The following is a 55,108-nucleotide window of genomic DNA, read 5'->3' as shown; positions in this document are numbered from 1 at the left end:
GGTGCTGGGACTCGCGCTGACCGCCTGCGCCAACGCCCCGCTGCCGGAGGCGGACGGCGGCTTCGGCGTCTTCCGGATGTGAAGGGGATCGGGAACACGATGATGTTCGACACGGTACTGGTGGCCAACCGCGGGGAGATCGCGGTCCGCGTCATCCGCACACTGCGCGCCCTCGGCATCCGCTCGGTGGCCGTCTTCAGCGACGCCGACGCCGGCGCCCGGCATGTACGGGAGGCGGACACCGCGGTACGGCTCGGCCCCGCCCCGGCCGCGGAGAGCTATCTCTCGGCCGAGCGGCTGCTGGCGGCCGCGGCCCGCTCCGGCGCCCGCGCGGTGCACCCGGGATACGGATTCCTCGCCGAGAACGCGGAGTTCGCCCGCGCCTGCGCCGAGGCGGGCCTCGCCTTCATCGGGCCGCCCGCCGAGGCCATCGCGCTGATGGGCGACAAGATCCGCGCCAAGGAGACGGTGCGCGCGGCCGGGGTGCCGGTCGTGCCGGGCTCCTCGGGCAGCGGCCTCAGCGACGCCCAACTCGCCGCCGCGGCACGGGAGATCGGGATGCCGGTGCTGCTGAAGCCGTCCGCGGGCGGCGGCGGCAAGGGGATGCGGCTGGTACGCGACGAGGCCCTGCTCGCCGAGGAGATCGCCGCCGCCCGGCGGGAGGCCCGCGGCTCCTTCGGGGACGACACCCTGCTGGTGGAGCGGTGGATCGACCGGCCCCGGCACATCGAGATCCAGGTCCTCGCGGACGGGCACGGGCAGGTGGTGCACCTCGGGGAGCGCGAGTGCTCGCTCCAGCGGCGGCACCAGAAGATCGTCGAGGAGGCGCCCAGTGTGCTGCTCGACGAGGCGACCCGGGCCGCGATGGGCGAGGCCGCGGTGCAGGCCGCCCGCTCCTGCGGGTACCGGGGCGCGGGCACCGTCGAGTTCATCGTGCCGGGCGGCGACCCCACCGCGTACTACTTCATGGAGATGAACACCCGGCTCCAGGTGGAGCACCCGGTGACCGAACTCGTCACCGGGATCGACCTGGTGGAGTGGCAGGTGCGGGTGGCGGCCGGGGAGCGGCTGCCGTACGCGCAGGGCGAGATCGCGCTCACGGGACACGCGGTGGAGGCGCGGATCTGCGCCGAGGACCCGGCGCGCGGCTTCCTGCCGTCCGGCGGCACGGTGCTGGCGCTGGCCGAGGCCGCGGGCGAGGGGGTGCGCACCGACTCGGGCCTCAGCGAGGGCACCGAGGTCGGCAGCCTCTACGACCCGATGCTGGCGAAGGTCATCGCGCACGGCCCGGACCGGGCGACGGCACTGCGCCGGCTGCGCGCGGCACTGGCCGGCACGGTCACCCTGGGCGTGCCCACCAACGCCGGTTTCCTGCGCCGGCTGCTGGCCCATCCGGCCGTGCGGACAGGCGAGTTGGACACCGGCCTGGTGGAGCGGGAGACCGCGGGCCTGATCCCGGACGGGGTCCCGGAGGAGGTGTACGCGGCGGCGGCCGCGGTACGCCGCGCGGCCCTCGATCCGGCGGGCGGCGGCTGGCGCGACCCGTTCGGCGAGCCGAGCGGCTGGCGGCTGGGCGGCGAGCCGTCGACTCCCGCCTTCTGGCTACGAGTTCCGGGCACCGACCCGGTACACCGCACCGCCCCCGCCGGTGCCGAGGTCACCGCGGACCGGGTCGCCCTCACCCTGGACGGCGTACGGCACTCCTTCGTACGGGCCGGGGAGTGGCTGGGGCGGGACGGGGACGCCTGGCATGTGCAGGATCACGATCCGGTGGCGGCGGCGCTGACCGGGGCCGCCCGTGCCGGGGCCGACTCGCTGACCGCGCCGATGCCGGGCACCGTGACCGTGGTGAAGGCCGCGGTGGGCGACGAGGTGGCCGCGGGCCAGAGCCTGTTGGTGGTGGAGGCGATGAAGATGGAGCACGTCGTCTCCGCCCCGCACGCCGGCACCGTCACCGAACTGGACGTCACCCCGGGCGCCACCGTCGCCATGGACCAGATGCTGGCGGTGATCGTGCCGCACGGCGAGGAGCCGCCGGCGCAGGAGCAGAGCACACCGGAGGTGGGCGTATGACTGCCGCAGGACTGCCGATGACGGTGCCCGAGCCGGGGCTGCCGGCCCGGGTGCGGATCCACGAGGTGGGCGCCCGGGACGGCTTGCAGAACGAGCAGCGGGCGGTGCCCACCGAGGTCAAGGCCGAGTTCGTCCGCCAACTGGTCGGCGCGGGCCTCACCACCGTCGAGGCGACCAGCTTCGTACACCCCGAGTGGGTGCCCCAACTCGCCGACGCGGAACGGCTGTTCCCCCTGGTGCGGGACCTGGACGCGGAACTGCCGGTGCTGGTGCCCAACGCGCACGGCCTGGACCGCGCCCTGGCCCTCGGCGCGGACCGGGTCGCCGTCTTCGCCAGCGCCACCGAGTCCTTCGCCAAGGCCAACCTCAACCGCACGGTGGACGAGACGCTGGCGGTGCTGGCCCCGGTGGTGGCCCGCGCCCGCGAGGAGGGCGCCCATGTCCGCGGCTATCTGTCGATGTGCTTCGGCGACCCGTGGGAGGGCCCGGTGCCCGCGGAGCAGGTGGTGCGGGTGTGCCGGGCGCTGATCGACATGGGCTGCGAGGAGCTGAGCCTCGGCGACACCGTCGGCGTGGCCACCGCCGGCCAGGTCACCGATCTGCTGACCCGGCTCAACACCGCGGGCGTACCCACCGGTGTCCTCGGTGTGCACTTCCACGACACCTACGGCCAGGCCCTCGCCAACACCCTGACCGCGCTCCGGCACGGCGTCACCACCGTCGACGCCTCCGCGGGCGGCCTCGGCGGCTGCCCGTTCGCCCGGAGCGCCACCGGGAACCTCGCCACCGAGGACCTGGTGTGGATGCTGCGCGGCCTCGGTGTCGACACCGGGGTCGACCTGGACCTCCTGACCGCGACCAGCGTCTGGATGGCCGAGCAACTGGGGCGGCCCAGCCCGTCCCGTACCGTCCGCGCCCTGACCGGGGGCGCCGCGGACCAGTCCGCCCACACACCCAAGGAGCGCACCGCATGACCATCGACCACCGGCTCTCCCCGGAGCACGAGGAACTGCGGCGCACCGTCGAGGAGTTCGCCCACGACGTGGTCGCGCCCAAGATCGGGGACCTCTACGAGCGGCACGAGTTCCCGTACGAGATCGTGCGGGAGATGGGCCGGATGGGCCTCTTCGGGCTGCCGTTCCCCGAGGAGTACGGCGGGATGGGCGGCGACTACCTGGCGCTGGGGATCGCCCTGGAGGAGCTGGCGCGGGTCGACTCCTCGGTGGCGATCACCCTGGAGGCCGGGGTGTCGCTGGGCGCCATGCCGATCCATCTCTTCGGCACCGAGGAGCAGAAGCGGCAGTGGCTGCCGCGGTTCTGCTCCGGTGAACTGCTGGGCGCCTTCGGCCTGACCGAGCCGGACGGCGGCTCCGACGCGGGCGGCACCCGCACCACGGCCCGCCTGGACGAGGCCACCGGCGAGTGGGTCGTCAACGGCGCCAAGTGCTTCATCACCAACTCCGGCACCGACATCACCGGCCTGGTCACCGTCACCGCGGTCACCGGCCGCAAGCCCGACGGGCGGCCGCGGATCTCCGCCATCATCGTGCCCTCCGGCACCCCCGGCTTCACGGTGGCCGCCCCGTACTCGAAGGTCGGCTGGAACTCCTCGGACACCCGGGAGCTGTCCTTCTCCGACGTACGGGTACCGGCGGCGAACCTGCTGGGCGAGGAGGGCCGCGGCTACGCGCAGTTCCTGCGCATCCTGGACGAGGGGCGGATCGCCATCGCCGCCCTCGCCACCGGGCTGGCGCAGGGCTGCGTGGACGAGTCGGTGAAGTACGCCGGCGAGCGGAAGGCCTTCGGGAAGCCCATCGGCGACTACCAGGCCGTGCAGTTCAAGATCGCCGACATGGAGATGAAGGCGCACACCGCCCGGCTGGCCTGGCGGGACGCGGCGTCCCGGCTGGTGCGCGGCGAGCCGTTCAAGAAGGAGGCGGCCATCGCGAAGCTGTACTCCTCGACGGTGGCCGTGGACAACGCCCGGGAGGCCACCCAGGTGCACGGCGGATACGGCTTCATGAACGAGTACCCGGTGGCCCGGATGTGGCGGGACGCCAAGATCCTGGAGATCGGCGAGGGCACCAGCGAGGTCCAACGGATGCTGATCGCCCGCGAGTTGGGCCTGAACGCCTAGGCCGCGGGGGGCGGCATTCCGGGAGGACGGGGTCAACTCCGGATGTCAACTTAGGTTAGGTTAACCTAAATGGAATCCGAGGCCCCGTCCTCCGCCGCCGTACGAAAGCAGCCCCGCCATGCCCCGCAGCACCCGTGCCCCCGCCCCCACCCGCCGCGGCCTGCTCGCCGCCGGCGGCGCCCTCGGACTGGCCGCCGCGCTCGCCGCCTGCGGTGACGACAAGGGCGGCGGCTCGGACGGCGGCGGGAAGTCCGGCCCCTGGACCTTCAAGGACGACCGCGGCAAGACCGCCCGGACCGACCGGGTCCCGGCGAACGTGGTCGCCTTCACCGGTGTGGCCGCCGCACTCCACGACTACGGCGTCCAGGTCAAAGGCGTCTTCGGCCCGACGAGGACCAAGTCCGGCAAGCCCGATGTGCAGGCCGGCGACCTGGACATCGACACGGTCGAGATCCTCGGCAACGAGTGGGGCCAGTTCAACATCGAGAAGTACGCCGCCCTCTCCCCCGATCTGCTGGTCTCCACCATGTTCGACGACGCGGGCACCCTCTGGTACGTGCCGGAGGAGTCCAAGGACAAGATCCTCCGCCTCGCCCCGTCCGTCGGCGTCAGCGTCTACGACCGGCAGATGACCGGGCCGCTGCGACGCCTGCTGGAACTGGCCGGTTCCCTCGGCGCCGACGTCAGGGCCGAGCGGGTCACCCGCGCCAAGAAGCGCTTCGAAGACGCCGCCGCGCGCCTGCGCAGGGCCACCAGATCCAACCCGGGCATCCGCGTCCTCGTCGGCTCCGCCAGCCAGGACATCTTCTACGTCTCCGGCACCGACCTCTCCGCCGACCTGGAGTACTTCACGTCCCTCGGCGTCCACTTCGTCGAGCCCCCGGCGAAGGCGAAGAAGGAGAGCGGCGGCTGGTTCGAGAACCTGAGCTGGGAGAACGTCGACACCTACCCAGCCGACCTGATCATGCTGGACAACCGCACCTCCGCCCTCCAGCCCGCCGACTTCGAGAACTCCAAGCCGACCTGGCAGAAGCTGCCCGCGGTCAAGGCCGGCCAGGTCATCTCCCGCGTCACCGAGCCCGTGTACTCCTACGGCAAGTGCGCGCCCATACTGGAAGACCTCGCCGCGGCGATCGAGAAGGCCCGCAAGGTCGCCTGAGACCCGGCCCAAGATCCCCCAACTCCCCCTGGAATCGGCTTCCTCGGCCCGCGGATGCCAGAATCCGTTGCATGGTGGAGATCGTGCAGCGTGACGGGGTGTGGGGATTCGACGGGGCCGCGCTGCGGCTGGTGCCGGGGCGGGAACGCGGAGTGGGCGTACTGCGCCGGGAGTTGGGGGAACGGGTGGTGCCGCTGGCGGCGCTGGCCGGGATCTCCTTCGAACCGGGCCGCAAATCGGGCCGGCTGCGGCTGAAGCTGCGCAACGGCGCCGACCCGCTGCTCCAGGTGACCGGCGGACGGCTGGACACGGCGTCCGACCCATACCAACTGACCGTGGAACCGGACCGCTTCGGGGTGGCCGAGTACCTGGTGGACGAGGTGCGGGGCGCGCTGCTGCTGGAGGAGATGCCGGTGGACGAGCCCTGTGTGCGCTATCTGCTGCCCTCGCCCGCGGTACCGCTGTCGGCGACCGCGGGCGACGGCACCGTCTCCTTCGACGGGAACCGGGTACGCCTGGAGTGGAGCTGGAAGGCACCGGAGGCGAAGGCCACCAGCGGCCCCCGGGTGCTGGAACTGGCCTCGCTGGAGTCGGTCGAGTGGCAGCCCGCACAGGGCCTGGAGAACGGCTTTCTGCGCTTCACGGTACGCGGGGCGCCGCCCGGCGCTTCCGCGAAGCACGACCCCTTCGCGGTGGAGCTGTGGGGCTTCAAGAAGGACCCCCTGATGGCCCTGGTGGCGGCCGCCGTCCAGTACCGCCTGCCCCACCCCGCGACCGCCCCCGCGGCCAGCGTCCCCGTCCCCCCGGCACCCCCCGCCCCCGCCGAACTGCCGCCCGCCGAGGAGGAGTCGGACACCGGCGACCACGATGTACTGCTGCGCCGGCTGCGGGAGCTGGGCGAGCTGCACCGCTCCGGGGTGCTCACCGAGGAGGAGTTCAGCACGGCGAAGCAGGCGGTGCTGCGGAAGATGTGACCCTCCCCGCAGGGGACGGCGCACCTGCCCGATATCGGGCAGGATTCTTGCACAAGGAGGCGGTTTACCCCAGGATCGTCGGGTGCACGACGACCTGCTCGACCATCTGACCCGCAGCACGCCGCTCAGCCGCGGCGAGGCACTGCGGGTGGTCCAGGACGTCCTCGCCTACTTCGACCAGACGACGGAGGAGTTCGTCCGCCGCCGTCACCGCGAGCTCCAGAGTCAGGGCCTGGTGAACGCGGAGATCTTCGACCAGATCACGGCGGAGCTGAAGTACCGCGCGGTCGCACCGCCCGAGCTGAGTCTCAGGCAGTTGCGCCGCATCGTCTACGGCTGACCGACCAGGGAGAACCACATATGTGCGGAATCGTCGGCTACATCGGCAGGCGCGACGTGGCGCCGCTGCTGCTCGAAGGCCTGCAGCGGCTGGAGTACCGCGGCTACGACTCGGCGGGCGTGGTCGTCACCGGCGCCAAGTCCCCCGGCCTGAAGATGATCAAGGCGAAGGGCCGGGTACGCGACCTCCAGGCGCGCATCCCCAAGCGGTTCGCCGGCACCACCGGCATCGCCCACACCCGCTGGGCCACCCACGGCGCCCCCTCCGACGTGAACGCCCACCCGCACCTGGACGCCGAGGGCAAGGTCGCCGTCGTCCACAACGGCATCATCGACAACGCGGCCGACCTGCGGGCCAAACTCGCCGCGGACGGCGTGGAGTTCCTCTCCGAGACCGACACCGAGGTACTGACCCATCTCATCGCCCGCCAGTCCGACGACACCCTGGAGGAGCGGGTCCGCGGCGCCCTCCGGCTGATCGAGGGCACCTACGGCGTCGCGGTGCTGCACGCCGACTTCCCCGACCGGATCGTGGTGGCCCGCAACGGCTCCCCCGTCGTCCTCGGCATCGGCGAGAAAGAGATGTTCGTCGCCTCCGACGTCGCCGCCCTGGTCACCCACACCCGGCAGATCGTCACCCTCGACGACGGCGAGATGGCCACCCTCACCGCGGACGACTTCCGCACCTACACCACCGAGGGAACCCGCACCACCGCCTCCCCGACGACCGTGGAGTGGGAGGCCGAGTCGTACGACATGGGCGGCCACGACACGTATATGCACAAGGAGATCTGCGAGCAGGCGGACGCCGTGGACCGGGTGCTGCGGGGGCGGATCGACGACCGGTTCTCGACCGTGCACCTGGGCGGGCTGAACCTGGACGCGCGGGAGGCGCGGGCGGTGCGCCGGGTGAAGATCCTCGGCTGCGGCACCTCGTACCACGCGGGCCTCATCGGGGCGCAGATGATCGAGGAGCTGGCCCGGATCCCCGCCGACGCCGAACCGGCCTCCGAATTCCGCTACCGCGACCCGGTGGTGGACCCGGACACCCTCTACATCGCCGTCTCCCAGTCCGGTGAGACCTACGACGTACTGGCCGCCGTACAGGAGTTGAAGCGCAAGGGCGCCCGGGTGCTGGGTGTGGTGAACGTGGTCGGCTCGGCCATCGCGCGGGAGGCGGACGGCGGGGTGTATGTGCACGCCGGGCCCGAGGTGTGCGTGGTGTCGACCAAGTGCTTCACCAACACCACGGTGGCGTTCGCCCTGTTGGCACTGCATCTGGGCCGCACCCGGGACCTGTCGGTGGCGCACGGCCGCCGGATCATTGAGGGGCTGCGGCGGCTGCCCGGCCAGATCGCGGAGATCCTGGAGACCGAGGCGGAGATCAAGAAGCTGGCCGAGGAGTACGCGGACGCCCGCTCGATGATGTTCATCGGCCGGGTGCGGGGCTACCCGGTGGCACGGGAGGCCTCGCTGAAGCTCAAGGAGGTCTCGTACATCCACGCGGAGGCCTATCCCGCCTCGGAGTTGAAGCACGGCCCGCTGGCGCTGATCGAGCCGGCGCTGCCCACGGTGGCGATCGTCCCCGACGACGACCTGCTGGAGAAGAACCGGGCCGCGCTGGAGGAGATCAAGGCCCGCAGCGGCCGGATCCTCGCGGTGGCCCACCAAGACCAGCCGAAGGCGGACCGCACCATCCTGGTCCCCAGGAACGAGGCCGAGCTGGACCCGATCCTGATGGGCATCCCGCTGCAACTCTTCGCCTACCACACGGCGTTGGCGATGGGCCGGGACATCGACAAGCCGCGGAACCTGGCCAAGTCGGTGACGGTGGAGTAGCCCCGCCCGCGATCCGTACGCCGGCCGCCCCGTCAGGGAACGACGATGACGGGGCGGCGGGCGCGGCGGGCGAGCCGGCCCGCGACCGTACCGAACACCCGGCCCACCAGGCCGTGGGTGGAGCCCACCACGATGGCGTCGGCCTCGTACTCGCAGCCGACCTCCTCCAGCTCGTGGCAGATGTCCCCGCCGCGCTCCACCAGGATCCACGGCACCTCGGACAGGTAGTCCGCGCAGGCGAGTTCGAGCCCCAGGACCTCGGTGCGGTGGTCGGGGACGTCGACGAAGACGGGGGGCTCACAGCCGGCCCAGACGGTGGTCGGCAGCCGGTTGGCGACATGCACGATGATCAGGCCCGAACCGGAACGGTGGGCCATGCCGATCGCATAGGCGAGAGCGCGCTCACTGGAGGTGGAACCGTCGAAGCCGACGACCACACCGTGCTGGAACGCGGGATCGCAGGAATGGCGCGCCTCCGCCTCCGCCAGGGGGTCGCCCGCTGTCGGGTCGGCGACCTGCCGCTTGCGGTCCGCGGGTTCGGGGTATTCGTGACCGGCCATCGGTGTCTCGGCGAAAGGAGTCCTCTTGAGAGGGGCGGCTGTCGGGATACGTCTGTCGGTGGGCGGGGACCGGGCGGAGGGGCCCGGCGGGGCGGTGCGGTGGGGAGTTGACGGCGGACGCCGCTGACCGGCGCGGAACGACCCGCACCGGAGCCCTGTCCGGGAATCATCTTTCCAACCGCCTACCCCAAGGGTACGGCGACACTCCTCCTCTGCCCAGCGCGCGCCCTGCCTACTCCTCAGCCCGGACCGCGCTCACCGGAGAATGCACGAGGCGCCGCCCCGAAGGCAACGCTGGCTGGCCACTACACCCGGTTCCCGCCGTACCAGACGGCGCCACCGGCGGTGAACCGTCGTACATGCGCCACCCCGTGACTGGTTCTGCCTCTCCGAACCACTGGTTTTCGGCCAACTTCACGTTTCCCCCCCAGGCCCGTGGCCGACCACCTGAATCCCCCTGCCGACCTGCGTGGAATGGGTGCCGGACGGCGCCCGCACCCTACGCGGACCGGCCACGCGCGTAGGGCGCCCTTCCCACTGAGCGCGCAAGCTGCCACGCTTCGTGATCGAATGCTTTACGCCAAGTGGCCATTGCCCGCATGGCGCGGTGCGGCCTACTGGTCCCGCCGGCACCGCGGGACCCAGTAAATTCGATCATGACTGTGTTACGGCGGGGGACTCAGCAGGACCGAGGGGAAACGTGCAGGAGCGACAGACCCAGCAGACCCACAGGGTAAGGGGCGCCGCGACCACCGAGGGGGGCTTAGAGGCATGAGCCACGACTCCGCTGCCGCACCCGAAGCCACGGCAGCAAGGAAACTCACCGGGCGGCGCCGCCGGGAGATCGTCGCCGTGCTGCTGTTCAGCGGCGGTCCCATCTTCGAGAGTTCCATACCGCTGTCCGTCTTCGGAATCGACCGACAGGACGCGGGAGTTCCGCGCTACCGGCTGCTGGTCTGCGCCGGTGAGGAAGGCCCGCTGCGGACCACCGGCGGCCTCGAACTCACCGCGCCCCACGGCCTGGAGACCATAGCCAGGGCCGGCACCGTGGTGGTCCCCGCCTGGCGGTCCATCACCGCGCCGCCCCCCGAGGAGGCGCTGGACGCACTGCGCCGCGCCCACGAGGAGGGCGCCCGCATCGTCGGCCTCTGCACCGGCGCGTTCGTACTGGCCGCCGCCGGACTGCTGGACGCCCGGCCGGCCACCACCCACTGGATGTACGCACCGACCCTGGCCAAGCGCTATCCGTCGGTCCATGTCGACCCGCGTGAACTCTTCGTCGACGACGGGGACGTACTCACCTCCGCGGGCACCGCGGCCGGAATCGACCTGTGCCTGCACATCGTCCGCACCGACCACGGCAACGAGGCCGCCGGCGCACTCGCCCGCCGCCTCGTCGTCCCACCGCGGCGCAGCGGCGGCCAGGAACGGTACCTGGACCGCTCACTGCCCGAGGAGATCGGCGCCGACCCGCTCGCCGAAGTCGTCGCCTGGGCGCTGGAGCATCTGCACGAGCAGTTCGACGTGGAGACGCTCGCCGCCCGCGCCTATATGAGCCGGCGCACCTTCGACCGCCGGTTCCGCTCCCTCACCGGCAGCGCGCCGCTCCAGTGGCTGATCACCCAACGGGTGCTCCAGGCACAGCGGTTGCTGGAGACCTCCGACTACTCGGTGGACGAGGTGGCGGGCCGCTGCGGCTTCCGCTCACCGGTCGCGCTGCGCGGCCACTTCCGGCGTCAGCTCGGCTCCTCCCCCGCCGCCTACCGGGCCGCCTACCGCGCCCGGCGCCCCGGCACCGAGAAGGCCGAGCACCCGGACCAGGAGCCCGCCGCCGCACCCGCGGCCCAGGGCACCGAACCGGCACTGCCCGCACAGGCCCGCCGGTCCCCGGCCGCCGTCGGCGCGGACGCCCCGCGCCCCGGCACCGAGGGCTTCGTACCCGCCGGACGCCCCGGGCTGCCCGGCCAGCGGACCGACCTGGACCGGCCGGCCCCGAACCGGATCGGCCTGAGCTGAGACACGGTCCGGGACCTGCCCTGGTCCCGGGCCCCCGGCCCGGATCCACCCGGGTCCTGCCGTGCGGCGGCGGGCCGTAGGGTGGCAACCATGAACGATCGCATGGTGTGGATCGACTGCGAGATGACCGGCCTCTCGCTGGCGAACGACGCGCTCATCGAAGTGGCCGCACTGGTCACCGACTCGGAGCTGAACGTACTCGGCGAAGGCGTGGACATCGTGATCCGCCCGCCGGACGAAGCCCTGGTGACCATGCCGGAGGTGGTGCGCCAGATGCACACCTCCTCCGGCCTCCTGGAGGAACTGCCCGGCGGCACCACCCTCGCCGACGCCGAACAGCAGGTCCTCGCGTATGTACGGGAACACGTCAAGGAGCCCGGCAAGGCCCCGCTCTGCGGCAACTCCGTCGGCACCGACCGCGGCTTCCTGCTGCGGGACATGCCGGACCTGGAGGGCTACCTGCACTACCGCATCGTGGACGTCTCCTCGGTGAAGGAACTGGCCCGCCGCTGGTACCCGCGCGCCTACTTCAACAGCCCCGAGAAGAACGGCAACCACCGGGCGCTGGCCGACATCCGCGAGTCCATCGCCGAGCTGCGCTACTACCGGGAAGCGGTCTTCGTCCCCCAGCCCGGACCCGACTCGGACACCGCCAGGTCCATCGCCGCCAAGCACGTCCTCCCGGCGAGCTGACCCGCGGCCCTCCCCCGGCCCACCGGGTCGCGGGAGGGCCCTCACCCCGCTCCCGGGCACCGCACGAAAAACGGTGCGCGAGCACCCTCCAGGACCCTGTACACTTTTTCTCGGCCGGTCGGAGAGATCCACCGGACATGGTGGGTGTAGCTCAGCTGGTAGAGCACCTGGTTGTGGTCCAGGAAGTCGCGGGTTCAAGTCCCGTCACTCACCCTCGGTGATCAAGGGCTGACCTGTGAAAACTGGTCAGCCCTTGATCATGCCCAGACTCGTGGGAACATCACGGGAACAACAACACCCCACAGACACCCCATTCGGCCGTACCGTCACCCCATGGCGAGCATCGTTGAACGCCCGAAGAAGTCGGGCGAGATCACGTATCAGGTGAAGTGGCGGCAGGACGGCGCCTGGCAGACCGAGAACTTCGGCGGCGAAGCTGGCGATGACCAGGCCGCCCAGTTCCGGGCGCTGGTCGAGGCGCACGGAAACCAGTGGCCGCATGGCTGGACCAAAGGTATCGGGTTCGTTGAGCCCGAGCAGCACCCCCACGACCGAGCCCTAGGCGAGTACGCCCATTCCTACGCGGACGGGCTCAACACAGTCGACGGCCGGACCAGGCACGACTACAAGCGGGACATCGAGCGGCACTTCCTCGGCGCGCCCTACACCGGCCCGGACGGGCACGCGGTCCGCCTCGGCGGGCTGGTGCACACCGCGCCCGACGGCACCGAGCACCCGCCCACGGTCTGCAACATCACGCAGGCCGACGTGAACGAGTGGGTCCGCCGGCAGCGCCACACCGTCACTGCACCTGACGATCCGGAACAGATACTCCGGACGAAGGCTTCCCCCAAGAGCATCGCCAACCGGCACGGCCTGCTGTACATGATCTTCCAGTCCGCCGTGGAGGCCGAACCCCCGCTGCGCGAGACGAACCCGTGCAAGAAGACAGGGCTACCCAGGCAGGACGAGGGTACCGACGAGGAAATGGTGTTCCTGGAACACGAGGAGTACGCGCGGATCAGTGCCGAGATCCGCGCCTTCGACCCGGCCGCCGCAGACCTAGCCGACTTCCTCGTCGGCACTGGAATGCGATGGGGCGAAGCCACCGCACTCCAGACCCGGGACATCAACTGGACCACCGGCAAGGTCAACGTCCAGCGGGCGTGGAAGCGGCAGGACGACGGCTCCTTCCAGCTCGGGCCGCCCAAGACGAAGCGGGCTCGGCGCCTCGTAAAGCTGACCGCCGATCAACTCGACATGCTGCGCCGCCATGTGGCCGGCCGCGGCCCCGAAGGCTGGATCTTCCGCGGCGGACAGGGCAAGGCTTGGCGGCACTCTAACTTCTACAACCGCAAGTGGGCCCGGGGCCTGGACGAGGCGATCAAGAAGGGTCTCGGGAAGCGTCCGCGGATCCACGACCTGCGGCACACCCATGTGGCGTGGCTCATCGAGCAGAACATCAGCCCGGCGGCGATACAGGCGAGACTCGGCCACGAGTCGATCACAACGACGATCGACCGGTATGGGCACCTGCTGAACAACCTCGATGACGAGATCAGTTCCGCAGTCGCCAACGCGATGCGCGTAGTGACGCCTGCACCGCGCGAGGGGCTGCGGCCGCTCCGCTCCGCCTGATCAGTTACCGGACTCCAGTCCTGGGGCGGGCCGCGCCCCAGGACTGGACCCACTGCCCACTGCCGACAATGGCTAGAAGGTAGGTGCGCAGTTCGTCAAAGCACTGCTGCGTCATAGCTCCGGTGCGGACGAGCCAAACGAAGCGCCCTGGCCGTTCGTCGGGCATGATCGCTGCGCCGTCGGGCAGCTCGGGCCGAAACTCCATGTCGAACACGGCGGCGAGCTCGGGTGCGGTCGCGTGCTCTCGGGTGAGGGCCGGCGGAGGGCTTCCCCAGTTCTGGGTCCAGCGGCCGCCGCCGACTATCGCGCGGAGGTGGTTCACCATCTCGTCGAGGCACTGCTGCGTCATGGCGCCCATGGCGACGAGGAACACGAACTTGCCTGCTTGCTCGGCGGGGACGATGGCTCTGGCGCCGGGCAGGTGGGGTACGAACCCCATGTTGAACTCTGCGCGCGGGCGCGCGGTCGGATGCGCCTGTGCGCCGCGGTCGTCTGCCATCTTGTAGTCCCCCTTGCAATGGCACCTCGCATCACTCACTCATACGTTCGAATGAACGAGTGACACAATTTGACACGCCCCCCAGGCGGATCACCGACTGTGCCACATCGATCAGAGTGCGACCAGAGGGAATCAAGATGTGACTGTTAGTAGTATCTTTGGCCGGAACCTAGGATTCCTCATCCGGGCCGGTCGGCCGGTCACTGAGCAGGATCTCCGCCAACTGGTCGAGCTTGGCGAACTCGGCGTCGGTCATCTCGTGGATCCGCGCGAGGAACACGCGCCGCTTGCGGTCATCGCTCCACCGCTCGGCCACGTACCCGAAGAACTGCGCGCCGGCGGCCTGCTGCACGGCCAGAAACGGCACCCGGAGCGCGGCGGCGAGCGCGCGTAGCTGGCTCTCGGACGGAGCCTTGGCCTTGCGCCCCTTCGCCAGGGACTCCAATGAACTGTGCGGCCACACCGAGCCGTCGTCCGGCCGGTCCGGGTCGACCGCCGCCTTAGCCACAGCCCGGAGCGAGAGTCCAAGCTCTTCCATGCGGTTGCGTACCAATTCGGACAGGTCTGCCCGGGTGGGCTCTCCCCCCGAGCGGTCCTGTGCCGTGCCCTCGGCTGTCATGTCCCTCGTCTCCGCGTAGGGCCCAAGCTGCACTTACTGCCCACGTGGCCTCTATCTCGTAACTGGCATATGCCCTGGTAGCCGCCTCACATGAGGCGCCTATCTGGGCACAGTGTCCAGGTCTCTGGCCACGGACGCCACCCCACTCCCCGACCTTGACCGAATGCAGACCCGGCGCGGCGGTGTCCAAGGATCTGGACACCGCGCCCAGGTTCTGCCATGCTTCCGGTGTCCAGAAATCTGGACATCCTGTCCAAGGGAGGCCGAGCTGTGGACGAACCCCGCTTCGAGCTGGTCCGCCCGAACGTGATGCGCATCCTCATGGAGCGCACCGGCGACGGCGCCAGCATCAGCGGGCGTGAACTCGCCGCGGCGGTCGGCGTTCCGAACAGCACCATCGACGCACTGCTGAACGGCCAGACCCGGTCACAGCCCGCGTCCGTGGCACGCAAGATCTGCCAGCGAATCGGCGTCGACGAGCTGTGCCTGTGGGCGCCGCGGGGCCGCGCTGTCCCTGGCCCAGCCCCGCGTCGGATAGACGAACTGGCGTCGGCATGACCGCCCGCTACACGTATCCCGAGGCCGCGAACGAACTACGCGTCACCGAGGACTGGTTGCGCCGCCACATCAAGCAGCTGCCGCACAGCAAGAAGGGCCGCACCGTCACATTCACCGACGACGACCTGGACCGCATCGACACGCTGCACCACCACGAGCCGACCACGGGCCCGCTCTCTGCGGTCCCGACAGCACCTGTCGGCGTGAACCCGATGGCGCACCTGCGCCCCCTGCCGCCGCGCGGGCTCACCGCCCGCCGCGCGGCGTCCTGAAAAACGCCGAAGGGCCGCTCCGCTTGCAGGCCCGAGCGACCCCCGACCGGCGACCCCACCTAACGAAAGAGGTCACCGTGACCACGCAGAGTACCGAACCCGAGCAGTCCACCGCCGACAATCCGCAGCGCGGCAGCTACATGGCCGCGCTGTCCCTGGCCGAGCAGATCATCAGCGAGACGCACACGCTGCCCACCGTGTTCGAGGTCGCGGCGCCGCCATGGGCGGCTACGGAACCCGTGCTGCGCTTCAACTTTCACATGGACGTCCCGGGCCTGCGCCGGTTCCGCGACGAGCAGCACCTGACCGAGACGTCCGAGACCCGCAAGGACGGCTCCACGTACATCGAGGCCACCGGCCACGTCTACGACGTGCGAGTAGTCGCGTGGACGCTCACCGACCCCGCCCCGGGCCTGCCCGTCCCGCTCGCCGAGTCGCCCGCCGCCCAGCCGCCGACCGCCGCCGACGCCGAGGCGGTGACCTGATGCACGCCTACGACTTCTGGACGACCACTGGCACCGTCGACTCGGGGACGTACCCCATCGCCTCGCTGACGTTGCAGCCGAGCGAGAAGGCGACCGCCAACCAGATGCAGATGATGTTCCCCTCCGCGATGACGGTCGAGGAGCGGCTCGCCGTCGCCGACCGCGTCCTGGCCGGCGTGCAGCAGTGGCGCGACGGCATCGCCGAGGCCGCCACCCGGCGGCGCACGGTCGAAACCGAACTCGCCGAGGCCCACGCCAAGATCGCCCGCCTCGAAGCGGAGCCCGGGGACGGGGACGGGGGCGAGTCGTGACCTCACGCGCCCTCACCTCCGCGGCCGGAGTCATCCGAGCAGCCATCGCCCAGGGCCACGACCCCGCTGGGATCGCGGACGCCCTCGACTCCGCCGGACTGCTCAACTCCCCCGAGCTGGCGCAGCAGCTCGCCGAGAGCCGGTCCGTTGTTGAGGACCCCATCGCCTACGTCCTCACGCCCAAGGCGGCCGGTGCCGCGATGGCGCACCCGAGTGGGAAGGACACCCGCGGCGGATCGCCGCAACAGGGCGAGTCCACCCACCGGCACCCGCGCCCGTGCGAGTTCCCGACCGTGCTGCCATGCCGGTGCCCGGCCGCGCTGCCCGAGACGTCGGTCGTCCGAGCCCGCCGCCGCGCCCGGATCGCCGCGTTCTTCACCGGCGCCCGCGACGGGCACACCAAGGGGCACCTGGTGCGCCGCGAGCAGACCAGCCACCGCTTCTACACCCTCAACTCCCGCGGGGGTGACGCATGAAGTGCCTGGAGCCGTACCCCGACGGCACCTACCAGGAGTGCCAACTGGACCTGGGCCACGCCGGGGACCACGTCTACCTCGACATCCGGTGGCCACGGCCCGTTCCGGCCGAGCCGGACCCGGCGGTGGAGGCACTGATCGTCCAGGCCGCTGCCGGCACCTACGGCCTGGACGAGCGGGCGTACCCCGTCGTCGTGGAGGAGACCGTCCTCCGCGTCATCTGGGTCACCGCCGGGGACGAGGACGCGGCGATCACCTACTACGGGGACGACTACACCGACGTACCGCTCCAGAACGCCCATGTCCTCGACGGCACGCTGGAGTTCCGCCGCCCCGACCTGTTCGAGCGCCAGTACGCCGTCAACGCGGAAGGCCACGGGCGCCGATCCGGGCCGGAGACCGCGTGCCCCGACTGCGGCCACACCGCGTTCCACCGCGCCTGGTTCCACGACCCGTACCGCAAGTGCCACGGCCCCATCGTCTGGCGCCCCACGCTGAACGGCCGCCGCGCGTACCGCGAACACCACGCCACCCCCGTCCACCAGGGGGTGGCCGCGTGAGCACCGACCTGACGCCCGAGCGGGAACAGGAGATCCGGGAGCGGATGCAGCGTTTCGACGCATTCATTGACCAGCAGGCGGCACAGGCTGGCGTCACATCAGCACCGGGGAAGCTGGTCTTCGCCAACGGCTACCTGCAAGGGCAAGTAACCGAGTTGCAGGCCCGCATCGCCGAGTTGGAGCAGCGGGCCGCTGCCGACACGGCGCTGCGGGACGCGGCCGACCGCATCGAGCGGCGGGCCCAGCACCTCGGCGGGGAGTGGCTGCGCGCTGACCAGATCGTCACCTACCTGCGCCGCCGGGCCGACACCGAGGCAGGTGGCTCGTGATGTGGCACTGGACTCTCGCCCTCATCGCGTGGGCGGTATTCCCGACCCTCGCCGCCGTCATGCTCATCGCCGCCTGCGCGGTCGAAGACGCACGGAAGGGGCGCCGCCGGTGAGCGCCGAGATCGAGCACGGCACCCTGCGCGGCTGGCGCCAGCACAACCGGCGCAAGGACCCGCCGTGCGAGCCGTGCCTGGAAGCGAAGCGGGCCGACAACGCAGCCCAGCACCCCGCCACCTCCGGTCAGCAGGCGTGGAACAAGGGGCGCGTCGGGGCTGCTGTCGCGGCCTCGACCGTGCCGGTGATCGAACGGTGCACGGTCGACGGCTGCGGGGCGCCGGCCACCACCCCGCGCCCGGACGGCATGGTCCGCGTCCACGCCCACGGGTCGACCGAGCCCGCCCGCTGGTACTGCCCCGGCCGGTGCCGCGCCATCGGCCAGGCCCTCGCCGAACTCCGCACCATCACCAGGAAGGCGGTGGTCGCGTGAGCGACTACGACGAGCTGACCAACGCCGACGTCATGAGCGCCGACGAGACCGCCGAGTACGCCCTGGACGCCGCCGATGAGGCGCGCTGGGCCGCAGAGGACGCCGCCGCGCAGGCCGCCGAGCCATACGACGACGGCGACGACGGCGAGTGCCACGGCGAGTTCATCGACGGCACGTGGACCGACTGCGACTGCCCCGAGTGCGAGCACCACGCCGCCGAGCTCGACGACCAGTAGCCCCCGACCGGCCGGGCCCGCGGTCCCGTTCCCCGCGGGCCCGGCCACCCCCACCCAACGAGAAGGGAGACGCGATGTTCGCCCAGCCCACAACCGCCGGGAAGCCGACCGCCCACCCCACCCCCGGCGACGTGATCGCGCAGCAGATCCGCAGGCTCATCATCGACTCGGCGAACAACGCGCCCCGCTCCCAACAACGCCGCATCGGCCCGTCCGAAGTCGGCAACCCGTGCGACCGCGCCCTCGCCTACAAGTCCATGGACTGGCCCACCGCGCCGGGCGCCGACCGCGAGCCCTGGGCCAGCGTCCAGGGCACCGCCATCTACACGTGGATGGCCGAGCTGTTCGAGCAGCGCGACCCCAAGGGCGAGCGGTACCTGGTGGAGCGCCGCGTCACCGTTCACCAGGGCCACACCGAAGACGCCACCATCGCCGGATCCGCCGACCTGTACGACCGGCTCACCGGCACGGTCTACGACTGGAAGGCGACGTCACCCGACTCGCTCGCCAAGTACCGACGGAACGGGCCCGGCGACCAGTACCGCATCCAAGCCAACCTCTACGGCCTCGGCATGGAAAACGCAGGCGAGACACCCCGCCGGGTGGCCATCGTGTTCCTGCCCCGCCAGTACCGCCTCGAGCCCTACGTGTGGGTGGACGAGTACCGACGCGACGTCGCCCTCGCCGCCATCGCCCGCCTCCAGGCAATCCGCGAACGGCTCCTCGCCCTGGACCCCGAGGCCAACCCCGCCCAGTGGGCCGCATTCCCCACCAGCCCCGACGCGAAGTGCTTCTTCTGCGACTGGCACCAGCGCGGCAGCACCGACCTCAGCCGCGGCTGCCCCGGCCACACCTGATCTCCCCGCCCCACAACTCCGGGCGGGGCCACACCGCACAACCCCCGAGCGGCATCCGCCGGCCGGGACAAGCACCAAAGGAGAACGCAATGTTCAACCAGCCCGACACCTCGTTCGGCGGCTTCTTCAAGCCCGCCGAGCACAACGGCCACCTGGTCCTCATCACCAAGGTCCGCGACATCAGCAAGCGGTTCGACACGCTGCGGAACGAGGAGATCGACCAGGCCGAGGTCGACATCGTCGACCTCGACGGCGACGGCCAGCTCGCCGAGGGCGTGGCTGTCACCCACAAGGCGATCGTGTCCCGGTTCAGCGTCGGCCAGACGATGATCCTGGGCCGCATCGGGCAGGTCGCCACCAAGTCCGGGTTCCAGGCGTGGGCGCTGCTCCCCTTCGCCGAGGGCACCGACGACATCAAGGCGCAGGCGTGGGTGACCGCGAACCAGCCGACGTTCAGCCAGGCCGCCCCCGCGCCCGCCGCCGCGGTGCCGCCCGGCGTGAACCCGACCACCGGCGAGATCACCACCCCGCCGCCCGCCACCGTCCCACCCGCGGGCCTCACCCCGCAGCAGTACGCCGCCGCGCAGCAGACCCCGGCCACCGCCGCCCTCGCCCAGCAAGCCGCGCAGATCCCCCAGCAGCAGGGCCAGGAACCCCCCTTCTGACCCGCGCCCGAAGCACCGGCCGCCGCCGCGATGACACGGCCCGGCGGCGGCCGGACCAACCCAACGGAGCCACGCATGAGCACCCAGATCACCGACACCGCCGCGAACCACGTCCTGATCCACACCGGACACGGCGGCTACCCCGCCGGCTCGTTCACGACCGCGCTGCTCCGCGCGTGGGAACAGGCCGACTACGCCAACGCTGCGCGCCTCGCCGCCGGTTGGCCCGACTACGCGGCGGCATTCGAGCTGCTCGCCGAGCACGGCGGCGTCGACCGCCTGAAGGCCATCGCCAGAGGCGCCGCCTGACCGTCCGCCGCCGGGCTCCCCGTCCCGGCGGCCGGGCCGTACTCGCCCCCCACACTCCTCCATCACACCCCGAGCAACACCGCTGAGGAGCACCAGCCTTGAGCAGCACGCACCCGCAGGACACGCTCACAGCCGCGCACGCTTGGCGCGCGGCTGGCGCGAGCGTCGTCCCCGCCGCCGCCAACGGCACCAAGGCCCCCCTCGGGCAGTGGAAGCCGTACATGCGGCAGGCCGCCGACGAGCAGCAGCTCACCGCGTGGTTCTCCAACGGGCACCCCGGACTCGGCATCATCCTCGGCGCCGTCTCCGGCAACCTGGAGATGCTGGAGTTCGAGGGCCGCGCCGTCGCCGAGGCCGTCCACACCGAGTTCGGGGAGATCGCCGAGGCGTCCGGGCTCGGCAAGGTGTGGTCCGCCATCAAAACCGGGTACTGCGAGCGCACCCCGTCCGGCGGCTACCACCTCATCTACCGCGTCACCGACGGCCCCGTCCTCGGCAACACGAAGTTGGCCCGCCGCCCGGCCACCGAGGCCGAGCTGCAAGCCGCGCCCGGCGCCCGCGTCCAGGTCCTCATCGAGACCCGCGGCGAAGGCGGGTTCGTCGTCACCGCCCCCAGCCACGGCCCCGTCCACGACACCGGCCGCCCCTGGGAGCTGCTCGCCGGCGGCCCGGAGTCCATCGCCACCGTCTCGGGCGACGAACGGGACGCCCTCTTCCAGATCGCCCGGATGCTCGACACCACCCAGCACACCGAGACACCTGCCCCGGCCGCCACCGACCCGGCGTCCGCGTTCCTGCACGGCAGCGGCCCGGCCCCGGCCGCCGACGGCTCCATATCCCCCCTGGACGACTACGAACAGCGCACCACCTGGGCCGACATCCTCAAGCCCCGCGGCTGGCGCCTACTCCTCACCCGCGGCAGCACGTCGTACTGGCAGCGCCCCGGGAAGACCGGTCCCGGAGTCTCCGCCACCACCGGCCACGCCACCGACCGCGACCGCCTCTACGTCTTCACCACCAGCACAGAGTTCGAACCCGAACGCCCCTACACCAAGCCCGGCGCCTACGCCCTCCTCGAACACGACGGCGACCACTCCGCCGCCGCCCGCGCCCTCCGCGCCCGCGGCTACGGCCAACGCCCCCAACCCCGGCACCTGGCCGTCGTCCCCACCCCGGCCGCACCCGTCGACGGAGCCGCCGCACTCCAGGTCAACGAACCCGCGGCCGCGGCCGGACCGGGCACGTACTCCCGCACCGACGACGGCAACGCCCTGCGCCTGGTCGACCAGCACGCCGACACGATCCGCTACTGCCCCCAACGCGGCTGGCTCACCTGGGACGGCCACCGCTGGGCATGGGACGAACGCGGCCACGTCGCCGAGCTGGCCCGCGACATCGCCCGCTCCCTGCCCGAAGGCGACGGCCAACAGCAGCACAAGCAGCGGTCCCTGTCCGCCCGCGGCCTCGACTCCATGGTCAAAGTCGCCCGCACCGACCCGCGCATCGTCGCCCCCCTCGCCACCCTCGACGCCAACCCGTGGCAACTCAACACCCCGGACGGCGTGGTCGACCTGCGAACCGGCCAGCTCACCGCCCCCGACCCGGCCTCCCTGCACACCCGCACCACCACCGTCGCCCCCGACCCCGAACGCCCCGCAGAACGCTTCCGCTCCTTCCTGGAGGACACGTTCGGCGGCGACGCCGACCTCATCACCTACGTCCAGCGCCTCCTCGGCGTATCCCTCATCGGCACCGTCACCGAACAGCTCCTCCCCTTCGCATTCGGCGACGGCGCCAACGGCAAGAGCACGCTGGCCGACACCGTCATGCGCTTGGTCGGCATCGGGGAGACCGGCTACAGCATCAGCGCCCCGTCGGAAATGCTCCTCGCGTCCTCGGCGTCCAACCACCCCACCGAGATCGCCAGGTTGGCCGGCGCCCGCTTCGTCGTCGCCTCAGAGCTGGACGACGGCCAGCGGTTCGCCGAGGCCCGGATCAAGATGCTCACCGGCCGCGACATCATCACCGGCCGCTTCATGCGCCAGGACTTCTTCTCCTTCACCCCCACCCACACCCTGTGGCTCCTCGGCAACCACCGACCGCAGGTGCGCACGGGCGGCCCCGCATTCTGGCGCCGCCTGCGCCTGGTCCCCTTCCTCAACACCGTGCCCGAGCACCTGCGGGACACCAGCCTCGAAGAGCACCTGGTCGACCAGGAGGGCCCGGCGATCCTCGCGTGGCTCATCCGCGGCGCCGCCGACTACGCCCGCCACGGGCTCATCACCCCGGCCGCCGTCCAGACCGCCACCGAGGAGTACCAGGGCGAACAGGACACCGTCGGCCGGTTCGTCGACGACATGTGCACCATCGGCATCCCCGGCACCCCCGGTATGCAGACCCCCTCCAAGGTCCTACGCGCCACCTACGAGCGGTGGTGCGAGAAGGAAGACGAGGAACCCGTCTCGGCCAAGAAGCTCGCCGGGCAGATGAAGAAGCACGGCGTCCAGATCGGCCGGACCAAAGACCTCCGCTTCTACGACGGCGTCGCTCTGCGTACCGGAGGTGCCCGGTGAACCCGTCACCCCCCTACCAACCCGTCACCCCGATGTGTCACCCCGCCAGGCGCCTCGGGCACCCCTACAGGACCCGCCCGGCGGTACCAGGTGACGCATCGGGCCGCATGGGTGACGCATTGGGTGACGCATCGCACCCCGCATCACCGCAGGTGGTGACGCTTGTGACGCTTGTGACGCTTAGTTTCCCGTTCCCTTCTATCCCGTGCGCGCGCACGCGCACGGGCCGTCATCCCGAACTTGGCGTCACAAGCGTCACCCGTCACCCCAAGCGTCACCGGGGCACCCGATGACCGCCCGCCCGAAGGCGACGCTCCGTGACCGGCTACAGGCCAAGATCGACGCCCGCGTAGAGACCGCCCGCCTCACCCCCTGCCCCCGCTGCGGCGCCGACACCATCACCGCCCGCACCCCCGACCGCGTCGCCGCCCTCGACGTCCGCGCGGACCCCACCCCGCTCGACCCCGTCGCCGAGATCCTCGCCCGCCTCGACGGCCGCCTCACCTGGTGCCTCACCTCCGGCGAACACACCACCGCCCGCATCCACTGGCGCAGCACCGAGCACATCCGCGCCGGCCACTGCACCCACACCGTCATCGCCGACCACCGCTGCCCACCCCGACCCGTACAGGAGACCCTGCTGTGAGCCGATCCAAAGCCAAGGGCACCGCCGCCGAGACCGCCGTGGTCCGCTACCTCCGCGACGCCGGGTTCGCCCAGGCCGAGCGCCGCACCCTCAACGGCACCCACGACCGCGGTGACATCGCCGGCATCCCCGGCGTCGTCATCGAGGTCAAGAACTGCGCCCGCCAGGAACTCCCCGCGTGGGTCGCCGAGGCCGAGCTGGAGCGCGACAACGACCACGCCTCCCTCGGCGTCGTCTGGCACAAGCGCCGCGGCACCACCGACCCCGGCCGCTGGTTCGTCACCATGTCCGGCCAGCAGTTCGCCGCGCTCCTCCGCGAACAGCAGGGCCTCGACCATCTGGCACAGGACCCGGAGGGGCAGCGGTGCCTGTCCGTGGACGGCGGCATCTTCCGTTGTGCCAAGCCCGTTGGGCACCTCAGCGACCACGGAGTGGGGCACATGGTCTGGCCCGAGGGTGGCGCGGCATGACCGAGATGACAGACACCGACCTGGACCAGCTGATCAAGGCCATCGGGCTCAAGCGTCCGCGCGGAGGAAGCAAGCGCAAGCCGATCGCGCACGGCACCTTCCGGGGTGCTCGGCAACATCGGTACAGGAAGGAACCCCTGTGCGAACCCTGCCGCTTGGCCGAAAACGCCTATCACAACGAACGGAACGCCAGCCGGCCGCGCAAGAAGGCGATCTCGAAACCCAAGACGTACGTCACTGAAGAGGAGTGGCAGGCGCGCCGGAACGGCGGCCCTCGATGAGCGAGCAGCCCGCCTGCATCACCGGCATCCGCCCCGGCATCACCGCCCGCGGCCTCGACCGCAGCCAACTCCCCGTCGCCGACTGGCTCTGCCACTGCGGCACCCACGAACGCGCCACCGGCCACCGCGCCGTCCAGCAGCTCCTCGCCCGCGCCCGCACCGGCCACTGCCCCCACACCGTCGGCCTCGGGGCCGCGGCGTGATCCCCGACGCCATCGCCGCCGTCATCGCCGCCGTCCGCGACGAGCACCCGGCCGCCTCGTCCGAGAGGCTCGGCCGCCTGGTCGTCGCCGAACTCCGCGCCCTCGGCTGGCACATCGCAGCACCCCGCATCCACACCCCGCAGATCCACAACGCCGCGTAGGAGCACCCCATGAGCCACACCCGCACCTTCACCCGCGAACAACTCGACGCCTGGGGCCTCCCCGACGACCTCCCCACCGAGGAGCACGCGGCCAAGTTCCCCGAGGCCCCCGTCGAGCTGCACCGCGAGCAGGTCGAGACCCGCCGGTGGGTGGCCGTCCAGGAACTCGTCTTCCGGGCCCCAGACGACGGCAAGGCGTACCGCGTGCACTTCGAGGAGGGCCTCACCGAGATGCAAGAGGGCACCGACCCGTGGGACTACGCGGGCACGGTCGACGCGGTTGAGGTCGAGCGGCGGCCACGGACCATCATGGAGTGGCAGCCCGTCGGCGACCAGCCCGCCGCCGAGTGGCCCGGCGATCAGCAACGCCACACCGCCAGCAGCATCAACGACGCCCAACTCGACGGCCTGTACGCCGAACGGGACACCCTGCTGACTGAACTCGCCGGCCGTGACGACGAAGCGCGTGAGCGCTGGATCCGGCGCCAACTGGATGAGACCGGTCTGAAGGCGATGGACTTCCGCAACGGGATGGCCATGGAGCTGGAGCCCGCACGCGAGCTGGTCGCGCACTGGGTGGGCGCCGCCCGCGCCATGCTCGGCGATGCGCCGAACTACACCGAGACGCCCGTCGAGATGGAGGTGAAGGTCGGCGAGTCGCCCGAGCGGTTCGCGTTCGTCCTTCAGCGCGTCGCACCCGGTGCCCTCACCCCGCACCAGGCGCGGCAGCGGGCCGAGGCTGCCATCGAGCGGGTGCGCACCCTGGCCGCCACCTGGCAGGCATCCGTGCGCCCCGGCGAACCGCACTCGGCAGCGGTGGCCGTCCTCGCCGCGCTCGACACCACCGAGGAGTAGCGCCACATGAACACCTGCGGCCTGTGCGAGCACCACGAGACCGAGGGCTACCTGTGCCCCGGCTGCACCCTCGCCACCGCCCACCGCCTCGACTCAGCACCCCGCTGGCACGAGGCGCTCGGCGCTTTCCTTCAGCCCGCCCCGGCGCCCCTCGGCGGGGCGGGCCGCGGCGGGCGCGCCGAGGCGTCCCTGCCCGTGACCGAACCGGTCCTCACCCTCCGCGGCCCGGGCGGCATCGTCGGCGTCCTCGAGGACTGGCGGGCCGCCATGCAAGCCGACCGCGGATGGGACACCCCGGTCATCACCGGCACCATCGGCCGACGCATCACCACCGCCGCCCGCGCCCTGTCCATCAACCTCGATTGGATCACCGCGAGTTGGCCAGCCGCGGGCGCGATGGCCGAAGAGATCCGCGGCCTGGAGCGCGACGTCCGCTCCATCATCATCCCCACCGACCCGGCCGACCGGCCCGTCCGCACGGGCCTGTGCCCGGCCTCCACCGCCGACGGCACCCTGTGCGGCGCAGTGCTGCTCCGCTACCCCAGCACGTCCACCATCACCTGCCGCTGGTGCGGCGCCACCTGGCCGCCCACCCGGCTCCTCCAACTCGCCCGCGCACAACAGGAACTGTCCGAGTCTCACGCGCTGGCCACAACCGAATAGGCCCGAAAAGCGGGCACCCCCAGCCAGCCGACGCAACCGGCTGCCAGGGGCCACCACTTGATCAGAGGAATACAGCCTCATGACCCAGCCGAACCCTACCCGGCACCTGATCGCCGCCGGCATCGTGCGCCGCACCCCCACCAACGCCGCCGTCGCGCAACGACTCCGTGTCGCGCGCCTCCTCGCCCAGTGCCACACCGACTACACCGCCGCCGCCACACGCCGGGCCCACCAGGACCACCGAGACGACATCCACCCGTGCACCACCACGAGCAAGCGGAGTGCCCTGTGAGCGTGCTGTCCATCGAGGTCCGGCGCATCATCGTCGCCCACCTCACCGACCTCCACATGAGCACAGCAGACATCGCTGCTGAGCTGGGGGTTTCCCGCGAGACCGTGCGCAGAGACCTCCTCGCCCGCCCCACGGCTACCGAGGAGGACCCCGCCCCGGACGAGGCACCCGGTGAGGCAGACACGCCGCCTGATCCGGCGCCCCGTGCGGCACCCTGGTTGCGGACCGGCCCCGAAGGATTGACACTCACCCCCACCGACCAGCTCGGCCAAGACATCCGCACGATCGAGTCCGCCACGGGGCAACCCGCCGAGGAGATCGTCCCCCACCTCGTCCGCCAGCACGCCGCCCACATCCTGGCCCGCTGGAGCGCCAAGACCACGGGCACCATGGAGACATGCACCAGCCCGTCATCGTCGACATCTACGCCGCACAGGCCGCCACCGGAGTCCCCCCAGCCACACTCCGGTCATGGCTCCGGCGAGGCGTACTCACGCACCACGGCTACGACCAGTCCGGCCGCGCTCTCATCGACCTCGATGAACTCCACAACCACCTGACAGCCAGGGCGGCTTGACCCGCGATCTGACCTGCTGCAACACTCAAGGCACGTCCGGCGTGCCCGGACACACCAGACGCACGACGACGCCTCCGTTACGGTTCCCCGGCGGGGGCGTCCTCGTGTCCACCGCCTGCCCCTGATCCGGGCAGGAAGGAAGCCCCGATGTCTCCAGGCATCGGGGCTTCCGCCATTCCTGGAGACGCACATGGCAAAGCAACCAATCAAGCTGGGACAGGCCGGGCGGAACGTGGCCGTCAAGGTGAAGCTCCTACGAGAAACCCAGAGGCTGACAAAGAAACAGCTCTCCGACCGTGTAAGCGAACTCGGACGCCCCATCCCGCCTCTGGGAATCGCCAAGATCGAGTCAGGCGGGCGCAGAGTTGACGCCGATGATCTCGTGGCCCTGGCCGTCGCACTGAACGTGCGCCCGGCCGCGATGCTGGAGGACCCGGCTTGCGTGGTGTGCTTCGGCGTCGTGTGCAACGGGTTTACGTGCAACAACTGTGGCGCCACACGAGACACCCCCACCTCCTGACCCCGAGCCTCCTGCCCGCTCCCCACCCCAGAGCACGTCCCCCTCCACCCCGGGCACCCCGGGTACCCCCCCGGGAGGTCCCCCCCCATGCCCAGCCGGCCCCCCTCCCGGTGCACCGACCCCCAGTGCCACGCATTCGCCACCCGGCGTGGACGCTGCGACGCCCACCAGCCCATCCCGTGGGCAGGCCGCGACGACAAGGCGAACAGGTACGGCATCAGCTCCGGACGCTGGCGCACCCTGAAGCGCCGAGTCACCGAGCGGGACAACGGCTGCTGCTACCGATGCGGCACCGAGCAACCCGACCCCGACGACGATCCCGACGGCGAGCACGGCCACCAGCTCGACCACATCACGCCGATCTTCGAAGGCGGAGCAGCCGAAGACCTCGACAACCTCGGCTTGATCTGCGAGCCGTGCCACCTGATCAAGTCCAAGGCCGAGGCCGCACGGGCCAACAGAGCACGGCGCAGGGCCCGCTGAGAGATACGGAGGCTCACCCCCATGTACAAACCCGTCATCAGTGACCTGGACATCGCCATCCATCGGGCTATCGACACCCGCAGCAAGAACCTCGCCAGGGCGCGGCAGCGTGTCTACGAAGGCCAAGCCGAGGTTGCCGAAGCCCTCGCTCAGTACGCCGCAGCACATGGCCGGCTCAACGAGGCCATCACCGATCTGAACCGGGCGATCCACGCGCCCATCCTCTTCCCGGGGGTAGGGGAGTCCGGATTTCCGGATTGATCGCCTGGGGACCCGGCGCCGTCAGCTCGGCGCACGGCTGCACCGAATCGGCGACAGGGGGTCTAGACCATGGGACGCACTGCTCAGCCTGCCGCCCTGAAGTTGATCAAGGGCCGTGCGCCGGGGAAGGACTCCGCTGGCCGTGAGGTGAACACCGGGCCGGCGTTCAAGCGGCTCCCGCCGGAGGCGCCGTCGTGGCTGACGGACGAGGCGCGCGCGGAGTGGGACCGGGTGGTCCCGGGGCTGTCCCGCCTCGACCTGCTCAAGCCGGAGGACCGGGCCGCGCTCGCCTCGTACTGCGAGGCGTGGGCGACGTTCCGTGAGGCAACGGAGACCGTGCAGCGTGAGGGGCTGACGATCGAGGCGAAGCAAGGCACTCTCGCTCACCCCGCGGTCGGTATCGCGCGCAACGCGGGGCGTGAGCTGCGGTCGTGGGCGGGGCATTTCGGCCTGACGCCCTCGACGGAGCAGCAGTTGGCGAGGGGGTCGGAGAATGAGCCGGACCCCGACAACCCGTTCGCCTGACCCGACGCCCGAGGCGTACCAGGATGCCGAGCTACTGGCCCGGCTGAAGATCAGCCCGGAAGTGGCTTGGTATCTGGCGGAGCGTGGGATCCCTCTGCCGGACTGTCCGCCGCTGGTGAAGACGCCGGAGCCGCGCGAGGAGCCGGGCGCCATGTTCGACGCGCTCGGCGTCGACCGCGTCTTGCGCGCGTTCGACCAACTGCGGCACACACAGGGCGCGTTGGCCGGTCAGCCACTGCGCCCGGATCCGTGGCAGGTCGCCTACATCGTGGGGCCAATCTTCGGGTGGGTGCACTGGGACGACGACGCCGACATGTACGTGCGGATCATCCGCGAGGCATACGTCGACGTGCCGCGCAAGAACGGCAAGACCACTTTGGCCGGCGGTATCGCGCTGTACATGATGGCGGCGGACGGGGAGCCCGGCGCCCAGGTCATCACCGCGGCCGTGACCAAGGAACAGGCCGGCTTGTTGTTCAAGCCTGTCCGGGCGATCGTGGAGAAGTCCCCGGCGCTGAACCGGGTGATGCAGCCGTTTGCATCGGTGATCCTGCACCCGAAGACGGACAGCTACTTCAAGCCGGTGTCGTCCCTCGCGGGCGCGCAGCACGGTCTGAACCTGCACGCGGGCATCGTGGACGAGCTGCACGAGCACAAGTCCCCCGAGCTGGTGGAGACGATCGAGTCAGGTACGGGTTCGCGCCGTCAGCCTCTGATCTTCATCATCACGACCGCGGACGCGGGGAAGAAGGAGTCCGTTTACGGCCGTAAGAGGGAGCGCATCGAGCAGCTGGCGCGCGGCGCGTACTCGGCGCCGGCGGTGTACGGCGTGGTGTTCGCCGCGGAGTCGACCGACGACCCGTTCGCCGAGTCGACGTGGAAGAAGGCGAACCCCGGCTACGGCGTCTCGCCGACGCGGGCGTACCTGCGGACGGCGGCCGACAAGGCGAAGCAATCGCCGGCCGAACTGGCCTCGTTCCTGCGGCTGCACTGCGGGATCCGGACGAAGCAGACAACGAAGTACCTGACGCTGGAGTCCTGGACGGCGAACGGCGCCATGGTCGACGAGGTGAAGCTGAGGGGCCGTGAGGCGTATGGCGGCCTGGACCTCGGCGCCGTGTCCGACCTGAACGCGTTGGTGTGGCTGTTCCCGGACGACACGGACGAGTCCTATGACCTGCTCGTGAGGTTCTGGACGCCGGAGGAGAACATCCGGGACCTGGACCGGCGGACGGCCGGGTCCGCGTCGGTGTGGGTGCGTGAGGGCTGGCTGAAGACGACGCCGGGGAACGTCACGGACTACACGGTGATTGGCGCTCAGATCCGGAAGGACCTGGACAGCTATGACGTGCGGTCGTTGGGGTTCGACCGCTGGTCGTCGACGCAGCTCACGAACGATCTGGAGGGCGAGAAGGCGCCCATGGTCGGTGTCGGGCAGGGCTACAAGTCGATGTCGCCCGCGTTGAAGGCCGTGAAGCGGCTGTTGCTCCAGGGCGAGCGGCAGGTGGCCGAGGGCGGGCGGCCGGTGCTGCGTCATGGCGGGAATCCGGTCATGGCGTGGATGGTCGACAACCTCGCGGTGGCGATGGACACGGCCGGGAACGTGAAGCCGGACAAGTCCCATGGCGGCGACAAGATCGACGGCGTGTCTGCCCTGTGTGACGCCATGTCCGAGGTCCTGGCCCGCCCGCCCGTGCGCCGCTCCGCCTACGAGGACACCGATTTCGAAGCGATCTGAGAAGGGGGTGGGCCCATGCGGTGGTGGCCGCGCCGAAAGACTCCTGCCTCCGGGCAGGTCATCACGCAGGACGGCGTGCCCGTGCTCGCCAAGGCCGCCGAGGGCTTTCAGGACCTGTCGCAGCTCGGCGCGCACCTGGCGGCGAACGGGATCCGCGTGGTGGACCCGGGGGTGCCGCTGTCGGTCTACGCCGACACCGCGGCGGCTGGCCAGGTGTGGGAGACGCAACCCAGCGTGCGGAAGGTGGTCGACTACATCGCCCGCCAGTTGTGCACGATCCCGTGGCACGTGTACGAGCGCGTCTCGGATGTGGACCGGCGGCGTGTGACGGATCATCCGCTGGCGCGCCTGCTGTCGCAGCCCGCGCCGCACCGGTCGCCGGCGCGGCTGTGGCATTCGGTGCTGGTGGACTGGCTGATCTACGACCGGTGGTGCTTGCAGGTCATCAGGAACGCGGACACTTCTTCCGAGTTCGAGCTGCGGCGCAAGCCATCCCGCCGGTTCCACATCCTGGCCGACGAGGACGACGAGCCGCAGGCCCTGTACCTGATCTCCGCCAAGGGACCGGCCGAGGTCGTGCCGCTGCCCGCGCCGTTCCTGTACGACCACGGGTACGCGACGGTCGGCGCGGACGGCACGTCGCCGATGGACACGTTGCGGCAGATCCTCGCCGAGCAGGCCGAGGCCGTCGAGTGGCGCCGCCAGGTGTGGCGCAACGGAGCCCGCGTACCCACGGTCATCGAGCGGCCGGCCGACGCGCCGCAGTGGTCAGCCACCGCGAAGGCCCGCTTCCTGGCCGCGTTCAACGCCTTCATCGGCAGGGCAGGCCAGGCCGGCGGGACGCCGATCCTGGAAGACGGCATGAAGCTCGTCACCGTCAACTCCTTCAACCCGAAGGAGACCCAGGACATCGAGGGACGCAAGCTGACGGACGCCGAGGTCGCCTCGGCGTACCACATCGCGCCCGAGCTGGTCGGCGCCAGGGAAGGGACGTTCAGCAACATCGACGCCTTCCGCCAGATGCTGTTCACCATCTCCCTGGGCCCCTACGTGACGCAGTGGCAGGACGTCTTGAACTCCATGCTGGTGCCGCTGCTCGCCCCCGGCTCGAACCTCTACATCGAGGCCAACCTCGAAGCGAAGCTGCGCGGCTCGTTCACGGAGCAGGCTGCGCTGCTTCAGACCGCGGTCGGTGCGCCGTACATGCTGCGCTCCGAGGCGCGCACCGTGCAGAACCTGCCGCATGTGGACGGCACGGACGAGCTGGTGACGCCGCTCAACGTCACGATCGGCGGCCTGGCGTCGCCGCGGGACACGGCCCCGGAGGCACTCCCAAAAGGTCAGGGCCGCCCCGCGTGAAGTCGGCGCGGCCTGATGATCTGGGCACCTACGAGGCCGAGCGCGACGCGTTCGCGGGAGCCCTGACCGTATGGGCTCAGCGGCAGGCGGACGGGCTGTTGGAGCGCGCGGACGCCAAGGCGGACGGGCCGCCCGACTTCTACGACCTGTGGGCCGCTCAATCCCCCGAGCGTCAGGCGCAGTTGGCCGCGCTCATCGCCGGGCACGGGTTCCGCCTGGCGCAGGTCGGCGCCTGGTCCGTCCTCGGCGTCTGGAACCCCGAGGCGGACGGGTGGGACCCGGCGGTGATGGAGGCGTGGTTGGCGAAGGCCGCCGCCTCGCACGCCGGCGCCTACGAGCAGGCCGCCTACACCGCGGCGACCGCGGCCGTGCGCGATGACGGCGACTGGCGCGACAACCTTCGGGCCGGCCTGGCGTCCTGGGTGACGGCGGCCGGGCTGCGCGCGGTGACCGCGGCGACCGAGGCCCGCTCGTTCGGATCGCACGACGCGGCCGGGGCCTCCGGCCTGACCCACAAGGTGTGGCGGACGGGCGGGAAGAACCCGCGCGCCTCGCACGTGCGCATGAACGGCGAGTCAGTCGAGCTGGGCCAGACCTTCAGCAACCGGCTGCGCTGGCCCGGCGACGCGAACGGTGACGCGGACGAGACAGCCGGCTGCCGCTGCCGCCTGGACTACACACGAGAGGGGGGCTGACCGTGCCCCGCACCAAGGAAGCACAGGCCCGGATCAAGGCGGCCGGCCCCGACGACGGACTCCAGGACGGCCAATTCCGGGCCGTCGTCAGCGTGTTCGGCAACGAGGACAGCATGGGCGACGTCATCGCCCCGGGCGCGTTCGCCCAAGTCCTCGCCGAGTGGAAAGCCAGCGGCGACCCCATCCCGGTCGTCTGGTCGCACAAGTGGGCGGACCCGTTCGCCCACATCGGCAGCGTCCTGGAGGCCACCGAGACGCCCGACGGCCTGGAGGTCCTCGCGCAGATCGAGGACATGGACACGAACCCGACCGCGAAGCATGTCCACGGGCTGCTGAAGGGCCGCCGCATCAAGCAGTTCAGCTTTGCCTACGACGTCGGTGAGGGCGGGTGGGTCGACACCGACGACACCGCGAACCACCCGTGGGGCGAGTTCTACGAGATCAAGCGCTTCAGCCGGCTGTACGAGGTCGGCCCGTGTCTGGTCGGCGCGAACCAGGAAACCGAACTTCTCGCCGCCAAGGCCGCCGACATCGCCCGCGGGGTGAAGGAAGGCCGCGTGCTGGCGGGCGCCCACTACGACCGTCTCGTGTCGGCGCACGCCGCGATCGGCGACGTCCTCGCCGCAGCCGAACCGCAGAAGCTTTCCCGGCCCTCGGGCCGGGCTACTCCCGATGAGTCCGGCCGCCGGCCGGTCGAGCCGACCGCCGCCGCCCCCGAGGCGCCCGCGAAGTCGTCCGGCCCGTCGCCCGCCCAGGTGCTCGCACGGGCAACCATCCGCAAGTACCTGTAAGGAGAACCCCAATGCCCACCCTGCGCGAGCAGTACAAGGCCGCCGTCGACCGTCTCGCCGAGCTGGCGAAGACCGCCCAGGACGAGGACCGCGACTTCACCGAGGACGAGGTCACCGAGGTGACCGAGCTGTCGGCCAAGGCCGATGAGCTGGACGCCAAGGTGAAGGCCGCGGACGCCGCCCAGGCCGCCGCCGCCAAGCACGCCGGCCGGACCGCGCCTCCGGCCTCGCTCCAGGTGAAGGACCGCCAGGAGGACGGCGACGTCGGCACCTTCGGCGAGCGGTTCGTGAAGTCGAACCTGTACGCCGAGTTCCGCAAGGCGCACCCGACCGGCCTCGGCCAGGGGTCCGCCGTCGACATCGGCCGCGTCAAGGTCGGCTCGATGAAGGAGTGGCTGTCCGGCCGCAAGGCCACCGAAGCGCCGCTTCAGGTCGCGCTCGGCCACGTCGCCCCGGTCCGGATGCCGATGGTCGACCAGGTCGACCGCGACAACCTGACCATCCTCGACCTGATCAGCCGCGGTCAGGCGTCCGGCCCGTTCGAATACCTCCAGGTCACCGGCGTGACCCGCAACGCGGCGATCGTCCCGGACGAGATCCTGCCGGGCGACGCCAACGTGAAGCCCACCAGCACGATCCAGACCGAGCTGGCCGACGCCAAGCCGTACACCTACGCGGACGGCTACGACGTCACCAACGCACTCCTGTCCGACGCTCCGGCGCTGGCGACCTACATGAACTCCGAGCTGGAGTACAGCCTGGACTCCGTCATCGAGGACAAGCTCCTGAACGGCGCGGGTACCGCGGGTGAGCCGCGCGGCATCCTGAACACGACCGGTGTGCAGGAGCTGACCTACACGCCGGGCGCGAACGCCATGGAGCAGGTCAAGGCGATCCGCAGGGCGATCACCCGCATCACGACCCTGCCCGGCGGCAACGTCACCGCGTGCCTCATGTCCCCCGAGGATGACGAGGCGTGGGACCTGCTCCAGGACACCGCCGACCGGTTCATGGGCCAGGGCCCGTTCGGCCAGGGCCCGAACACGTCCTGGGGCCGGGCGCGCGCCCTGTCGCAGCGGCTCGCCCCGGGAACCGTGATCCTCGGTGACTGGCGGCAGGTCGCTCTCCTCGACGTCGAGGGCCTGTCCATCCTGGCGTTCAACCAGCACAAGGACTACGCGCAGCGGAACCTCGTGTACGTGCGCGCGGAGCTGCGGGCCGAGCAGGTCATTTGGAAGCCGAACCGACTCATCGTCGTCAAGCCGGCCGCGGCCTAGGGGGGCTCACCGTGCCTGAGCACAAGATGATCACTATCGACGGGATCCGCGTGCGGGTGGAGGACGAGGCCCGCTACCGGGCCCGTGTCTCCCCGCCCGCGGGCACGGGCGCGCAGGCCGCCCCGCTCACGAGCGCGCAGGCGGACCCCCGCGTGCAGGACCCCGACGGCTTCAACCCGGCGGACCACACCGTGCTCCAGGTCGTCGCCCACCTGGCGGAGGCCGACGAGGAGGAGACCACCCGGGTCCTCGACGCCGAGGCCGACGGCGAGCGGCGTAAGGGCCTGCTGGAACGCCGCGAGGAGTTCATGCAGGAAGCCCGCACACGGGCGGGCGGCACCGGTGGCCGGGCCTGACCCGTACCTCGCGGACCCGCAGGACTTGGCCGAGCTGCTGCAACTCCCGGTGGATGACGTGCAGATGCTCGCCGCGCTGCGCGCCGCCACCCGCAGGTTCCGCGGCCAGGTCCGCCACCCGGTCAGCCTGGTGACCGATGATCAGGTGTTCCTCGACGGCACCGGTGGGAAGGTCCTGCGCCTGCCCGCCGTGCCGGTCCGTGCCGTGCGCTCCGTCATGGTCGACGGCGTCGAGCTGGAGGGCGTGCGGGTGCGGCGGCAGGCCGGGTTGCTGCTGCACCCGTCCGGCTGCTGGCCCGCCTGGTCCGAGATCACCGTGACCTACGACCACGGCCTCGACCCGGTCCCCGAGGACGTCGCCGAGGTCGTGGTGGACCAGGCCCGCACCATCTACCGGACCGATCCGGCTATCCAGCAGATCACCACCGGTACCGAGTCCGTGTCCTTCGCCGCCACGGCGGCGGTCGGGATCACCGAGCAGTGGCGGGCCGCCGTCGAGGCGCACCGCCTGAACCGGGGTGATGATGCGTGACCCCGCTCGCCAACCCGCTGCGGCGGCACACCGTGACCGTCATCGACCGCGTCCTGGTCGGCGAGGACGACCGCGGCCACGACGTCTACCAAGACGTCGAACGGGACGTGCCCGGCTGCAACATGCAGCCCGTCAGCTCGACCGAGCAGAACGACAACCGCACGCAGGTCGTCACCCGGTGGCGCCTCGCCGGGCCGCGCTCAATGGGGCTGACCGCCCTGTCGAAGGTGCGGTTCCGGGGGGTGCTGTACGAGGTCGACGGCGACCCCGGCGAACACGGCAGCTATGCCGGGATCCTCGACCACACCGAGGCGTTCCTGAAGGTGGTGAGCGGCTGATGGCCATCCGGTTCGAGTTCGACCCGTCGTGCCTGCCCGAGGTCATGCGGTCCGCGCAGGTGCGCGGCGCGCTGCGCCGCAAGGCCGAGGAGATCGTGCCCCGGGCCAAGGCCCTGGCCCGTTCCGAGATCGGGGCCGAGTTCGCCGCCTCCATCACCGTGTCCGAGGAGATCCGGCCCCGCGGCCGGCCGACCGCCAAGGTGACGGCCGACCGGCCCGACGCCGAGGCGCACGAGTACGGCGACAGCAGCACCGAGCGCCGGCGGATCCTCGGCCGCGCCGCACACACCCGGGAGAGCTGATGTGGCCGGACATGGAGCTGGCCGTCATCACGGGCGTGCGGGCCGAGCTGGGCGGGCCGCGTGTCACGGACGAAGTTCCGCCCCGGGTCGAGACCCTGGTGCCGGTCGTCGTCGTCCAGGTCGCCGGCGGCGCGGACTCCCACACCTCCGACACCGTCACCCTCGACGTGGCCGTGTTCGCCGCCGACCGGGCCGCCATGTGGCAACTCGCCGAACGCGCCCGCCACGCGGTGCACGCGCTCGCCGCCACGATGGCCGGCGGCGTCGTCATCGACACCGTCGACACCGTCCAGCGGCCCGTCGAGATCCCCTACGGCAACCCCGCCATCCGCCGCGCGGTCGCCACCTACACCCTCACCACCCGCGCCAGGACCAACGCCTGACACGCGGCAACCATCCCGCCCCCGCCCACGCGCGGGGGCATCGTCACGGAAGGGGGGCCGCACCATGCCGGCCGCTGACTTCACCGAAATCGCGGAGCTGCGCCAAGGGCTGATCCGCAAGGCACTCCGCTACGCCATCTTCGCCGCCGACACGACCGCGGACCTGGTCACCGAGCCGTTCGACACCGCGGGCATCCTCCAAACCCTGCCGGACGGCTACCTCCCGGTCGGCTTCACCACGACCGACGGCGTCACCTTCTCCGGCGACCTGTCCACCTCCGATGTGGAGTCCGGGCAGTCCGCGTCCCCGACCCGGTCGGATGTGGAGACGGACACGGCGACTGCGCAGTGGGTGCCGCAGGAGACGAACGCCGCGGCGGTCGCCCTGTACGAGAACCTGCCGCTGAGCGGTGCGGGCGCGCTGCCCGTGCTCGGGACGGCGACCTGGACGTGGTCGCGGCCGAAGACCCCGCCGACCCGCTACCGGCGCCTGGTCTTCATCGCCGAGGACCTGAACAAGGAGACCGGCAACCCCTTCTACATCGTGAGGCACTTCCCCTCCGCGCTGCGCTCCGGGCGTGAGGACGAGCAGTGGACGCGCACCGCGGAGATCAGCCGCGGCGTGACCTACCAGGCCTACCTGGACGACGCGGCCGGTACGGACTCCACCACCTGGATCGACGGTAAGGGCTGGCGCGACTTCGCCGCCCCGGCGGCGCCGCCTGAGACGCCGTGACGTCGCCCCGCAAACCGGCGCAGCGGCGGCGGGCATCTGGGGGGAGTCCCCCCGCCCCTGCGCCTTCCCCCTCCCTCTCGAAGCGAGACGAGAAGACCGTGAGCAAGCCCAACAAGAAGCGCTACGTGATGCAGCAGGTCCGCGAGCAGTTCAGCGACGCGGTCGGCGGCGAGAACATCGAGGTCGAGCTGAACAACGGTGAGGTTCTGACGTTCCCTCACCCGCTGTTCGCGGACGACGAGTGGTCCACGAAGGTCGATGAGGCCGAGTCCAACCGGGACAAGGCGCACGCGATCCTGGGCCCTGAGCAGTACGACAAGTTCGTGGCCGCCGGCCATCAGGACTCCGACGTCGCGCTGCTGTTCCTGGCCGTGCAGCAGGACATGCAGGGGCAGGTCAAGCGCCGCCCTACTCGGTCCTAGACGTTCTCGGGGACTACCCCGAGGCCGTCGAGGCTGACCTACTGCACCACTACGCGCCACGCGACCCCATCGCCGAGTTCTGGCGGGGGGAGATCAGCCTCCGTCAGCTCCGCGTCATGGTCGAGCATCTGCCGCCGGACGGGGCGTTGGCCCGGAAACTGGCCGGCCACCACTGGCAGCACTCCGATTTCATGCTGGCCGGGCTGGTCGACCTGACGGCCCAGCTCCGCGTCGATTTCGGGAACGCGAACCGGGCCGAGAAGGCGCCGCCGCACGAGTACCCGGAGCCGGTATGGCGGCCGGGCGAGGCCGCGGCGAAGAAGGCCCAGAAGAAGAAGGACCGGCGCGAGCGCGCCGAGGCCCGCACGGGATACATGCGGATCGTCGCCCAGGTGACGCCCGAGCACGCAGAGGGGTGATTACATGCCCCGCGCCGGAGCCGTGTGGGTCGATGTCCTGCCGAATATGTCGGGGTTCGGCCGCAACCTTCACCAGCAGATCGGGGAGCCCGTCATCCGGGCCTCCCGGTCCGCTGGTGAGCAGGGCGGTACCGGCCTGATGCAGGGCATGGCCGGGAAGATGAAGGCCGGCGCTCTGGCCGCCGGTGTCGCCGTCGGCGCGCTGGTCGCCAAGGGCGTCCAGCTCCAGATGGAGAAGGCGCAGGCGTCCGGCAAGATCCAGGCGACCCTTGGCCTGTCCGACAAGGCCGCGGCGAAGGCGGGCAGCGCTGCCGGGCGCCTGTACGCCAACGGCGTCACGGAGTCCATAGACGAGGGTGCCGACGCCGTCCGGCGCATCATGCAGGCCGGCCTCGCCCCATCCGGAGCGACGACCAAGCAGCTCGCCGAGATCGCCACCAAGACACAGGACTTGGCCAGTCTGTTCGAGGTCGACTTGGGGCAGGCCGCCAACGCGGCCGGCCAGGCCGTGAAGACCGGTCTGGCGAAGAACTCGACCGAGGCCCTGGACATCATGACCCGCGGTTTCCAGGTCATGGGCCCGCGCGCCGATGATCTGGCGGACACGTTCAACGAGTACAGCACCGTGGTCAGGTCCCTGGGCTTGGACATGAAGACGTTCACCGGCGTTCTCGCGCAGGGCATGAAGGCCGGCGCCCGGGACACCGACGTAGTCGCGGACGGCTTCAAAGAGTTGCAGATCCGTGCCACCGACGGCAGTACGGCGTCCGCGGAGGCGTTCGAGCTGCTGGGCCTGTCCGCCAAGGGCATGACCGCCCAGTTCTCCAAGGGCGGCAAGTCCGCGGCGGCCGGTGTGCAGACGGTTCTCGACCGGCTGCGGAAGATGCCCCCCGGCGTGGACCGCACCACTGCCGCGGTCGGCCTGTTCGGTACCAAGGCCGAAGACATGGCGGCGGCGCTGTACAGCCTCGATCCGTCCACCGCCACCAAGGAGTTGGGCCGCTTCGGCGGCGCGGCGAAGAAGGCGGGCGACGACCTGAGAAAGGGACCCGGCGCCCAGTTCGAGATCTTCAAGCGCCGGGCCCTTATGGCGATCAGCGATGGCGTCGGGAAATACGCGATGCCCGCGCTGCTCGCCTTCGCTCACGTCCTGACCAGCGACGTCATACCCGTCACCAAGGCCGTCGGCGGCGCGATCGGCGGCACGGTGCGCTGGTTCCGCGAGTGGGGCGTGTGGCTGGCGCCGCTGGCCGTGCTCATCGGCGGTGTGACGCTCGCCCTGTCCGCGCAGGCCATCACCACCGGCCTGGTCGTTGGTGTCATGGGCGCCTACTCGCTGGCAAGCCGCGGCATCGCCGTGGTGACCCGCGGGTGGGCAGCCGCGCAGGCCCTGCTGAACAGCGTGATGGCGCTCAACCCGTTCGTGCTGGCGGCTATCGCTGTGGCGGCCCTCGGCGTCGCCCTGGTCGTCGCCTGGAAGAAGTCGCAGACCTTCCGCGACATCGTCCTCGGCACCTGGGCCGCCATCAAGACCGGCGCGACGTGGCTGTGGACCAACGGTGTGAAGCCGATGGTCGACGGCTTCATGGTCGGCGTGCGGGCCCTGGGCACCGCCGCGTCCTGGCTGTGGGGCACGATCCTCAGCCCGGTGTTCTCCGCCATCTCGATGGCCGCGAAGATCCTGGCCACGCTGCTGGTCGTCGTCGTGTTCGCGCCGATCGCCCTCGGCGTGAAGGCGCTCGGCGCCGTCTTCGGGTGGCTGTGGTCCGCCGCGATCAAGCCCGTGTTCGGGTGGATCGTCGCCGGGGCCAAGCTCTGGTGGACCGGGGTGAAGCTGTACTTCTCGGCGGCCCAGGCCGGGCTGCGCCTGGTCGGCAGCGTCTTCAAGTGGCTGTACACGGCCGCCGTGAAACCCGTGTTCGGGTGGATCGTGGCCGGGGCGAAAGCCTGGTGGGCCGGTGTGCGGGCCGTGTTCTCGGTGGTGCAGGCCGGGCTGCGCGCGGTCGGCGCCGTCTTCAAGTGGCTGTGGACGAACGGCGTGAAGCCAGCGTTCGCCGGGATCAAGTCCGTGATCTCGACGGTCTACCAGTCGGGGATCCGGCCGGTGTTCGACCGGCTGAAGTCGGCGACGCGGTCCGTCTCGGGCGCGTTCGACGTTGCTCGCAAGGGCATCGACAAGGCGTGGTCGAAGGTGTCCGGCATCGCCAAGAAGCCGGTGGAGTTCATCGTCAACACCGTCTACAACCGGGGCATCCGCAAGGTCTGGAACATGGTCGCCAGCAAGTTCGGCGCCCCCACCCTCGGGGAGTTCCGAGGCTTTGCCCGCGGTGGCGTCAACATCCTGCCGGGCCAGTCCACGTACAAGCAGGGCGACGACCAGCTCGTGCCGATGCGCCGCGGTGAGGGTGTCGCTGTGTCCGAGGCGATGCGCGACCCCTACGAGCGGAGCCGGCTGCTGGCCGTCAACAAGGCCGCCATGGCGGGCCGTTCGCTGCGCCCGTTCCAGGGCGGCGACGGCTTCGCCAAGGGCGGCATCTTCGGCTGGATCGGCTCGGCCGCTTCCAAGACCGTTGACTTCGCCAAGTCCGGTGCCGAGTGGCTGAAGGACGGCATTAAGGCGTCGGCCGAGGCCGGGCTGAAAAGCGTGGTACAGCCGCTCATCGCCAGGATCAGCGGCAGCGCGTCCGTGTACAAGGACATGGTCTCCGGCGTCCCGAAGCGCATGATCGAGGAGGTCGTCGGGTTCGGCGGCGAGGCGGACAAGAAGCTGGAGGCGGCCGGGTTCGGCGGCAAGGGTTTCCAGGGCGCCCTGTCCTGGGCGCGCACGCAGAACGGCAAAAAGTACCAGTGGGGCGGCAACGGAAACCCGTCGTGGGACTGCTCCGGGCTCATGAGCGCCATTGAGTCCGTGATCCGGGGTCAGAAGCCGCACCGCCGTTGGGCCACCGGGTCGTTCTCCGGGGCGACCGCGGCGCCCGGCTGGGTCCGCGGCAAGCGCTCCCCGTTCATGATCGGCATTACGAACGCGGGCGTGGGCCACACCGCCGGAACGATCAACGGCGTCAACGTCGAGTCCAGGGGCGGGGACGGCGTGGTCGTCGGCCCGCGCGCCCGCTCGTACAGGGACGGTCTGTTCACCGACCATTACGGTTTCTCCGCGAAGGGCTATGCCGACGGCGGCAAGCCCCGCGCGGGTGAGGTCGCGTGGGTCGGCGAGCAGGGGCCGGAACTGGTCCGCTTCCGTGGCGGCGAGGAGGTCTACAACTCCCCCACGTCCATGCGGATGTGGGAGGGCGTCAACGCCCGTGGTTTCGCCAAGGGCACGAAGGCCGTCAAGGCCCGCAAGGACCTGCCGGGCGACCTGACCAACTTCACCCGGTCCCTGACCGGTTCGGCCTCGGCGATCTCCAAGGCGGCCAGGGAACTGGCGAAGGACCTGCGGGCGACGGGAGGTAGCGGCAGGTCCCTGGCCGCGTCCGTGACCAAGGCGTCCGCCCGGCTCCAGGTCCTGGCCAAGCAGCGCGACACGGTCCACTCGAAGATCAGCGCGGCCAAGGCGGCGGCCTCCGATCAGAAGAAGTCGGCGGCCGACTATCTGGGCCTGTCGAACCTGGGCGAGGCGGCGTCGATCGGGGACGTCATCTCCGGGATGCAGTCCCGGCAGAACAACCTGACGTCGTTCCAGTCGCAGATCGGCGGGTTGGCGAAGCGGGGCCTGGACCAGGACCTGATCAGCCAGCTTGTGGCGATGGGCCCGGACAGCGACATGGCCCGGATGCTGGCCGGCGCGAACAACGGGCAGATCAAGCAGTTGAACGCTCTGGCCAAGTCCGGCAGTTCACTGTCGACCAGCTACGGCCGCAGCATGGCCGACTCGATGTACGACGCCGGGACCATGGCGTCCAAGGGGTTCTTGACCGGGCTCATGGCCGAGGAGAAGTCGATCCAGGCGGCCATGGCGAAGATCGGCGCGGGTGCTGTGAAGGCGATCCGGTCGAAGAAGGGCATCGACGCCCACTCGCCGTCCCGCAAGGGCGCGCAGGCCGGGTCTGATCTCGGGGCGGGGCTGGTCGCGGGGATGGTGGCCGCCGGTCCGTCGATCGAGTCCGCTGCCGCGTCGCTCGGTGCTGCCGCGGTCCCGGCCGGGGTCGTGCCCGTCACGTCCGCCCACTCGGGGCAGGCCGCATCCGGCGGCCTGGACGGGCAGCCGCTGTTCCTGGTCGTGGAGGACGGCACCGTGTTGCGGGCCTACGTCTCCGACCGTGTGGACGACGCCCTGACCGATGTGCGCCGCGCCAAACGGTCCGGCAAGAAATAGAGGAGGCCCCGTATGCCGATGATCGTGGATCCGTCCGCGCCGCAGATCACCCCGCCCGCCACCATCACGAGCCCCGACGGCTGGCTCACAGCCGTCATCGATGAGCGGTGGGCGGGGGTGGTGCTGGCATACGACGCCGCCACCGCGGCGACCGCGCGGAACCTGGTCCTCAACCCGTCGTTCGAGTTGACGTTCACCACGGGCACCGCCGGTTTCGGCTCCAACAACACGCGCTCCCGCGTGAACACGGGAGCTGTCATCGGTTCCTACGGTGTGCAGCACGCCATCAGCGCGGCCGGGGCCGCGGGCGGCACCTCGTGGACCATCGCCCCCGCGGCGGCCGGCCAGACCGTCCAGGTCGGCGTGTACGTCAAGATCCCCGCCACCGGCGTCGCCGCGCTCGAACTGTGGTGGCGGGCGGGTACCACGACCCTGCACACGGTGCCGGTCCTGGCGCAGGCCACGCCCGGATCGTGGGCCCGGGTCTCCGGCTCCTACACCGTCCCCGCGGGGCAGGTCTGCGACCGGGTCGCCGCCGTCGCCACGGCGAGCGCGGCCGGGCCGGTCACCTGGTGGGCGGACGCGGCCATGGCGGAGATCGGCCCCGAGCTGCACGACTACATCGACGGGACCCTGCCCGGATGCGCGTGGGAGGGCGCCCCGCACGCCTCGACCTCGGTACGCCTCTCATCGGCGCCGCGGCTGACTGAGATCCGCCGGGTGCGCATCACGCGCCGCGACCCCGGCGCCGAACCGGTCCCGGTCCGCTCCGCCGACCCCGCTTGGGCCGTCGAGGGCGTCGGGCAGGCATACGACCATGAGGCCCCCCTCGGGGTGCCGGTGGTCTACACGGCCACCCCGCAGTACGCGGACGGGAGTTGGGGGCCGTCGACGTCGCTCGGCCTGGTCGTGCCCGCCCCGGCCACCGCCGAGACCAAAGACCTGTGGATCAAGTCGGTCGATGAGCCGGGGCTGTCCATGCGGGTCATGCTCGGCGCGCCGCAGGGCACCAGCAGCGCCGGCCGTCAGGACACCGCGCCCCGCACCGGCACCCCCTACACCGCCATCGCCTACGACACCGCCTCCGCACCGTCGGAGACCGTGTCGGTGGACGTCCTCGCCGACCAGATCGAGCAGTTCCGCCGGCTGATCCGCTCCGGGGTGCTCCTCGCCCAGGTCCGGCCGGGCTACCGGACACCGGACCGGTATTTCGTGCCCGCCGATGTGGGCGAGACGCCCACCGGAAAACTCGGCAGCACGGGCGGCTACACGGTCACCTTCGACATCGTGCCGACCGAGCGGCCGGACACGGCCGGGCAGCCGATGCGCGCCCCGGGCTGGTCGTATGACGCCCTGTCCACGGCGTTCGGGACCTACGACGCCGTCATCGCCTCGTACAGCAGCTACGCGGCCATGGCGACGAACGGCGCGGTGACCTGACGTGCTGCCCATCCCGCCCGCGGTCCTCGCCGCGCTGGGGCAGGCCACCGCCCGCCCGGTCCGCGCCGAGTGGTCCAACGACGGCGGCCAGACGTGGGCGCCGTGCCGGTTCGGGGCCGGGAACGTCACCCCGGACCGGACCGCGGAGGTCCGCTACAGCGCAGCCGTCGAACTGCTGGACGCACCCCGCGGCCGGGACGGCATCAACTCCATCTCGACCCGGATCCGCCTGCACCAGGGCCTCGGCACACCCCGCCGCGACACCGTGTGGATCCCGGCCGGGGTGTACGTCATCGACCGCCTGACCCGCACCCGCCTCGGCGTCTCCCTCGACCTGCTCGGCCTGGAGGAGATCGTGCGCGGCGACTCCTTCCCCGTCGCCCGCACCGTCGGCCCGGACACGGCGAAGGTCTGCGCCGAGCAGTTGGTCGCCGAGTCGCTGCCGGGGCAGGCCATCGCCTGGCGGGCGGGCGTCGACCCGCAACTCACCCTGCCCGCGGTCGTGGTCGATCAGGACCGGTGGGCAGCCCTGTCCGGCGGCGACGACTCCGCCGGCGCCTCCACCGGCATCGCCCCGGCGGTGGCCGCCGAGGTGTACCTCGATGCCCGCGGTGTCCCCACCTTCGCCCCCGTGCCCTCCCTCACCGACCCGGTCGTCTGGCGGATCCCCCGCGGCCTGGCCACCGCCGAGCCGGCCTACGAGGAGTCCACCGACAACCTGATCAACCTGTGGTCCGTCACAGGCGACGCCGGCGACGGCTCCACGCCCGTCGGCCCGGTGTACGCATGGGACGACGACCCCAACTCCCTGACCTACGCCGGGCCCGACCCGGTGAGCGATCCGAGTGCCCCGGCCCGGCTCGGCCTGCGCGGCGTCCGAGTGCGCTCCGCCCGCTACAGCTCCGCCCTCATCACCACCGCCACCCAGGGCCAGGACGTCGCCAACGCGCAACTCGCCGACTCCCTCGGCGTCCAGTCGACGTTGTCCTTCACCGCGGTGTGCAACCCGGCACTGGAGCCCGGCGACGTGGTGGAGCTGGAGATCACGGACGGGGTGTGGGAACGCCACCTGATCGACTCCTGCCCCTACACGCTGGGCGGGGTGTCAATGACCTGTCAGACCCGCACCACCACCCGGAAAGGGGCGTGACCATGGGCGTCCGCGACCAACTCGGCAAGGACCTGGACACCCGCCGGGCCGCGGCCGGCGGCCTCCAGACCGTCTCCGCGACCGTCTTCGACGTCACCGAGACCGGCACCGTCAACCTCACGATGGACGGCGCCGAGGTCTACGGCGTCGCCTGCACCGACGCCTACCGCAACCGCAAGGCCGGGGACGTGGTCGCGGTGCGCCGCGGCTCCGTGCCCGTCGTCCTGTGGCGCCTCGGCGACGACCCGGCCGACATCGAACAGGCCGCCATCGAGGAGACCGCCGTGCAGGCCGCCCTCGACGCGCAGGTGGTGCGCGCCGCGACCTACGGCACCAGCACCCCGGCGGGTAGCGGCTGGCAGGCCGCCTCCGCCGTCTACGTCCGCAAGGTCGACGGCCGGGTAGAGGTGTATTTCCAGGTGGGCGACGCCTCCGACCCCTCACCGGGGACCCCGTCCGTGCCCAAGCCGAAGCCAGTCAAAGTCACTGCCACCTCGGCCAGCTCGTGGCGGGGAGGCCGGCCGGACGACTACGCCTCGACCCCCGTCCAGGGCGATTGGACCGGCGGCGGCAACCGCCGCGGCGCATGGTTCTACGGCACGCGGATCGCCGCAGCCTGCGCGGGCAAGACCGTCGCCAAGATGACGGTGCAGTTCTCGCGCAAGGCCGGCGCCGGCGCCAAGGCGAAGCGACCGCTGCACCTGTACCTGCACAACTACACCTCGCCGCCGTCCGGGCAGTTGGAAATCCGCTCCGGCCCCGAGGAACTGCTGTCCCTGTCCGCGGGCGCGAAGGGCACCGCGACCCTGCCCAAGTCCTGGGCCTCCGCGCTGGCTTCCGGTTCGGCCCGCGGGCTGGCCATCTACGCCTCCGGCCGGGCCGACTACATGGCCGTCACCGGCGGCACCCTCACCATTATTTTCTCCTGAACGGAGGCGCCCGCGTGGCGACCATCGGATACGCCCAACTCCCCGTGCCCGCGGGCGGGGACAGCCCCACCGTCCCCGCCCACCTCGCCCACCTGGCCGACGCCCTCGACCCGCACCTCGTACAGCACGTCCAGAACCTGGCCGACCGCACCGCGCGCCTGGCCAACGCCCCACTCCAGACCCTGGCCATCGCCGCCGACGGCACCACCTGGATCAAAACCTCCGCCGACACCGACACCTGGATCACCCTCTACGAGCCGCTGGAGACCTGGCGCACCCTCACCCTCGCCGCCGGCCACGAGTCCGCATCCCCCACCCCGCAGATCCGCCGCGAGGGCCGACAGGTCCACCTGCGCGGCCGGGTGCAGCGCACCGACGGCGGGCTGATCGGCACCACCAACAGCGCGGTCCTGGCCAACGTCCCCTCCGACTGCATCCCCAAGCAGCTCGCCGCGTTCGCCGGCGGCTCCAGCATCACCGGCGACCCGATGACCGGCGTGTGCCGCGTCGAGATCACCAGCCCCTCACAGGCCGTCGGCGCCGGCCTGGTGCAGATGTACTCCCAGGACGGATCCCAGGGCGGCGGCACCATCGGCACCCAATGGGTCGACATCTCCGGCTCCTACTGGCTCGACTGAAAGGAGACCGCCCCCGTGGCGCTCTACACCTTCGGCGGCGTCCCCGAGGACGTCCTCACCGACACCGCCGGCAACACCATCCCCGACTACCCCGTCCTGGTCCGCACCGCCGGCACCGGCGCCGTCGTCTCCGCCCTGTTCGAAGCAGACGGCGACCCGATCTCCACCCTCCGCTCCAACCCGGCCGACAGCGACACCCCCGGCGCCGTGCGTACCTTCCGCACCGCCGACGTCCCCGAGATCGAGATCGAATACACCGGCCCCTCCGGGCAACCGGTGCGCTGGTACCGGGCCGCCCGCGAACTCCCCGCCGGCGCCCACCAGGCCGCCACACAGGCCCTGAACCAACTGGCCACCCGCCTGGACACCGCGACCACCGAGCCCCAGACCGTCGCCGGGCCGGTGACGTTCGAGCAGCCGATCACCGCACCGAACCTGGCCGCCAGCGACCTGGCCGGCGCCGGGCTGTTCGTCGTCAACGGCGCGGCAGGCGACGGCACCACCGACGACCGGGCGCCCATCCAGGCCGCGCTAGACGCCGCACGGGACGCAGGCGGCGGCACCGTCATCATCCCCGGCGGCCACACCTACGCCGTCTCGTACTTCCTCATGGCCTCCGACAACACCGTGATCAGCGCATACGGGGCGACCATCAAGGCCACCGGCAACACGGGCCTGTTGAGGAACTTCCTCAGCTCGGAGACGTTCACCGGCTACGACGGGCACTCCAACATCCAGGTGCTGGGCGGTATCTGGGACGGCAACGCGGCCGACGGCAACGAGGGCACCGTCACCGCCAACACCGACGTCCTGAACTTCATCCACTGCCGGAACATCACCGTGCGGGATGCCGTCATCCGCAACACCAGCTCGGCACACGCCCTGGAGTTCAACTCCACCAACGGCGGCACCGCGGAGAACTGCCGCTTCGAGGGCTACCGCGATAACTCCGGCACCAGCGCAAGGCAGTTCAGTGAGGCCGTGCAGCTCGACCTGGCCGTCTCCGGGTCGTCTTCGATCGGCGCGTTCGACAACACGGCCTCCCGCAACATCCGCATCGACGGCTGCTACTTCGGCCCGTCCGCCCGCCTCGGCGCCTTCGGCCGCGCCGTCGGCTCCCACACCGTCCGCAAGGACGTCTACTACGACAACGTCCAGATCACGGACTGCCGCATCGACGGCGCCCTCCAGGACGGCATCCGCGGCTACGGCTGGCGCAACACCGTCATCACCGGCAACATCATCACCGGCACCGGCATGTCAGGGATCAAGCTCACCGTGCCCGACCCGGCGGTGGCCGGGTACACCCTCACCCCGCGCTCGGTGACCATCGCGGACAACATTATCGACAGCAACGCCAGCGAAGCCGGCGTGCGGATCGAGGGGGCCGGTGCGGCCCTCATCTCCGACGCGGTCGTCCAGGGCAACAGCATCACCAACTCCGGCTCCGTCGGCGTCCATCTGGAGTCCGCGCCCCGCGCCACAGTCACCGGGAACACCGTCCGCGCCACCGCCGGGACCGGGATCCTGGTGCAGCACAGCGACGACGCCACGGTCACCGGGAACACACTCCGCGCCACCGGATCCAATGCCATCAACTTCACCGGCAGCACGGCCGGCACCGCGAGCGGCAACACCGTCGACACCACCGGCAGCAACTTCGGCGTCTTCGCCGGACCGGACGGAGCGACCCCGGCCGTCAACTCCACCGGCCTCCTGATCACCTGCAACAACATCAGCGCGGCGGCGTCCTACGGCATCCGCCTCTCCACCGCGGCGACCGGCTGCACCATCACCGGCAACAAGATCCGCAAGGGCGCCGGGACGACCACCGGCGGCATCAGCCTGGCCGCCACCGCCACCGGCGCCGCCATCGCCGGCAACGACCTCACCGGCAACGGCTGGACCGCGGCCACCGCACTGTCCCTCTCCACAGCAGCACCCCGACTCGACTGGGCCGGCGGCATAACCTCACCCGGCCACAACCTCGTCGGCTGACCCCGCCGCGCCACCACCCGCCCCGCGCCCACCCGGCCGGGGCATTCCCATGTCTGGAGTGGCCCATGGCTACACCCCTGTCCCCGGACCGCATGGTCGCCGCGCTGAAAGCCGAGGGCGTCCGTGTCGTCCAAGTCGGTAACTGGCGTACCCACAACCGCAACTCGCGGGGCGCGTGGGGCCCGGTCAACGGGTCGATCGTGCACCACACCGTCACCCGCGGTACCGCGTCTACCGTTGCCCTGGTCCGCAACGGGCACAGCACCCTGCCCGGCCCCCTCTGCCACGGCATGATCGCCAAGGACGGCACCGTGCACATGGTCGGCTGGGGCCGCACCAACCACGCTGGCGGCGGCGACCCCAAGGTGCTGCAGCACGTCATCAACGAGGACTACACCGGCCAACTCCACCCCACCCGCGGCAACTCCAACGGCGTCGACGGCAACGCCCACTACTACGGCTGGGAATGCGAGAACCTCGGAAACGGCCAAGACCCCTGGCCGGCCGCCCAGTACGACGCGATCGTCCGCGTCCAAGCCGCGCTCTGCCGCGCCCACGGCTGGTCCGCGAAGTCCGTCATCGGCCACCTGGAGTGGTCCAGCGACAAGGTCGACCCCCGCGGGTTCGCGATGACCACCCTGCGTGCCGATGTCGCCGAGCGCCTCAAGCACCCCGCCGGCTGGAACCCCAGCGGGAGCACCACCCCGACCACCCCCGACACGCAGGAGGACGACATGCAGCTCAACGACCAGGTCGGCATCGGCGATTGGATGCCGCGCCGCTGGCCCGACGACAAGGGCCTGAAGGACAAGAAGATCTCGGTGGAGACGGCCCTCGGCTCCGCCTACGGCCACTCCCGCGTGGCGCATGAGGGCGTGGACGCCCTGCGCAAGGAGGTCGCCGCGGTCACGGCGCAGCTCGCCGAGGTGCTGGCCCTGCTGAAGCAGGGCCGCGCCTGATGGCCGCCACGGTGGAGAAGAAGGTCAAGGCCGCCACCGGCGCATCGTTCGCGGTTGGCATCCTGATCGCCGTACTCAACGGTGCTGTGGCAGACGAGTCGTTGCTCGGGCCGCTGCCCGCGTGGCTCCAGGCCATCGTCCTGGGAGGCGGCCCCGGCCTGCTCACGTTCCTCGGTGGCTGGCAGGCCAAGCACACCCCGCGCCTGCCCGTCGACTGACCAGGAGGTACCGCGTGGACGTTGCGACGCTCGGCGCTATCGGCACCATCGCCGTCGGGCTCGCAACGGCCGCCGGTGCCGCCTACGGCAAGCGCGGCGAGAACCGGAACGCGGCGGCGTCGGGAGCGGTCACCGGCTACGGACAGCTCGTCAACGACCTCCAGGAGGAACGCGACACGCTCCGCGAGCGGCTGGCCGACACGGAGCAGCGGTTGATCGAGGCGTACCGCGATCTGGCGGACGCCCGTGCGGAGAAGAGCGAACTTCTCTCGCAGATCCATGAACTCACGGGCGAGCGCGAACGCCTGCGCGCGGAGATCGCCCGGCTGGGAGGACACCCGTGACAACGCACGCTCAACCGTCGCTGCTCGCCAGGCGGTGGCGCTCCCTCATGCTCGCCGCCGTCCTCCTGGTCCTCTCCGGCGCGGTGCTGCTCGTGTGGCTGCGCATCTCCGCGGAGGCCCGCCGCGCGGACCAGCTCGCCGCGGAGGCAGCACGCCGCGGCACCGCGGTGAGCACCCTGGCTGGCGACGTCCGCACGCTGCGTGCCCAGGTCCGCGACCAGGGCGGGACCCCGGCCGTGCCAGACCCTGCGCGGGCGGTGGCGGATTTGCCCGACCGAGTCGACGCGGTACCCGGCACCCTGGGCGAGCGCGGCCCGGCCGGACCGCAGGGACCACGCGGGGAGGCCGGCGCCCACGGCCACAACGGCGCCGACGGAGACACCGGGGCGCCGGGGCGTGCAGGCGATACGGTCACCGGCCCGCCAGGCGCCCCGGGTCAAGCCGGCGAGTCCATCACCGGCTCGCCGGGTCCGGCGGGCGCCGACGGGAAGGACGGCCGGGACGGCAAGGACGGTGCCCCCGGCCCGACTTGCCCCGACGGCTACACCCTCCACCCCCCGCCGGGCGACCCCGACGGTCTCATGTGCAGACGCGACAGCGCCCCGCCGCCCGACCCCGATCCGACCAGCAGCCCGCCCGCGGTCCTCCTCGACCGCCGCCGGTCGTGAAGCGTGCCCCGTCCCGGCTGAGTGCCGGGACGGGGACCTTCGTCATGCCTGAGCCGCGGCAGTTTTCACGGACCTCCGTGAAAACCCCTCTGAGCTTGAAGCCCAGCCCAGGCACTGCCACGGGCAGGTCAAGGGCACCCTCCCCGCCCGCCCCTGCGTCGGCTACTGTTCACCACTCGCGCCCCTGCCGCGAAGAGGCACACTGGGCAACAGGACAAGGGAGGTGGTGAGCGTGCTCGACACCGTGAAGGAGCCCATCCTCACGCCCAAGGAAACCGCCCGCCACCTGGGCATCAACGAACGCACCATGTACCGGTGGCTCCACGAACAAGCCGCCGGCGAACCCCTCGTCCACTCCGTCACCCCGACCAAGCAGGGACACCCGAACGTACCGTTCGTCGCGGTCGTCGAAGCCTACGTACTCCACTCGCTGCGCGACCTCGGCGTCCGCCTGGACAAGATCCGCCAAGCCGCAGAGAAGGTCCGCAACACCTTCGACGAACCCTACGGCCTCGCATCCCAGCGCATCGCCACCGACGGAGTCGACATCTTCGTCGACTACGCAGGCGACCTCGCCCGCGCACACGACGGCCAGCGCCCCATCCGCGAGGTCATCCAGGACTACCTGAAGTACATCAGCTGGGACGACAACTACCTACCGGCCCGTCTCTACCTGCCCAAGTACGAGGACATCCCAGTCATGATCGATCCTCGGTACGGGTGGGGAACCCCCGTCGTCGAGGAGAACAAGATCCAGGTGGACGCGATCCTCGGACTCTGGCAGGCCGGCGAAAGCCTGGAGACAGTCGCCGACGAGTTCGACATGACCGCAGAGCAGGTGGAGGCCGTCTGCCGGTATGCCACCGCCGCCTGAGTTCTTCATCGACCGCAACTTCGGCAAGCAGATTCCCCGCCGCCTACGGGAAGCCGGGTGGCGCATCCACCTGATCGCCGACTTCTACCCCGACGACGGCGAGCACATCGGAGACTCCGAGTGGATCGCTGAAGGATGCCGCCGCAACTGGGTGCCCTTGTGCAAGGACGGCCGCATCATCGGCCGCGACCACGAGTTCCAACCCGTCCTCGACCACAAGGCCGTGCTGTTCTACCTCAACAACCAGCAACTGAACATCCAGCAGATGTTCGACGCCCTCCACGGCGCCCATGACGCCATCCACCGCGCACTCACCCACCCCGGCCCCGCCGCCTACGCCATCACCCGCTACGGCAAACTCATCAAGAAACGGCCCTGACACGCCCTTGATCACTTTGTGGACACCCACAAAGTGATAGATGCCCGCAGACCACCCCGCCCGCAGTCCTCGACCGCCGCCGCACCTGACCACGACAGTGCCCCCGCACGGCCCGGCGGGGGCGCCTTTGTCATGTCTGGGGGACGACGGGTGTCCTGTAGAACACCTTGCCCTGGTGCTGCTCAACCCCGAGCGCTTCATAGAACGCGAGCGCGGCCGGGTTGTCCGTGTCCGCGGTCCACTCGATCCGCGAGCACCCGAGCACCGCCGCCTCAGCACGGAGCGCTGCCATCAGCGCACGGGCCGCGCCACGCCGACGCCCACCCTCACGAACGAACAGCTCCTTCAAGTACAGCGACGTGTCCGCGCCAGCCGCTGGCCAGAGCTGAGAGTACGACGCCAGCCCCAGCACCGTGTCTCCGTCGCGGGCGAGCAGCACGGTAGCCGCAGGCCGGTCGCTGAACAGGGCGGCGTGTATCTGGTCGACGTCACCGGGAACCGGTTCGCCGCCGTAGTACGCCTCGATCTCCCCGAGGATGGCCGAAATGACGCCCGCATCGGACGGCGTCGCCTTACTAATTTGCACTTGCGCGCTCCGCATCACCCGAGGGCAGCGCGATGATCTCGCGCAGCGCCCGCACCTCGTGCACCCCACGTGCACCAGGCGGCACACTATCCACGACCTCCCGGGCCCGGTAGACGATCAGGGCGGTGCGATGCTCGGGCCGCAGGCCGAGCAGCGTCCGTGCCGCCTGGTCCGCAGCCCCCGCCGGATCACCGGCCGCCGCCGCGCACATGGCCTGGTCCAGCGAGACCAGCGCACGATCCATCCGCTCCGCGACCGGGTACAACTCGGCGGCGCGCTCCAACTCGACGCGCGCCCGCCCCAAGTCGCCGAGATGTACGAGCGCGTTCCCAGAGTGGAAGCGGAGCTGGCTCTCGCTGTACCCGAACGCCGAGCCGATCTGCTCGTCGGCGGGCAAACGAGCGAGCGCGACCTCCGCTGCATCGAGGGCGGCAGCCACACGGTCCGCGTCGCCGAGCCGAGCGTGTGCCCGAGCCTCCAGCGGAGCGGCCAGAGCTGGGCCGACACACGGTAGGCCGCCCGCCAGCTGCTGTGCACGCGCCGCCAGTTCGAGCGCGGAGTACAGGTCACCCCCGTAGTACGACTGGTACGCCTCCTGCGCGTACACCCACGACAGGGTTGCCCGGTCGTCGGCTGCCGCTGCTGCCTTGCGTGCGGTCCGCCACCACGAGTTGGCCCTCTCGTCCCCCAGCTTGAGGAGCGTGAGCGCGGTGAGACCGGACATGCGGGCCGCTGCGATCAGGAGGTGTCGCCGCGCAGGCGCCGGGTGCCGGCGGGTGAGCAGCACCCGCAAGTCCTGGAAGTCGCCGATGAGTTCGGGGAAGTGCGTACCCTCCGGCCGGTAGCGGGTGGCGCGCCCGTGCCGGTCGACGGTCCACTCAATCTCGTCCAGGCTGCTGTCTGCGAGCGGGCCCGTGGCGAGCATCTCGTCGAGCCCGGCTTGGATCGCGTCGGCTTGCTCCAGAGGCGTCACTCCCGGCCGCACGGCCGCGAGCGCGACGAGTTCGCCGTCTGCGCAGAGCGCGTCGTCGAGGGCCTGCGCAGTCTGCATCGCGGGCTGCCGCCGACCGTGCTCCAGGTCTGACACATAGCTTTTGCCGCAGGATGCGAGTTCTCCGACGGCACGCAGGCTCCGCGTGCCCCTCAGACGGCGAAGCGCCTCACCGAAGGTCTCCGCCATGGCCCCCACCTCCATTGTCCGCTCCATTGCGGACGTCAGCGGACATGCGACTCCTAGCGATTGCTGCCCGTGCACACGACGCTACACACACGAGGGCCTGAGCGCGGATCAGAATGCGCACCCCGGCAGCCGTTCGAGCGGCCCCGGGGCTTGGCCGATCTGAGAGAGCAGACCGACATGCCGCAACCTACAACGCAGGCCCGCAGAACCGGGCACCCCGGCTACAGCGAGACCCTGCCGAGAGCACCCCAGAGCGCCGCGGCTGCCCGCCGCCTGCTGCGTACCGCCTGCGCGGTCTGGGGACTGGACGACTTGGCCGAGGACGGGGCGCTGATCGTCTCGGAGTTGGTGGCCAACGCCGTGCAGCACGCCTGTCAGGGGTCCATCCGCGTGGTGGTGGAGCGCCCCGCCACACGCACGGTGCACATCGCCGTGTCGGACTTCTCGCGGGCGCGGCCCGTGGAGCGTGAGTCGGGCGAGGGTGACGAGGACGGGCGCGGCCTGTTCCTCGTGGCTGCGCTGGCGGCGGACTGGGGTACGGAGGAACGGAGTTGGGGCAAGATCGTTTGGGCGACCCTGGGGGAGCGCGGGTGACCACCGGAGAGACCCCGCGCCGAAGCACGGCCCGCGCCCACCTGTCGCAGTTGATCGAGATGTTCGGCACGGACGGATGCCTGCGGATCAGCACGACCCCCGAACCCGACGCGACCGGATCGGCCCCGGCCCTCATCCCCGGCGCCGGGGATGAGGACGACGACGAGCAGACGTAGACCACCCCGACGGAAGCGGGCGCGTACCCGTACCGTCGCCATAGCCGCCCCGGCCGGTGTATCCCCCGACGCCGGTCGGGGTCCTACACGAGATCACGGAGCGGGACATCGAGAGCGCGCGCGATACGGAGGAGGTTGTCGATGCTCGCGGCTGCGTGGCCCTGTTCGATGCGGTTGATGGTCTGTCGATCCAAGCCGGCCAGCTCGGCGAGGCGTTCCTGCGTCAGGCACCGGTGGAGGCGCACGGCCCGGATACGGTTGCCGATGGCCCGCCGGGCGGTGAGGATCCAGGGCTGCGGTGGAGCGGGCACCTGGTCAACGGTGACGTGATCACGAATCTGCGTCTGTATCGTAGACCGTACATTTCTGGATCATCGATTCAGAACCCGATACCCGATCACACGTTCGAGTAAATGCGCGGGCCGGCATTGCGCCCCGCGGCAGCCGAACCAAGCATGGCGAACGACGTCCCCCACAGGCTGGCCCCGTCCCTGTGCTCCCCAGGCGAGGGACGAAGGCCAGCAGCGCCCCCGGCATCACGCCGGGGGCGCTGCCATGTCCTGGCCTTCAACAAGCCCTGTTCCCATGGGAACAGAGAAGCCCCCTCACGCCCTGTTTTTACCGGGCTGTTTGAGGGCCGCTTCTTCGTCGGGTTTCGGAGCCGGGTTGGTCCGTTCGTGGTGGGGATGGACCGGTGCAGGGTGGTGG

70 protein-coding genes and 1 tRNA gene (1 of these 71 cut by a window edge) are annotated in these 55,108 nt (G+C 71.0%); 65 read left to right on the top strand and 6 right to left on the bottom strand.

Features of this window, described 5'->3' with window-relative positions; genetic code table 11:
• From ACFVST_RS07565 to glmS, 8 genes are all read left to right on the top strand, one after another.
• Positions 1-82 carry the 3' end of a carboxyl transferase domain-containing protein gene (locus ACFVST_RS07565; RefSeq protein ID WP_390147843.1) on the top strand. The gene continues 1,541 nt to the left of window position 1, outside the view, so the window shows 82 of its 1,623 coding nt (coding positions 1,542-1,623); the start codon falls outside the window, past its left edge; it ends in the stop codon at positions 80-82.
• Positions 83-102: 20 nt separating this feature from the next.
• On the top strand, positions 103-2,073 hold the full coding sequence (locus ACFVST_RS07560; RefSeq protein ID WP_390147991.1) for an acetyl/propionyl/methylcrotonyl-CoA carboxylase subunit alpha: 1,971 nt from the start codon (positions 103-105) through the stop codon (positions 2,071-2,073).
• Positions 2,070-3,047, top strand: coding sequence for a hydroxymethylglutaryl-CoA lyase (locus tag ACFVST_RS07555; protein ID WP_390147841.1), 978 nt, complete (start codon positions 2,070-2,072; stop codon positions 3,045-3,047). The genes ACFVST_RS07560 and ACFVST_RS07555 overlap by 4 nt, the downstream gene beginning before the upstream one ends.
• Before the next feature lie 2 nt (positions 3,048-3,049).
• Positions 3,050-4,210, top strand: coding sequence for an acyl-CoA dehydrogenase family protein (locus ACFVST_RS07550; RefSeq protein WP_390147989.1), 1,161 nt, complete (start codon positions 3,050-3,052; stop codon positions 4,208-4,210).
• Between the two features lie 118 nt (positions 4,211-4,328).
• Positions 4,329-5,369 carry an ABC transporter substrate-binding protein gene (locus ACFVST_RS07545; RefSeq protein WP_390147839.1) on the top strand — a complete coding sequence of 347 codons (1,041 nt, stop codon included), beginning with the start codon at positions 4,329-4,331 and terminating at the stop codon, positions 5,367-5,369.
• A 71-nt stretch (positions 5,370-5,440) separates the two neighbouring features.
• The gene (locus ACFVST_RS07540; RefSeq protein WP_390147837.1) at positions 5,441-6,343 is read left to right on the top strand and encodes a DUF4429 domain-containing protein; all 903 of its coding nucleotides are present in this window, start codon (positions 5,441-5,443) and stop codon (positions 6,341-6,343) included.
• 82 nt (positions 6,344-6,425) lie between these two features.
• Positions 6,426-6,683, top strand: a complete 258-nt coding sequence (locus tag ACFVST_RS07535; RefSeq protein ID WP_390147836.1) for a hypothetical protein — start codon at positions 6,426-6,428, stop codon at positions 6,681-6,683.
• A gap of 20 nt (positions 6,684-6,703) precedes the next feature.
• On the top strand, positions 6,704-8,521 hold the full coding sequence (gene glmS / locus ACFVST_RS07530; protein ID WP_390147834.1) for a glutamine--fructose-6-phosphate transaminase (isomerizing): 1,818 nt from the start codon (positions 6,704-6,706) through the stop codon (positions 8,519-8,521).
• A 32-nt stretch (positions 8,522-8,553) separates the two neighbouring features.
• Here glmS and ACFVST_RS07525 read toward each other — a convergent pair whose 3' ends face one another.
• A complete protein-coding gene (locus ACFVST_RS07525) occupies positions 8,554-9,081 on the bottom strand; it encodes a universal stress protein (RefSeq protein WP_390147833.1) in 528 nt (175 codons plus the stop codon).
• A gap of 771 nt (positions 9,082-9,852) precedes the next feature.
• Here ACFVST_RS07525 and ACFVST_RS07520 point away from each other — a divergent pair.
• The 4 genes from ACFVST_RS07520 (at position 9,853) to ACFVST_RS07505 (ending at position 13,428) form a co-directional block, all read left to right on the top strand.
• Entirely contained in the window at positions 9,853-11,097 is a 1,245-nt protein-coding gene (locus tag ACFVST_RS07520) for a helix-turn-helix domain-containing protein (RefSeq protein WP_390147831.1), read from the top strand.
• Positions 11,098-11,187: 90 nt separating this feature from the next.
• Positions 11,188-11,790, top strand: a complete 603-nt coding sequence (gene orn / locus ACFVST_RS07515) for an oligoribonuclease (RefSeq protein ID WP_390147829.1) — start codon at positions 11,188-11,190, stop codon at positions 11,788-11,790.
• A 140-nt stretch (positions 11,791-11,930) separates the two neighbouring features.
• Positions 11,931-12,003, top strand: a tRNA-His gene (locus tag ACFVST_RS07510).
• A 120-nt stretch (positions 12,004-12,123) separates the two neighbouring features.
• A complete protein-coding gene (locus ACFVST_RS07505; protein ID WP_390147827.1) occupies positions 12,124-13,428 on the top strand; it encodes a tyrosine-type recombinase/integrase in 1,305 nt (434 codons plus the stop codon).
• Between the two features lie 4 nt (positions 13,429-13,432).
• Here the strand turns inward: ACFVST_RS07505 and ACFVST_RS07500 are convergent, their stop codons facing one another.
• Complete coding sequence (locus ACFVST_RS07500) at positions 13,433-13,927, bottom strand: hypothetical protein (RefSeq protein WP_390147826.1); 495 nt, start codon at positions 13,925-13,927, stop codon at positions 13,433-13,435.
• Positions 13,928-14,096: 169 nt separating this feature from the next.
• On the bottom strand, positions 14,097-14,546 hold the full coding sequence (locus tag ACFVST_RS07495; RefSeq protein ID WP_390147824.1) for an XRE family transcriptional regulator: 450 nt from the start codon (positions 14,544-14,546) through the stop codon (positions 14,097-14,099).
• A 228-nt stretch (positions 14,547-14,774) separates the two neighbouring features.
• Between ACFVST_RS07495 and ACFVST_RS07490 the strand changes: the two genes are divergently transcribed.
• The 51 genes from ACFVST_RS07490 (at position 14,775) to ACFVST_RS07240 (ending at position 51,864) form a co-directional block, all read left to right on the top strand.
• Positions 14,775-15,104, top strand: coding sequence for a helix-turn-helix domain-containing protein (locus tag ACFVST_RS07490; protein WP_390147822.1), 330 nt, complete (start codon positions 14,775-14,777; stop codon positions 15,102-15,104).
• A complete protein-coding gene (locus tag ACFVST_RS07485; RefSeq protein ID WP_390147820.1) occupies positions 15,101-15,376 on the top strand; it encodes a helix-turn-helix domain-containing protein in 276 nt (91 codons plus the stop codon). Before ACFVST_RS07490 ends, ACFVST_RS07485 begins: the two co-directional genes overlap by 4 nt.
• A gap of 77 nt (positions 15,377-15,453) precedes the next feature.
• The gene (locus tag ACFVST_RS07480; protein WP_390147818.1) at positions 15,454-15,861 is read left to right on the top strand and encodes a hypothetical protein; all 408 of its coding nucleotides are present in this window, start codon (positions 15,454-15,456) and stop codon (positions 15,859-15,861) included.
• Positions 15,861-16,172: a hypothetical protein gene (locus ACFVST_RS07475; RefSeq protein WP_390147816.1), complete on the top strand. Its 312-nt coding sequence runs from the start codon at positions 15,861-15,863 to the stop codon at positions 16,170-16,172. The genes ACFVST_RS07480 and ACFVST_RS07475 overlap by 1 nt, the downstream gene beginning before the upstream one ends.
• The gene (locus ACFVST_RS07470) at positions 16,169-16,648 is read left to right on the top strand and encodes a hypothetical protein (protein ID WP_390147814.1); all 480 of its coding nucleotides are present in this window, start codon (positions 16,169-16,171) and stop codon (positions 16,646-16,648) included. The genes ACFVST_RS07475 and ACFVST_RS07470 overlap by 4 nt, the downstream gene beginning before the upstream one ends.
• Entirely contained in the window at positions 16,645-17,208 is a 564-nt protein-coding gene (locus tag ACFVST_RS07465) for a hypothetical protein (protein WP_390147812.1), read from the top strand. Before ACFVST_RS07470 ends, ACFVST_RS07465 begins: the two co-directional genes overlap by 4 nt.
• Positions 17,205-17,537: a hypothetical protein gene (locus ACFVST_RS07460; protein ID WP_390147811.1), complete on the top strand. Its 333-nt coding sequence runs from the start codon at positions 17,205-17,207 to the stop codon at positions 17,535-17,537. The genes ACFVST_RS07465 and ACFVST_RS07460 overlap by 4 nt, the downstream gene beginning before the upstream one ends.
• 109 nt (positions 17,538-17,646) lie before the next feature.
• Complete coding sequence (locus ACFVST_RS07455) at positions 17,647-18,024, top strand: hypothetical protein (RefSeq protein WP_390147809.1); 378 nt, start codon at positions 17,647-17,649, stop codon at positions 18,022-18,024.
• Positions 18,021-18,260, top strand: a complete 240-nt coding sequence (locus ACFVST_RS07450; RefSeq protein WP_390147807.1) for a hypothetical protein — start codon at positions 18,021-18,023, stop codon at positions 18,258-18,260. The genes ACFVST_RS07455 and ACFVST_RS07450 overlap by 4 nt, the downstream gene beginning before the upstream one ends.
• Before the next feature lie 74 nt (positions 18,261-18,334).
• Complete coding sequence (locus tag ACFVST_RS07445; RefSeq protein ID WP_390147805.1) at positions 18,335-19,117, top strand: PD-(D/E)XK nuclease family protein; 783 nt, start codon at positions 18,335-18,337, stop codon at positions 19,115-19,117.
• An 89-nt stretch (positions 19,118-19,206) separates the two neighbouring features.
• Positions 19,207-19,782, top strand: a complete 576-nt coding sequence (locus ACFVST_RS07440) for a hypothetical protein (RefSeq protein ID WP_390147804.1) — start codon at positions 19,207-19,209, stop codon at positions 19,780-19,782.
• A gap of 75 nt (positions 19,783-19,857) precedes the next feature.
• Complete coding sequence (locus ACFVST_RS07435) at positions 19,858-20,091, top strand: hypothetical protein (protein WP_390147802.1); 234 nt, start codon at positions 19,858-19,860, stop codon at positions 20,089-20,091.
• A 98-nt stretch (positions 20,092-20,189) separates the two neighbouring features.
• Positions 20,190-22,664, top strand: a complete 2,475-nt coding sequence (locus ACFVST_RS07430) for a phage/plasmid primase, P4 family (protein ID WP_390147801.1) — start codon at positions 20,190-20,192, stop codon at positions 22,662-22,664.
• Between the two features lie 289 nt (positions 22,665-22,953).
• Complete coding sequence (locus ACFVST_RS07425) at positions 22,954-23,310, top strand: hypothetical protein (RefSeq protein WP_390147799.1); 357 nt, start codon at positions 22,954-22,956, stop codon at positions 23,308-23,310.
• A complete protein-coding gene (locus ACFVST_RS07420; protein ID WP_390147798.1) occupies positions 23,307-23,780 on the top strand; it encodes a hypothetical protein in 474 nt (157 codons plus the stop codon). Before ACFVST_RS07425 ends, ACFVST_RS07420 begins: the two co-directional genes overlap by 4 nt.
• On the top strand, positions 23,777-24,061 hold the full coding sequence (locus ACFVST_RS07415) for a hypothetical protein (RefSeq protein WP_390147796.1): 285 nt from the start codon (positions 23,777-23,779) through the stop codon (positions 24,059-24,061). The genes ACFVST_RS07420 and ACFVST_RS07415 overlap by 4 nt, the downstream gene beginning before the upstream one ends.
• On the top strand, positions 24,058-24,264 hold the full coding sequence (locus tag ACFVST_RS07410) for a hypothetical protein (RefSeq protein ID WP_390147795.1): 207 nt from the start codon (positions 24,058-24,060) through the stop codon (positions 24,262-24,264). Before ACFVST_RS07415 ends, ACFVST_RS07410 begins: the two co-directional genes overlap by 4 nt.
• Entirely contained in the window at positions 24,261-24,425 is a 165-nt protein-coding gene (locus ACFVST_RS07405) for a hypothetical protein (RefSeq protein WP_390147793.1), read from the top strand. The genes ACFVST_RS07410 and ACFVST_RS07405 overlap by 4 nt, the downstream gene beginning before the upstream one ends.
• A gap of 9 nt (positions 24,426-24,434) precedes the next feature.
• Entirely contained in the window at positions 24,435-25,280 is an 846-nt protein-coding gene (locus ACFVST_RS07400) for a hypothetical protein (RefSeq protein WP_390147791.1), read from the top strand.
• Between the two features lie 6 nt (positions 25,281-25,286).
• Complete coding sequence (locus ACFVST_RS07395) at positions 25,287-25,943, top strand: hypothetical protein (protein ID WP_390147789.1); 657 nt, start codon at positions 25,287-25,289, stop codon at positions 25,941-25,943.
• 79 nt (positions 25,944-26,022) lie between these two features.
• Positions 26,023-26,235, top strand: a complete 213-nt coding sequence (locus ACFVST_RS07390; RefSeq protein WP_390147788.1) for a hypothetical protein — start codon at positions 26,023-26,025, stop codon at positions 26,233-26,235.
• The gene (locus ACFVST_RS07385; RefSeq protein WP_390147786.1) at positions 26,232-26,795 is read left to right on the top strand and encodes a DeoR family transcriptional regulator; all 564 of its coding nucleotides are present in this window, start codon (positions 26,232-26,234) and stop codon (positions 26,793-26,795) included. Before ACFVST_RS07390 ends, ACFVST_RS07385 begins: the two co-directional genes overlap by 4 nt.
• A gap of 207 nt (positions 26,796-27,002) precedes the next feature.
• Positions 27,003-27,332, top strand: a complete 330-nt coding sequence (locus ACFVST_RS07380) for a helix-turn-helix domain-containing protein (RefSeq protein ID WP_390147784.1) — start codon at positions 27,003-27,005, stop codon at positions 27,330-27,332.
• An 87-nt stretch (positions 27,333-27,419) separates the two neighbouring features.
• Complete coding sequence (locus ACFVST_RS07375) at positions 27,420-27,815, top strand: HNH endonuclease (protein ID WP_390147782.1); 396 nt, start codon at positions 27,420-27,422, stop codon at positions 27,813-27,815.
• 21 nt (positions 27,816-27,836) lie between these two features.
• Positions 27,837-28,076 (top strand): hypothetical protein, encoded by a 240-nt coding sequence (locus ACFVST_RS07370; protein WP_390147780.1) that lies wholly within the window; start codon positions 27,837-27,839, stop codon positions 28,074-28,076.
• A gap of 69 nt (positions 28,077-28,145) precedes the next feature.
• A complete protein-coding gene (locus ACFVST_RS07365) occupies positions 28,146-28,601 on the top strand; it encodes a phage terminase small subunit P27 family (protein ID WP_390147779.1) in 456 nt (151 codons plus the stop codon).
• On the top strand, positions 28,570-30,339 hold the full coding sequence (locus ACFVST_RS07360; protein ID WP_390147777.1) for a terminase large subunit: 1,770 nt from the start codon (positions 28,570-28,572) through the stop codon (positions 30,337-30,339). Before ACFVST_RS07365 ends, ACFVST_RS07360 begins: the two co-directional genes overlap by 32 nt.
• An 81-nt stretch (positions 30,340-30,420) precedes the next feature.
• Complete coding sequence (locus ACFVST_RS07355; RefSeq protein ID WP_390147775.1) at positions 30,421-31,698, top strand: phage portal protein; 1,278 nt, start codon at positions 30,421-30,423, stop codon at positions 31,696-31,698.
• On the top strand, positions 31,695-32,393 hold the full coding sequence (locus tag ACFVST_RS07350; RefSeq protein WP_390147773.1) for a hypothetical protein: 699 nt from the start codon (positions 31,695-31,697) through the stop codon (positions 32,391-32,393). The genes ACFVST_RS07355 and ACFVST_RS07350 overlap by 4 nt, the downstream gene beginning before the upstream one ends.
• Positions 32,394-32,395: 2 nt before the next feature.
• Positions 32,396-33,184, top strand: coding sequence for an HK97 family phage prohead protease (locus ACFVST_RS07345; protein ID WP_390147771.1), 789 nt, complete (start codon positions 32,396-32,398; stop codon positions 33,182-33,184).
• Between the two features lie 11 nt (positions 33,185-33,195).
• Positions 33,196-34,461 carry a phage major capsid protein gene (locus ACFVST_RS07340; RefSeq protein ID WP_390147769.1) on the top strand — a complete coding sequence of 422 codons (1,266 nt, stop codon included), beginning with the start codon at positions 33,196-33,198 and terminating at the stop codon, positions 34,459-34,461.
• 11 nt (positions 34,462-34,472) lie between these two features.
• Positions 34,473-34,817 carry a hypothetical protein gene (locus tag ACFVST_RS07335; protein WP_390147767.1) on the top strand — a complete coding sequence of 115 codons (345 nt, stop codon included), beginning with the start codon at positions 34,473-34,475 and terminating at the stop codon, positions 34,815-34,817.
• Positions 34,804-35,349, top strand: a complete 546-nt coding sequence (locus tag ACFVST_RS07330) for a mobile element protein (protein WP_390147765.1) — start codon at positions 34,804-34,806, stop codon at positions 35,347-35,349. Before ACFVST_RS07335 ends, ACFVST_RS07330 begins: the two co-directional genes overlap by 14 nt.
• Positions 35,346-35,687: a hypothetical protein gene (locus ACFVST_RS07325; protein ID WP_390147763.1), complete on the top strand. Its 342-nt coding sequence runs from the start codon at positions 35,346-35,348 to the stop codon at positions 35,685-35,687. The genes ACFVST_RS07330 and ACFVST_RS07325 overlap by 4 nt, the downstream gene beginning before the upstream one ends.
• On the top strand, positions 35,687-35,989 hold the full coding sequence (locus tag ACFVST_RS07320) for a hypothetical protein (RefSeq protein WP_390147761.1): 303 nt from the start codon (positions 35,687-35,689) through the stop codon (positions 35,987-35,989). Before ACFVST_RS07325 ends, ACFVST_RS07320 begins: the two co-directional genes overlap by 1 nt.
• On the top strand, positions 35,989-36,372 hold the full coding sequence (locus ACFVST_RS07315; protein ID WP_390147759.1) for a hypothetical protein: 384 nt from the start codon (positions 35,989-35,991) through the stop codon (positions 36,370-36,372). Before ACFVST_RS07320 ends, ACFVST_RS07315 begins: the two co-directional genes overlap by 1 nt.
• A gap of 64 nt (positions 36,373-36,436) precedes the next feature.
• On the top strand, positions 36,437-37,108 hold the full coding sequence (locus ACFVST_RS07310; protein WP_390147758.1) for a phage tail protein: 672 nt from the start codon (positions 36,437-36,439) through the stop codon (positions 37,106-37,108).
• 98 nt (positions 37,109-37,206) lie between these two features.
• Positions 37,207-37,530, top strand: coding sequence for a hypothetical protein (locus tag ACFVST_RS07305; RefSeq protein ID WP_390147756.1), 324 nt, complete (start codon positions 37,207-37,209; stop codon positions 37,528-37,530).
• Between the two features lie 116 nt (positions 37,531-37,646).
• Positions 37,647-37,949 (top strand): hypothetical protein, encoded by a 303-nt coding sequence (locus ACFVST_RS07300; protein ID WP_390147755.1) that lies wholly within the window; start codon positions 37,647-37,649, stop codon positions 37,947-37,949.
• Positions 37,950-37,953: 4 nt separating this feature from the next.
• The gene (locus tag ACFVST_RS07295) at positions 37,954-42,267 is read left to right on the top strand and encodes a phage tail tape measure protein (RefSeq protein ID WP_390147754.1); all 4,314 of its coding nucleotides are present in this window, start codon (positions 37,954-37,956) and stop codon (positions 42,265-42,267) included.
• 12 nt (positions 42,268-42,279) lie between these two features.
• Positions 42,280-43,707, top strand: coding sequence for a hypothetical protein (locus tag ACFVST_RS07290; protein WP_390147753.1), 1,428 nt, complete (start codon positions 42,280-42,282; stop codon positions 43,705-43,707).
• Position 43,708: 1 nt separating this feature from the next.
• Positions 43,709-44,857, top strand: coding sequence for a phage tail protein (locus tag ACFVST_RS07285; RefSeq protein ID WP_390147751.1), 1,149 nt, complete (start codon positions 43,709-43,711; stop codon positions 44,855-44,857).
• A gap of 2 nt (positions 44,858-44,859) precedes the next feature.
• Entirely contained in the window at positions 44,860-45,786 is a 927-nt protein-coding gene (locus ACFVST_RS07280; RefSeq protein WP_390147749.1) for a hypothetical protein, read from the top strand.
• Between the two features lie 14 nt (positions 45,787-45,800).
• Positions 45,801-46,424: a hypothetical protein gene (locus tag ACFVST_RS07275; protein WP_390147748.1), complete on the top strand. Its 624-nt coding sequence runs from the start codon at positions 45,801-45,803 to the stop codon at positions 46,422-46,424.
• Positions 46,425-46,439: 15 nt separating this feature from the next.
• Entirely contained in the window at positions 46,440-48,422 is a 1,983-nt protein-coding gene (locus ACFVST_RS07270) for a right-handed parallel beta-helix repeat-containing protein (RefSeq protein WP_390147746.1), read from the top strand.
• A gap of 65 nt (positions 48,423-48,487) precedes the next feature.
• Positions 48,488-49,381, top strand: coding sequence for an N-acetylmuramoyl-L-alanine amidase (locus tag ACFVST_RS07265; protein WP_390147744.1), 894 nt, complete (start codon positions 48,488-48,490; stop codon positions 49,379-49,381).
• Entirely contained in the window at positions 49,381-49,599 is a 219-nt protein-coding gene (locus ACFVST_RS07260; protein ID WP_390147742.1) for a holin, read from the top strand. The genes ACFVST_RS07265 and ACFVST_RS07260 overlap by 1 nt, the downstream gene beginning before the upstream one ends.
• A gap of 14 nt (positions 49,600-49,613) precedes the next feature.
• A complete protein-coding gene (locus ACFVST_RS07255) occupies positions 49,614-49,943 on the top strand; it encodes a hypothetical protein (protein ID WP_390147740.1) in 330 nt (109 codons plus the stop codon).
• A complete protein-coding gene (locus ACFVST_RS07250; protein WP_390147738.1) occupies positions 49,940-50,611 on the top strand; it encodes a collagen-like protein in 672 nt (223 codons plus the stop codon). Before ACFVST_RS07255 ends, ACFVST_RS07250 begins: the two co-directional genes overlap by 4 nt.
• Before the next feature lie 232 nt (positions 50,612-50,843).
• Entirely contained in the window at positions 50,844-51,485 is a 642-nt protein-coding gene (locus ACFVST_RS07245) for a DUF433 domain-containing protein (RefSeq protein ID WP_390147737.1), read from the top strand.
• Positions 51,469-51,864, top strand: a complete 396-nt coding sequence (locus ACFVST_RS07240; RefSeq protein ID WP_390147735.1) for a toxin-antitoxin system, toxin component, PIN family protein — start codon at positions 51,469-51,471, stop codon at positions 51,862-51,864. The genes ACFVST_RS07245 and ACFVST_RS07240 overlap by 17 nt, the downstream gene beginning before the upstream one ends.
• Before the next feature lie 130 nt (positions 51,865-51,994).
• Here ACFVST_RS07240 and ACFVST_RS07235 read toward each other — a convergent pair whose 3' ends face one another.
• Positions 51,995-52,450, bottom strand: coding sequence for a GNAT family N-acetyltransferase (locus ACFVST_RS07235; protein WP_390147734.1), 456 nt, complete (start codon positions 52,448-52,450; stop codon positions 51,995-51,997).
• Positions 52,440-53,630 carry a helix-turn-helix domain-containing protein gene (locus ACFVST_RS07230; RefSeq protein ID WP_390147732.1) on the bottom strand — a complete coding sequence of 397 codons (1,191 nt, stop codon included), beginning with the start codon at positions 53,628-53,630 and terminating at the stop codon, positions 52,440-52,442. Before ACFVST_RS07230 ends, ACFVST_RS07235 begins: the two co-directional genes overlap by 11 nt.
• Before the next feature lie 177 nt (positions 53,631-53,807).
• Between ACFVST_RS07230 and ACFVST_RS07225 the strand changes: the two genes are divergently transcribed.
• Positions 53,808-54,224, top strand: a complete 417-nt coding sequence (locus tag ACFVST_RS07225; RefSeq protein WP_390147731.1) for an ATP-binding protein — start codon at positions 53,808-53,810, stop codon at positions 54,222-54,224.
• A complete protein-coding gene (locus ACFVST_RS07220) occupies positions 54,221-54,400 on the top strand; it encodes a hypothetical protein (protein WP_390147729.1) in 180 nt (59 codons plus the stop codon). The genes ACFVST_RS07225 and ACFVST_RS07220 overlap by 4 nt, the downstream gene beginning before the upstream one ends.
• Before the next feature lie 83 nt (positions 54,401-54,483).
• Here ACFVST_RS07220 and ACFVST_RS07215 read toward each other — a convergent pair whose 3' ends face one another.
• A complete protein-coding gene (locus tag ACFVST_RS07215; RefSeq protein WP_390147727.1) occupies positions 54,484-54,711 on the bottom strand; it encodes a helix-turn-helix transcriptional regulator in 228 nt (75 codons plus the stop codon).
• Positions 54,712-55,108: the final 397 nt, after the last annotated feature.

This window comes from Streptomyces sp. NPDC058045 (assembly GCF_042885635.1).
In the GTDB taxonomy this organism is placed as follows: Bacteria; Actinomycetota; Actinomycetes; order Streptomycetales; family Streptomycetaceae; genus Streptomyces.
The sequence above is the reverse complement of the archived record's forward strand: the minus strand, read 5'-3'. Positions and strand labels throughout refer to the sequence as shown.

Coding starts and splice junctions, on each gene's coding strand:
- ACFVST_RS07560 (WP_390147991.1), top strand. CDS start 103: ATGTTCGACACGGTACTGGTGGCCAACCGCGGGGAGATCGCGGTCCGC.
- ACFVST_RS07555 (WP_390147841.1), top strand. CDS start 2,070: ATGACTGCCGCAGGACTGCCGATGACGGTGCCCGAGCCGGGGCTGCCG.
- ACFVST_RS07545 (WP_390147839.1), top strand. CDS start 4,329: ATGCCCCGCAGCACCCGTGCCCCCGCCCCCACCCGCCGCGGCCTGCTC.
- ACFVST_RS07540 (WP_390147837.1), top strand. CDS start 5,441: ATGGTGGAGATCGTGCAGCGTGACGGGGTGTGGGGATTCGACGGGGCC.
- glmS (WP_390147834.1), top strand. CDS start 6,704: ATGTGCGGAATCGTCGGCTACATCGGCAGGCGCGACGTGGCGCCGCTG.
- ACFVST_RS07525 (WP_390147833.1), bottom strand. CDS start 9,081: ATGGCCGGTCACGAATACCCCGAACCCGCGGACCGCAAGCGGCAGGTC.
- ACFVST_RS07520 (WP_390147831.1), top strand. CDS start 9,853: ATGAGCCACGACTCCGCTGCCGCACCCGAAGCCACGGCAGCAAGGAAA.
- orn (WP_390147829.1), top strand. CDS start 11,188: ATGAACGATCGCATGGTGTGGATCGACTGCGAGATGACCGGCCTCTCG.
- ACFVST_RS07505 (WP_390147827.1), top strand. CDS start 12,124: ATGGCGAGCATCGTTGAACGCCCGAAGAAGTCGGGCGAGATCACGTAT.
- ACFVST_RS07500 (WP_390147826.1), bottom strand. CDS start 13,927: ATGGCAGACGACCGCGGCGCACAGGCGCATCCGACCGCGCGCCCGCGC.
- ACFVST_RS07495 (WP_390147824.1), bottom strand. CDS start 14,546: ATGACAGCCGAGGGCACGGCACAGGACCGCTCGGGGGGAGAGCCCACC.
- ACFVST_RS07485 (WP_390147820.1), top strand. CDS start 15,101: ATGACCGCCCGCTACACGTATCCCGAGGCCGCGAACGAACTACGCGTC.
- ACFVST_RS07475 (WP_390147816.1), top strand. CDS start 15,861: ATGCACGCCTACGACTTCTGGACGACCACTGGCACCGTCGACTCGGGG.
- ACFVST_RS07465 (WP_390147812.1), top strand. CDS start 16,645: ATGAAGTGCCTGGAGCCGTACCCCGACGGCACCTACCAGGAGTGCCAA.
- ACFVST_RS07445 (WP_390147805.1), top strand. CDS start 18,335: ATGTTCGCCCAGCCCACAACCGCCGGGAAGCCGACCGCCCACCCCACC.
- ACFVST_RS07440 (WP_390147804.1), top strand. CDS start 19,207: ATGTTCAACCAGCCCGACACCTCGTTCGGCGGCTTCTTCAAGCCCGCC.
- ACFVST_RS07435 (WP_390147802.1), top strand. CDS start 19,858: ATGAGCACCCAGATCACCGACACCGCCGCGAACCACGTCCTGATCCAC.
- ACFVST_RS07425 (WP_390147799.1), top strand. CDS start 22,954: ATGACCGCCCGCCCGAAGGCGACGCTCCGTGACCGGCTACAGGCCAAG.
- ACFVST_RS07415 (WP_390147796.1), top strand. CDS start 23,777: ATGACCGAGATGACAGACACCGACCTGGACCAGCTGATCAAGGCCATC.
- ACFVST_RS07410 (WP_390147795.1), top strand. CDS start 24,058: ATGAGCGAGCAGCCCGCCTGCATCACCGGCATCCGCCCCGGCATCACC.
- ACFVST_RS07400 (WP_390147791.1), top strand. CDS start 24,435: ATGAGCCACACCCGCACCTTCACCCGCGAACAACTCGACGCCTGGGGC.
- ACFVST_RS07395 (WP_390147789.1), top strand. CDS start 25,287: ATGAACACCTGCGGCCTGTGCGAGCACCACGAGACCGAGGGCTACCTG.
- ACFVST_RS07390 (WP_390147788.1), top strand. CDS start 26,023: ATGACCCAGCCGAACCCTACCCGGCACCTGATCGCCGCCGGCATCGTG.
- ACFVST_RS07380 (WP_390147784.1), top strand. CDS start 27,003: ATGGCAAAGCAACCAATCAAGCTGGGACAGGCCGGGCGGAACGTGGCC.
- ACFVST_RS07375 (WP_390147782.1), top strand. CDS start 27,420: ATGCCCAGCCGGCCCCCCTCCCGGTGCACCGACCCCCAGTGCCACGCA.
- ACFVST_RS07370 (WP_390147780.1), top strand. CDS start 27,837: ATGTACAAACCCGTCATCAGTGACCTGGACATCGCCATCCATCGGGCT.
- ACFVST_RS07365 (WP_390147779.1), top strand. CDS start 28,146: ATGGGACGCACTGCTCAGCCTGCCGCCCTGAAGTTGATCAAGGGCCGT.
- ACFVST_RS07360 (WP_390147777.1), top strand. CDS start 28,570: ATGAGCCGGACCCCGACAACCCGTTCGCCTGACCCGACGCCCGAGGCG.
- ACFVST_RS07340 (WP_390147769.1), top strand. CDS start 33,196: ATGCCCACCCTGCGCGAGCAGTACAAGGCCGCCGTCGACCGTCTCGCC.
- ACFVST_RS07320 (WP_390147761.1), top strand. CDS start 35,687: ATGGCCATCCGGTTCGAGTTCGACCCGTCGTGCCTGCCCGAGGTCATG.
- ACFVST_RS07315 (WP_390147759.1), top strand. CDS start 35,989: ATGTGGCCGGACATGGAGCTGGCCGTCATCACGGGCGTGCGGGCCGAG.
- ACFVST_RS07310 (WP_390147758.1), top strand. CDS start 36,437: ATGCCGGCCGCTGACTTCACCGAAATCGCGGAGCTGCGCCAAGGGCTG.
- ACFVST_RS07300 (WP_390147755.1), top strand. CDS start 37,647: ATGGTCGAGCATCTGCCGCCGGACGGGGCGTTGGCCCGGAAACTGGCC.
- ACFVST_RS07295 (WP_390147754.1), top strand. CDS start 37,954: ATGCCCCGCGCCGGAGCCGTGTGGGTCGATGTCCTGCCGAATATGTCG.
- ACFVST_RS07290 (WP_390147753.1), top strand. CDS start 42,280: ATGCCGATGATCGTGGATCCGTCCGCGCCGCAGATCACCCCGCCCGCC.
- ACFVST_RS07280 (WP_390147749.1), top strand. CDS start 44,860: ATGGGCGTCCGCGACCAACTCGGCAAGGACCTGGACACCCGCCGGGCC.
- ACFVST_RS07265 (WP_390147744.1), top strand. CDS start 48,488: ATGGCTACACCCCTGTCCCCGGACCGCATGGTCGCCGCGCTGAAAGCC.
- ACFVST_RS07260 (WP_390147742.1), top strand. CDS start 49,381: ATGGCCGCCACGGTGGAGAAGAAGGTCAAGGCCGCCACCGGCGCATCG.
- ACFVST_RS07240 (WP_390147735.1), top strand. CDS start 51,469: ATGCCACCGCCGCCTGAGTTCTTCATCGACCGCAACTTCGGCAAGCAG.
- ACFVST_RS07230 (WP_390147732.1), bottom strand. CDS start 53,630: ATGGCGGAGACCTTCGGTGAGGCGCTTCGCCGTCTGAGGGGCACGCGG.
- ACFVST_RS07225 (WP_390147731.1), top strand. CDS start 53,808: ATGCCGCAACCTACAACGCAGGCCCGCAGAACCGGGCACCCCGGCTAC.